This window comes from Streptococcus sp. 596553 (assembly GCF_900411395.1).
Classification (GTDB): Bacteria; Bacillota; Bacilli; order Lactobacillales; family Streptococcaceae; genus Streptococcus; species Streptococcus mitis_BA.
Map to the genome: position 1 here is coordinate 1 of NZ_OXCQ01000010.1, position 56,576 is coordinate 56,576.

Sequence of the window (56,576 nt, forward strand, 5' to 3'; positions counted from 1 at the left end):
TCTTCAATACAAAATGCTTGTCGCCAATTACCTTGACACTATAATCCTTCTCCAAAGCTGACTGGTAAATCCACATCAGATATTGTCTGTCCTGAGAACTCAAGAGAGAAGGATGTTCAAGTCTCCCTACAGCCTGATAAAAATCAAAAACAGGAGCTAACTCTTGCCAATCTGACTGGCTAGTTGTCAAGGCTAGAAAAAGGGCTTTACGAGCTGATACTTCTTGATTAGCCTTGAGAGTCCCTTTTCCCTCCAAGTTTTTTAGAAAGTGGGAAACTCCAGAAAGCAAATCTTTCTCTAACTGCGAGAAATAAAAACCTTGCCTTCCCAGACATAAGTCTCTCAAGTCGCTTTCTCTAGCAAATAAGAGTTCAAACATTTGATAGTAAAAGAAAAATATCTGGCACTGAGTCGCGCTCATCTTTTCCTTATCGGCTTCTTTTTTTAACCAGAGCAAGGGCAATAGGTAGCTGGATTGGTACATTTCCTCCACCTCCTACTCTTTTTTCTCTGGAGCATCTGCACTAGCTGCCACTTCTTTTGACTGGATACTTTCCCACTGGTTGATTTCCTCTGAGATAAGACCTTCGCATGTCTTGACAAATAGGGCAAAAGCCTTGGTTTTTCCTGCATATTTCTCCGTTTGGCATTGATAGAGAAATTTTTCCCTTTCCAGGAGTTGCGCAGTTTTTTGGTAAGAAATCCAGTGTTCCTTGGCATTATACAAATTGAGAATCCCCTCACACAGCAAGCCTAGACTGGACAAGGCAACCGAAATCAAACGGTAGCGATCACCTGGCATAGGAATAGCACAAAAAACAGCTATGAGAAAACCTGCCACGATTTCTGTTATTTTTAATACCTTATAGCGTCTACGATGTTGAACGCTTTTCTTTAAAAAATGAGCTATCTGTACATCCAATCGATCTGTCAGGTACATTTCTTCTGGCGTCATGTTCGTAACCCCTTTTATCTATTCATTCTATTCAAAAAACTAGGATAACTGTCTAGTAGGCTTAGCAAATAGCAATAATGTTGTCATGTTATTTTGGAAAGGAAGTCTCATGTTTATATCTAGTGGCAAAATATCGCTTCTCCTACTAGCAAAATTCACCTAGTTTAATCATTATATCATAATCGGGACAAAAAAACTTACTTACTTACTTACTTACTTACTTACTTACTTACTTACTTACTTACTTACTTACTTACTTACTCATGGTAGCTGATTTTATCAATGATGGCAAGCTCTGTATCTTGAAATGTCAGAATTATTAATTTTTTATTACATGCTTATTTTTGCCATCGTGAGAAAGGAGCGTTTGATTTTTTATAGCATAATAAAGTAGTAACTGAATAAATTTAGTTGAGAAATTTAAACTAATTTTTAACAATATTTTAAAAAGCAAGCTGTACTATTCTAGTTTCAATCTGCTATACCGTTTTCATTATAATTCTATCTCTCTTAAATCAAAGTTAAAATCTCCTGTTTAGATAGAATAAGCTATCCTTTATCAGAAAAAATCCATAATCTCCTCCAAGAACTGAAGACCAGCAATGAAAATCCAGAACAGGTTCAAAAACTCAAGGAAGCCTATGACAAACTCAATGAAGCATTGGGGCAATCGTCGGAAAATGGACTTGTCAATCAGGAGGTTTTTAATGCTGCACTTGAGGAGTATAAAAAGACTGCTCACCTAAAGAAAGGCGAGGAGGGAACTGGAAAAACTAGGAATCGTAGAAGTGTTTCCGGGCTTGTTTATGGGTTTGCTACAGGAAGTACCGGGAAGGAAAAAAGATCTAGGGATGATTCAGGAAGAGAAAGAGACACTCGTAATTTATATAACGGTCAAAACTTAAACGAGATACCTTTAAAATATATTGCTACTGTAGAAACTGGAACTATTAGAAATATTTCTTTATCAGGGTTCCCAACGGTGGGTAAGGACGGTAAAACTTGGGCTACAATCAAAACAAGAATTGATAGTAATGGAAAACGAGCTGTTTTAACTATTACCGGTCAGTCTCCTAAAAATCTCTATGGGCTATACAATACAACCTTAACAGTAACTGAAGGAAGCGGTCACGTATCTAGTAAGATTCAAGAGGTTCTGTATCAACTACCAAAACCAGAATTTGATGAATCTCCCCCAAATCCAGGAAAGACCGCTCAACAAGATGTAGAGGGAAAAGCAGGAGAAAAACCTATAGTTAAGGGGAAAATTCCTACTCCACCAAATGGATTCTCTAGTTCTAATATTCCGCAAGGCTCTCAATTGAAAATGTATTTGGTTCAAGGAGGACATAATGAAAATTTTGGTGGAATTGAAACCTCAGCACAAGGTTATGACATCGTTGCGTGGGGGCTAGTAGGAGCAGATGGAACGTCAGTATTATATCCAACTCAGTATAAAAAGCAATCTATAGGTGATAAACCGCTACGTCTTATCGTGGCTTATGTTCAACAAGGAACAGATCGAGTACTAAACAAGGACTTAGTTTCGCCTCTGTCTAGGGATTCCATTACACCGACCTATCCGATTGATAGGGATGGGGCTAAATCAACAAATAAATGAGCTGGAAGCTAGATAACACTCAATTGTAACCGTCCAATAACGAAGTATATTGAAAAATCTCCAAACTAGAGAACTCACTGATGGTTCCTAATCTGGAGATTTCTTATTTGCACTTTTCTTGTATAATAGATTGAAATAGTAGACGAACACACTAATTTGACTTCCCCAATTGATTCGCCTAATTCCTATTTCATTTTGATGTAACTATTTTTATCGAGACTATAACTCACATACAAAATCTTTAATTTTCGTTTTTAAGAATTTCTTCTAATTTATGATAGTCTTGGACACTATCGATCTCATAGATGCTATTGCCTTCTAATTCTTCAACATAGACATCTAGCTCTTTGATATTGTCCTTAACCATATTGTCCCAGTAGAGATCAACAAATTCACCACTTGCATAAGCCTTGTCGATAAAGCTAACAATCTTTTCTGCTGTTGGAGCATCCCAGAAGGATACACCACTAAGGATGCGACCTGCCTTGCTATCAACAATAATGTCTTGAACCTTGTAGTCATCTCCATAGACCAAGAACCATTCGTTGGTACAATCTTCACGATAAACACTAAAATAAGTAGAACGTGTCAGATCATTGCGGAACATATTTTTAAAGAGATAATTATCGGCATCGATAACATAACTGTTAGCTAATTCTTCTTTTACAAGATAGAGAGAGTAAAAGTTATTGTAATCAGCGTATTTATCATTGAAAACGAGGCGAACTCCATATTTCTCTTTTAAATAATCGAATTGTTCTTTAAGGTAACCAACGATGATGATGATGTCATGGATTCCTTTTTCTTTTAGAAACTCAATTTGGTATTCAATCAAAGGTTTTTGATTAACCTGAACCAAGGCTTTAGGGGTATTTTCAGTCATAGGACGCAAGCGAGTTCCCAAGCCCGCTGCTAAGATAATGGCTTTCACACGAATCTCCTTTATTCTTTAATAATAATATAAACTCCAGCAATGACGACAAGTGACGTAATAATTGTCAGCATATCTAGCGGTGCACCCAAGAAAACAACTGCAAACAAGACAGTCCAAACTACATAACTCACGTTCAAGCCTGTAGCCTTGGCTGGTTGCAAGCGATTGATAGCTATATAATAAGCCAAGTAGGAAATCATATCAAAGGCTGCAAAGACAATCATAAGACCTAGCAATTGTCCATTGGCCACTTCTGCAAATGACTGATGAGAGAAGAGCACAATCACAAGATAGGACAAGAATGAAGTTACTTGACGAATTAAGAGAGCTTCGATTTCACTCAATTCACTTTCCATGGCAAAAGAGCTAAGAACACTCTCACTTCCCCATGCAATAGCACAAACTAAAGCACAGAGAATCCCAATGTAGAAGGAATTGACCTGTTCAACCTTATAGGTCTGAGCAATAATCCCTCCAATAATCAAGACAATCCCAAACACAGTATTTTTTGAAATCTTGTGTTTCAAAAAGAAAAAAGCCAATAAAACTGAAATCGCAGGGTAAATAGCCGATACAGATGAAGCCAAGGAACTTCCGATATACTTAACCGCATAAAGATTGGCCTGCATTCCGATAGGGCCTGCTAGCAAGGCTCCGATGATAACACTAACATTGCGAATATTTAAGAAAATTGAGAGACGAACTTTTCCTTCTTTCACCAAGAGAAAAGCTAGTAAGATAAAGATACTCAAGAAATCGTGAGCAGCGGCCACCACAAAGGGCGACAAATCTGTAAAAATCGAAAAGATATAAGCACTAATCGTTAGACCTAGACCCCAGAAAATACCTGAGAGTAGACCAAAAGAAACTCCATTTTTATTTTTCATCTGAACCTCCATAATATGACAAACCTTTAACAGCTCTTTGGTAACGACTCACACCATAGTCACCAAAATCTGCACCTTGCTCTTCTTTGTAGACTGTCCATAGACTCCAAATAGCATCTTGCAAAATTTTATAAATGGCAATCTTTTCACGAGAGACAGGTGTTTGCTCACTCTCATAGTGAGATAAGAAGGCTTCTTCCTCTTGACGAGTGAATTCAGACTCTAAAAAGAGGGCAGCCAAATCCCACATTGGATCATTCATTGATGAATATTCCCAGTCAATCAAATAGAGTCGTCCTTGATGTGATTCGATAAAGTTTTCAGGCACCAAATCGATATGACAAGATTTTCTGTCAACACCTAAGTCAGCCAGTCTTTTCTCTAAGGAGAAGACTTCTTCTCGAACAGCTTCATAGTTGGCATAAGGGATTTTCTCTTCAATCAATGATTCGTATTTTTTGATTTCTTCAAAAGGAACAAATTCTCCTCTTAATTCCTTGCCAGAAGCATGAATAGTTTGTAATATTGGAGCAATTTTATCGAGTTTGGTCTTGATTGTAGTTGAATCAAGCGTAATCGCAGATTCGATATACTCATTTACTTTGATACCAGCTTCAATATCAAAAAGATAATTTTTTACATCTAAGTCTAAATCCTTTAGTAGTTCAAGATTGTACTTTTCATCTTGACGATTGATAAGCTTTTCTGTCCCTTTACCAAAGAATTTAACAATGTATTGCTTATTTGTTGTTTTGACCAAATAGTTTTGATTGGTCATTCCCCCCAGTTGTTCAACACTGAGGACTTCCTCTTCTTGACTAAGTAAGGAAGAAATTTTCTCTTTAATGATTTTCTCCACAATTAACCTCCAGCACTTATACTTCCCACTTAAACACGGTTTTAAAGGCTGTGTTTAAATCGGTCGCAAAGACACGGTGAATATCTTTAATTTCTCTTACAGGTTCTTCTAGATAAAGGATATTTTTAAGACGATTGGCAAATTTCTTGACTTCCATCATTTGGATGGCATTTTCAAAATCAATGCGACCAGAACGAGAGGAACCAACCAAGAGCAAGCCTTTTTCTAAGGCATCGCGTGTATTGAGATTGACTTTATACTCACTAACTCCCATCATGAGAATCGTTCCCTGAGGACGAATATAGCGAATCAAATCATTAATAGCTGGTCCAGTACCATTACCACCACAACACTCAAAAGCATGGTCAAAGGCCAAATCTTCAGGAATATTATCAGTAATATAGCATTCTTTGGCAAATGAGAAAAGTTCCAACTTTTCCCAATGACGACCAATAACCACAATCTCTGCTTCTGGCAAAGTATAGTTGATAATATTGGCAACCACAAAAGCTAAACTTCCATCTCCGATAACGGCGATTCGGTCCCGCTTGCTATGAGCAAGGCTCAATAATCGATTCATGGCATGCATACCGACACTGACAAACTCTGTAATGGCTGCAACCGTGTCTTCGATAGCATCATAAGGCACCACACGGTCTTTAGGGAGAGAAACAAACTCTCTCATAAAGCCATCAAAGCCACTAGACAAGAAATGGGTCCCTGTCATATAGTTCTCATAGAATTCTTCATCACTCTGCATAGGAGGCTGATTGGGAATCATAACAACTTTTTGACCAACCTCGTAGGTTCCTGTTGGATCAGAAATAACGGTTCCACATGATTCGTGAATCATTGCCATTGGAAGCTTTTTATTCAAAATCTTGGGATCACGTTTTCCCTGGTAGTAACGCTGATCCGCATGACAGACAGCCATGTAGTTGGGACGGATAAGGATATGATTTTCTTGGTCAATAGCCTCTTCCTGGTATTTGACATTGATAAACTTGGGCTTAGTTAGTTGATAAATTTGATTAATCATTTTACTAGTCTTTCTCAATCATACTTTTTGCAATCTTCAAATCTGTTACGGTTGTAATCTTCAGATTTGAGTATTCACCTTTGGCCAAGGCTACATCTTTTCCTTTAATGACAAAAATTTTACATGCATCTGTCAAGATTTCCTTCTCTTCAGCAGAGAGAGAACCGTAAAGGTCCATGAAGTCCTTGCAACGGAATGTTTGAGGTGTTTGTCCTTGATAGAGGTGAGCACGATTTGGAATATCTGTAATAAATCGACCGTTAGTGCTTTCAACGATGGTATCAACCGCTTCTACCACTGTGTCCACTGCGTCATGATTTTGGGCAAGTTTGATATTGTCTTGAATCATGCGAAGTGTAATAAATGGACGAACAGAATCGTGGGTAATAACGATATCCTCTGGAGTAAGCGGACGATAAGCATCGATAGCTTCAATGATTTTCTCAATACTCGTATTACGGTCAGCACCACCCTTTGTAATGATGATACGTTCCTTATGAAGAGGAAGATATTTATCTACAAGATCTTCTGCATGAGAAACCCAGTCTCCATGAACCCCAACTACAATTTTTTCAATACTTGGTTCCAAGACAAATTTTTCAATTGTATGAATCAAAATAGGTCGATCACCTAGCTCTAAAAATTGTTTTGGCAAGTTACTGATTCCCATGCGTGTGCCAGTTCCACCAGCAAGAATTCCTGCATAAATCATCTATTTTCTCCTTTGTCTTACTAAAAAAACTTATTCTCTCTATTATACCACAATCTAGCCCTATCATGAAAGAAATACTAGACCTCCCTTTCTAGAATAGGAGGGTTAAGCAGTTCTATTATTCAAAGAAACTAGTCCATTTCTAGTAATAACCAGGAATTCTGTAGTCATTACCAATAAATGGCTGTGAAATTTTAGAGTTCTTCAGAATAATATAGTTTCCTTAAAGAAAACTTAAAATAAAACTTTGAAACTTCAAAGTGATTACTTGACTTATACTCAATGAAAATCAAAAAGCAAACTAGAAGCTAGCCGCAGGTTGCTCAAAGCACTGCTTTGAGGTTGCAGATAGAACTGACGAAGTCAGTAACATATATACGGTAAGGCGACGCTGACGTGGTTTGAAGAGATTTTCGAAGAGTATTACTGCCCTTCATTTCTTATTAGCTGACTTTATGATATAATGAAAAACGAGGTAAATTGAATGAAAAGTATAAAATTAAATGCTCTATCCTACATGGGAATTCGTGTCTTGAATATTATTTTTCCCATCTTAACTGGTACCTACGTCGCGCGTGTCTTGGACCGAACTGACTATGGTTACTTCAACTCAGTCGACACTATTTTGTCATTTTTCTTGCCCTTCGCAACTTATGGAGTCTATAACTACGGTTTACGGGCCATCAGTAATGTCAAGGATAACAAAAAAGATCTGAATAGAACCTTCTCTAGTCTTTTTTATTTGTGCATAGCTTGTACGATTTTGACCACTGCTGTCTATATCCTAGCTTATCCTCTCTTCTTTACTGATAATCCAATCGTCAAAAAAGTCTACCTTGTTATGGGGATTCAACTCATTGCCCAGATTTTTTCAATCGAGTGGGTCAATGAAGCTCTGGAAAATTACAGTTTTCTCTTTTACAAGACTGCCTTCATCCGTATCCTGATGCTGGTCTCTATTTTCCTGTTTGTCAAAAATGAACACGATATTGTTGTCTATACACTTGTGATGAGTTTATCGACACTAATTAACTATCTGATTAGTTATTTTTGGATTAAAAGAGACATTAAGCTTGTTAAGATTCACCTAAGTGATTTTAAACCGCTCTTTCTCCCTCTGACAGCCATGTTGGTCTTTGCTAATGCCAATATGCTCTTCACATTTTTGGATCGTCTCTTCCTCGTTAAAACAGGGATTGATGTCAACGTTAGTTACTATACCATGGCTCAACGAATTGTGACCGTTATAGCTGGTGTTGTAACAGGAGCTATCGGAGTGAGTGTGCCTCGTCTCAGTTACTATCTAGGAAAAGGCGATAAGGAAGCCTATGTCGCCCTTGTTAACAGAGGCAGTCGAATCTTTAACTTCTTTATCATCCCACTGAGCTTTGGTCTCATGGTTTTAGGACCAAATGCCATCCTACTTTACGGTAGTGAAAAATATATCGGAGGCGGTATCTTAACCTCTCTCTTCGCTTTTCGGACGATTATCCTGGCACTAGATACCATTCTTGGTTCCCAAATTCTCTTTACAAATGGTTATGAAAAACGTATCACAGTTTACACAGTCTTTGCTGGATTACTCAATTTGGGCTTAAATAGTCTCCTCTTTTTCAACCATATCGTGGCTCCTGAATACTATTTACTGACAACTATGCTATCAGAGGCCTCTCTACTTGTTTTCTATATCATTTTCATCCATAGAAAACAACTCATCCACTTAGGACATATCTTTAGCTATACTGTTCGATACTCGCTCTTTTCACTTTCCTTTGTAGCAATTTATTTCCTGATCAATTTCGTGTATCCTGTGGATATGGTCATTAATTTGCCATTTTTGATTAATACTGGTTTGATTGTCTTGATATCAGCTATCTCTTATATTGGTCTACTCGTCTTTACAAAAGATAGCATTTTCTATGAATTTTTAAACCATGTCCTAGCCTTAAAAAGTAAATTCAAAAAATCATAGGAGTTTAAAATGAAACAACTAACCATTGAAGATGCCAAACAAATTGAATTAGAAATTTTGGATTATATTGATACTCTCTGTAAAAAGCACAATATCAACTATATTATTAACTACGGTACTCTGATTGGGGCGGTTCGACATGAGGGCTTTATTCCTTGGGACGACGATATTGATTTGTCCATGCCTCGAGAAGACTACCAACGATTTATAAACATTTTTCAAAAGGAAAAAAGCAAATATAAGCTCCTTTCCTTAGAAACTGATAAGAACTACTTTAACAACTTTATCAAAATAACTGACAGTACGACTAAAATTATTGATACTCGAAATACAAAAACCTATGAGTCTGGTGTTTTTATCGATATTTTCCCTATGGATCGCTTTGATGATCCTAAGGTCATTGATACTTGTTATAAGCTGGAAAGCTTCAAACTGCTGTCTTTCAGTAAACATAAAAATATTGTCTATAAAGATAGCCTTTTAAAAGATTGGATACGAACAGCCTTTTGGTTGCTCCTTCGACCGGTTTCTCCTCGTTATTTCGCACATAAAATCGAGAAAGAAATTCAAAAATATAGTCGTGAAAATGGTCAGTATATGGCTTTTATCCCTTCTAAATTTAAGGAAAAGGAAGTCTTCCCAAGTGGTACCTTCGATAAAATAATTGATTTACCCTTTGAAAATTTAAGCCTTCCAGCACCTGAAAAATATGATACTATTTTGACACAATTTTATGGAGATTATATGACCCTACCACCAGAAGAAAAACGCTTTTACAGTCATGAATTTCACGCTTACAAATTGGAGGATTAGGATGCAGTATTTAGAAAAAGAAGAAATTAAAGAAATTCAACTAGCCCTGCTAGACTATATTGATGAGACTTGTAAGAAACATGATATTCCTTATTTTCTAAGTTATGGAACCATGCTTGGAGCTATCCGCCACAAAGGTATGATCCCATGGGATGATGATATTGATATTTCTCTCTATCGTGAAGATTATGAGCGTTTACTGAAGATTATTGAAGCAGAAAATCACCCTCGCTACAAGGTTCTTTCCTACGATACTTCTTCTTGGTACTTCCATAATTTCGCATCAATTTTGGACACCTCTACTGTTATCGAAGACCATGTTAAGTACAAGCGTCATGACACCAGTCTCTTTATCGATGTCTTCCCAATTGATCGCTTTACAGACTTGAGCATTGTCGACAAGAGTTATAAGTATGTAGCCCTTCGTCAACTAGCCTATATTAAAAAATCACGCGCAGTTCACGGTGATAGTAAATTAAAAGATTTTCTAAGATTATGTAGCTGGTACGCCCTCCGATTTGTCAATCCTCGTTATTTTTACAAGAAAATTGATCATCTAGTCAAAAATGCTGCAACCAACACTCCTCAATATGAAGGAGGAGTTGGGATCGGTAAGGAAGGGATGAAAGAAATCTTCCCAGTTGATACTTTTAAAGAACTGATTTTAACCGAGTTTGAAGGTCGTATGTTGCCTGTGCCAAAAAAATATGACCAATTTTTAACTCAGATGTATGGGGATTATATGACACCACCATCAAAAGAAATGCAAGAGTGGTATAGTCACAGTATTAAAGCTTATCGCAAAAGCTGATTGAGGGCGACCATACAAACTACTAAGATAGAGGTTATTCAAAAACATAATTTTAGTAGAAAATGAAGTAAATATTCCCACAATAAAACGCATAATATCAAGGTTTTTCAACACCTGATATTATGCGTTTTCCTTATCTTCTTAAAGACTTTTTGTCCAACTTATTTTCCTATTTATACTCTTCGAAAATCTCTTCAAACCGTGTCAGCTTAACCTTGCCGTACTCAAGTACAGCCTGCGGCTAGCTTCCTAGTTTGCTCTTTGATTTTCATTGGGTATTAAATAGCTTCTGTAACAAAACTACGGCTTTCCAATACTTTGAGCATGGCGTTAGCTGTATCTAGGGCTGTAAAGAGGGGCACTCCGTGTTCAATGGCTGAACGGCGGATTTGCTCACCATCTTCGTCAGCAGTTCGTTTGGTTCCTACTGTGTTAATGATAGCTTGAATTCTTCCTTTGCGAACAAAGCTTGGGATATCCTTATCGTCATCACCAATCTTTCCAACAGGCTGAGCATGTAATCCATGACTGGCAAAGAAGGCTGCTGTCCCTTCTGTCGCGAGGATTCCATAGCCAATATTTTGGAAACGACGAGCCAAGTCCAAGGCTTCTTCTTTAGCATCATCAGCGATGGTAAAGACAACATTTCCAAAAGTTGGCAAGTGTAAGTAAGAAGCTTCAAAGGCCTTATAGAGAGCTTTTTCCAAAGTAGCATCAGAACCCATAACTTCCCCTGTTGACTTCATTTCAGGACCAAGTAAGCTGTCTACCTTAGCTAGTTTGGTAAAGGAGAAGACAGGTGCCTTGATATGAACGCGGGTGCTTTCAGGGTAAAGTCCCTCTTGGTAACCAAGTTCTTCAAGTTTTTGACCAAGAATAAGCTTGGTTGCTACTTGAGCCATAGGAATATTGGTTACCTTAGAAAGGAATGGAACGGTACGGCTGGCACGTGGATTGACCTCAATAACATAGACTTTTTCATCCTTGATGACAAACTGGATGTTCATCATTCCAAGGCAGTTAAGACCGATTGCTAGGCGTTTAGTATAGTCTGCTATAGTTTCCTGAACCTTTTGCGACAAGGTTTGTGGTGGGTAAACTGCCATTGAATCACCTGAGTGGACACCGGCACGTTCGATATGCTCCATGATACCAGGAATGAGTACATTTTTACCATCTGAAATGGCATCAACTTCGCACTCTTGCCCAACGATATAAGAGTCGACAAGAACTGGGTGGTCTGGACTAGCCTTAACAGCAGTTCGCATGTAAGAACGAAGGTCTGCTTCGTTTTCAACGATTTCCATAGCACGTCCACCTAAGACATAAGATGGGCGAACGAGAACTGGGAAGCCAATCTTGCGAGCTGCAAGCACTGCTTCTTCTTCATTGGTTGCCGTTTGTCCTGGTGGCTGTGGAATATCCAATTCTTTGAGAGCTTGCTCGAAAAGGTCACGGTCTTCGGCACGGTCTAGGTCAGCAACTTGTGTACCAAGGATCGTCACACCTGCTTTAGCCAATGGCTCCGCAAGGTTGATAGCTGTTTGACCACCGAACTGAACGATAACTCCTTTTGGTTGCTCCAGGTCAATGACGTTCATAACATCTTCAAAAGTCAATGGTTCAAAGTAGAGCTTGTCAGACACAGAGAAGTCTGTTGAAACAGTCTCTGGGTTTGAGTTCATGATAATAGCTTCATAACCAGCAGCCTGGATAGCCTTAACCGAGTGAACAGTTGCGTAGTCAAACTCAACCCCTTGACCGATACGGATTGGACCAGAACCTAGGACTAGTACAGATTCCTTATCAGATCTGATAGATTCATTTTCCCATCCATAGGTTGAATAGAAGTATGGTGTTTCAGAGTCAAATTCTGCCGCACAAGTATCTACCATCTTGTAGACTGGGACAATCTTGTTTTCCAAACGAAGCTGACGGACTTGGTCTGCAGTCGTTTCCCATAGTTCAGCAATCTTACGGTCTGAAAATCCATTCAATTTTGCAGTTTTCAAAACTTCAAGATCTTGTGGATGGGCACCCAACTCCTGCTCAATTTCAAAGATATGTAAGAGTTTATCCAGATAGAAGATATCAATCTTAGTCAGGTCAGCAATCTCTTCTGGTGTGTAGCCACGACGAATTGCTTCTGATACGTAGAAGAGGCGGTCATCTTGGGCTTTCACAACCTTTTCAATCAAAGCATCATCAGAAACTGCTGCAAGTTCAGGCATTTCATTGTGGTGAACTCCAATTTCAAGTGAACGACAAGCTTTAAGAAGTGACTCTTCGATGTTACGTCCAATCGCCATGACTTCTCCAGTGGCCTTCATCTGAGTACCCAGACGGCGCTCACCCTTTTCAAACTTGTCAAATGGGAAACGTGGAATCTTGGCAACCACGTAGTCAAGGGCTGGCTCAAACATGGCATAGGTTGAACCTGTAACTGGGTTGATGACCTCATCCAAGGTCAAACCGACGGCAATCTTGGCAGCCAATTTAGCAATCGGATATCCTGTCGCCTTAGATGCAAGGGCTGACGAACGGGATACACGAGGGTTTACTTCGATGACATAGTACTTGAAGCTATGTGGATCAAGGGCTAGCTGAACGTTACATCCACCTTCAATCTTGAGAGCGCGGATAATGCTCAAGCTCGCGTCGCGTAGCATTTGGTTTTCATAGTCTGACATGGTTTGCGCAGGGGCAAATACGATGGAATCCCCTGTATGAATCCCAACTGGGTCAAAGTTTTCCATGTTACATACAACCAAAGCATTGTCAGCTGAGTCACGCATCACTTCGTATTCAATTTCCTTGAAACCAGCAATTGAACGCTCAATCAAACATTGGGTAACAGGTGACAATTTCAAACCATTTTCAGCGATTTCACGCAATTCTTCCTCGTTGGCACACATACCACCACCAGTACCACCAAGAGTGAAGGCTGGACGAACGATGACTGGGTAGCCAATTGTTGCTGCAAAGGCAACAGCTTCTTCGACTGTATTTACAATTTCTGATTCTGGAATTGGTTGGTTGAGCTCTTCCATCAATTGTTTAAAGAGGTCACGGTCCTCCGCTTGGTCAATGGCAGATAATTTAGTTCCTAGAAGCTCAACACCAAGCTCATCAAGGATACCATTTTTAGACAATTCCATGGCCATATTAAGACCAGTTTGTCCACCAAGGGTTGGAAGCAAGGCATCTGGACGTTCCTTACGAAGAATACGCGTTACAAACTCAAGTGTAATCGGTTCAATGTAAACCTTGTCAGCAATTTCTTTGTCCGTCATGATGGTTGCAGGATTTGAGTTAACCAAGACAACCTCATACCCTTCCTCTTTCAACGACAAGCAAGCCTGGGTCCCAGCGTAGTCAAACTCAGCAGCCTGACCAATAATAATCGGACCAGAACCAATCACCATAATTTTTTGAATATCAGTACGTTTAGGCATTTATAAGATATTAAGGGCGTCAAGCGGACAAAGCTAAAATAGGAGTTATGACGAAAAACTATCAGTTCTAGGAATAACTATCTTTTTAGCACCGTCCGTAGCCCGTATTCAGTTCAGCAAATACGGACCACCCTTCTCCTTTCTATTCGTCGCCTCACAGAGCGACATTAAATAAATTCTCCGACGATTTTTTAGCGAAACGATATTTTTCGGTAAAAAATCTAGTGCAGGGAGTTTTTAGTTCGCCTGATAGCGACTAAAAGAAACGACCTGTCTTTCTATTCAGCAACTCTCGGGTTGCCATTAAATAAGATACAAAGGACGAATAGAAAGCGATTGAATTTTAGGAAACCCATGAAGGATTGACAATCCAAATTGGTTTCTCTAAATTCCGAGCTTTCCGTCCGTGTTCAGTTACATAAATTCTCTGACGAGCTTTTACTCGTTCTTAGTTTGATTGTTTAAAAGCTTCCATCATCTCGATAAACTCATCAAATAGGTAGCTTGCGTCGTGTGGACCAGGGGCTGCATCTGGATGGTATTGAACAGAGAAAGCAGGTTGGTATCTGTGACGCACACCTTCAACTGACTTGTCATTGATTTCTTCATGGGTAATGATTAAATGATCTGGCAAATCCTCACGGCTGACTGCATAACCATGGTTTTGGCTGGTAAAATCTACGCGTCCTGTAGCAATTTCGCGTACCGCATGGTTGAATCCACGGTGACCAAACTTCATCTTGTAAGTCTTAGCCCCGTTTGCCATGGCAAAGAGTTGATGCCCCATACAAATACCAAAGATTGGAATTTTTCCTTGCACACCACGAATCATATCAAGGGCTTGTGGAACATCTTCTGGGTTACCTGGACCGTTTGACAACATAACTCCGTCAGGATTGAGATGGAGAATTTCTTCCGCCGTTGTCGAATAAGGAACAACCGTCACGTTACAATTACGCTTAGAAAGTTCACGTAGAATTGAGTGCTTGAGACCAAAGTCCACTAGCACCACGCTCAAACCAACTCCTGGAGCTGGATAGGATGTTTTAGTAGAAACCTGTTTGATATTGTCAGTCGGCAAGACTGTTGCTTGGAGCTGATCCGTCACATGGTCCATACTGTCTCCAACATGAGTCAAGGTTGCACGCATAGTACCATGTTTACGGATAATCTTAGTGAGGGCACGCGTATCAATCCCTGAAATACCAGGAATTTTCTTGGCTTTCAAAAATTCATCCAAGGTCATTTGGTTGCGCCAGTTACTAGCTCTACGTGCTTCTTCGAAAACAACAACTCCCTTACAAGTTGGAATAATGGATTCGTAATCATCACGGTTAATTCCATAATTTCCCACCAAAGGATAAGTAAAGGTCAAGATTTGTCCATTATAAGACTGGTCTGTAATGGATTCTTGGTAGCCGGTCATGCCTGTATTAAAGACAATTTCACCAGTTACATCAATATCTGCTCCGAAGGCCTTGCCTTCAAAAACTGTACCATCTTCTAATACTAGAAGTCTTTTTGTCATATTTTCACCTCTCGTGGACGCTCACTGGCGTCTTTTAACGTCTTGTGTTTTAGTTGGCGTTTCTACTCGCCAGTACGGATTCTAAGATTGCCATTCGAACAAAGACACCATTGGTCATTTGTTGGACAATCCGTGATTTTGGTGCTTCAACCAAGTGGTCTGCGATTTCTACATCACGGTTGACTGGAGCTGGGTGCATGAGGATTGCTGTTTCTTTCAAACGGTCATAACGTTCTTGAGTCAAGCCATGTTGGGCATGGTAGTCTTCTTTTGAAAAGACTGCTCCGCTATCATGGCGTTCATGTTGCACACGGAGAAACATCATGACATCCACCTGATCAATGATTTCATCAATGGTTACAAACTGTCCATAGTCTGCAAACTCTTGACTTCTCCATTCCTCAGGTCCAGCAAAATAAAGTTCAGCTCCCAAGCGTTTCAAAATCTGCATATTGGATTTGGCAACGCGTGAATGGTCCAAGTCACCTGCAATCGCAACCTTGAGACCCTCAAAGTGGCCAAATTCCTCATAAATAGTCATCAAATCAAGCAAGCTCTGGCTAGGATGTTGTCCCGAACCATCTCCACCATTGATGATGGAAGTCGTAATCGTGGGACTAGCAATTAACTCTCTGTAGTAGTCAACCTCAGGGTGGCGAATCACACAGACATCCACTCCTAAAGCAGACAGAGTCAAAATGGTATCATAAAGTGTCTCACCCTTATTGACTGAACTAGTCTTCACATCAAAGTCAAGTCGTTCCAGCCCCAGTTTAATCTCTGCCACTTCAAAGGACTTATGCGTCCGTGTAGAATCCTCAAAGAAGAGATTGGAAACAATCGGGTGGTTTTCATAGGGAAGCTGAGCTCCGTTTTTAAACTCAATTCCTCGCTTGATCAATTTCATGACTTGATCGACAGTGAGGTCTTCCATGGACACCACATGGTTCAATGCTTGTTGATTTTCTGACATGGCTACTCCTTTAGCTTTCTAAGCTTCTTCAGTAATCAGAACTCTGTCTTGGCCATCAAGTTCTGTCATCTCTACGATGATTTCTTCAGAACGACTAGTTGGGATATTTTTTCCAACGTAATCTGGACGGATTGGTAGTTCTCTGTGGCCACGATCGACTAAAACCGCTAAACTCACGCGCGCAGGACGACCATGACCTACAATATTATCAATAGCAGCACGGATAGTGCGGCCTGTATAGAGCACATCGTCCACCAAGATAACTTCGCGGTCTGTCACATCGACAGAAACCAAAGAAGTATCTTCTCCACTTTTAACATCATCACGGAAAGGTTTAGTATCCAATTCCACAACAGGAACTGAAAGATTTTCTAGTTGCTCCAAACGTTCTTGGATTCGGTGGGCGATAAATACACCACGAGTTTTAATACCAGCCAAGACGATTTTATTCAAATCTTTGTTGCGTTCGATAATCTCATAAGTAATACGCGTAATCGCTCGTTTGACAGTCAATTCGTCTACAACTTCTTTTGCCTTCATGACAAACCTCCAAAAAGAAAAGTCTCCTTAAACAAGGAGACTTGAAATGTATAGCTAAGTAAGCCCTACTGCAAACAGTATAGACTTCACCCTTCTACTTTATCGCGCTCCTTGCCTGCCTCACGGGACAGGTTTAAAGGAATATTTAGTTATCAATTACTATAGCACAAAGCATGCTTAAAATCAAGCAAAAACTTTTGGTACACCATCTTATAAATTGCTAAAGTCATATAACTGTGGGTACTGGTCACACTCTGGATTTTTAGGATGGCAAATGGCTCTTCCAAAATAAATCATGGCCTGATGGGCTGCTAACCACTGATCAGGCGGCAAGATATCCATGACCCGCTTTTCCACCTCAAGTGGTGTCGCTGATTTTTTGACGATATCGTGGTGTTTGCAAATACGCTCCACATGAGTATCTACTGCAAAGGCTGGAATTCCAAAGCCCACACTCATGACAACATTGGCTGTCTTGCGACCAACACCTGCCAAACTCTCCAATTCCTCACGTGTCTGAGGGACTTGACCATCAAAATCATCTAGTAACTGTTGGGCACATTTTTTAAGGAATTTAGCCTTATTTCGATACAGTCCCAGGCGAGAAATGTGTGAAGCAATCTCACTTTCTGTTGCAACAGACATGGCTTGTGGCGTTGGAAAGGCAGCAAAGAGACCCGGTGTGGCCTTATTTACCGCTGCATCCGTTGTCTGGGCCGATAACATGACCGCAACCAAGAGTTCAAAATGATTGGTAAAATCAAGACTGGGTTTGGCATCTGGAAACAGAGCAATGATTTCTTCTAGCACTTTTCGTGCTCGTTTTTTTGACAAAACCATTATTCGTCTCCATCAAATAGTCCTTGTAAGCCAGCAAAAGGACTGTTTTCTTCTTTCTTAACTGCTTGTTGGGCCTGATATTCTTCCTCTGTCATGATTTGCCAGTCATTTCCTGACACAAATCCTTGACCAGCTTCTTCTTCAGCCGTCAAGACCTTGATAGGAATGTTCAGCAGGATATTGTCTGACACGCTCTCAGCAAGGTCTAGTTCTCCATTTTCGATAGGCAAGACCAAATCATCATCTAAAACTTCTTGATCTAGCTGGTTGGTTGCGCCTTCCATGAAAACTTCCGTTACTGGATAAGATTCAACTAACTCAACTGGCTCCATACTGCGACTTGAAGCAAGAACAATGGTATAAGATAGTTGATAATCTAAGAAATACATACGGTCTTCGTACTGTACTTTCCCAACAGCAAGGATATCTTTTACATCTAAAATTTCTTGATTACGTGCACGCAGGTCTGCGGCTAAGTCTAATGTTTGTTCAAAATGCAAGCCTTCAGACTGCTTGCGAATCTCTTGAATATTTAATTTCATACTTCCTCCATAAAGATTTACTCTCTTGATTATACCATGAAAAGGCTACAAATCAGCCCACCAAACTTTGTAATTAACATTCGATTTTTTAATATATTTATCACTATATTTTTTGGTGCTATACTATAGGCAAGAATATATCAGAACAAGGATGATGCTCACATGGAAGACAAAGAACTCATTACTAATGCAACCCAACTCCTATCCGAGTTAAATAAAAGTTTCCAAAGCTGCAAACAGGGTACGGCAGATGATATTCGACTGCAAGAGCTGCTAAATTCTACTCTGCAAGAGCTCAAAAAAGCGGAAAAGTTGAACAACAGTATCTTAATAGACCTTGAGAAATTTTATCAACGTACCAGTCTTCTGATAGGTCTCGGTAGACTAAAACTGAACGAGCAAGCACGCATTGCTTGGCGAAACTACGACAAATTCCATTACGAGCATGTCAAACACGTACTAACTCTTTATGGGCCTGTTTTCGGATTTTAGAGATTAGATTTGTTAGTTTTCTGTTGACAAATTATCCGGAAAGGTATAGGATAGAGGTACTAATACTCGGAGGTAAGGGAGACATGAACAACTAAGTCTATCAAATAAAGAACCTTTATTTAGTAGATCTTGTTTTTGTCTCTTTTTGCGTGCTCTTTTATGCTCTTTTTCTGGCATTTTATACTCAATGAAAATCAAAGTGCAAACTAGGAAGCTAGCCGTAACCTGTACTTGAGTACGGTAAGGCGACGCTGACGTGGTTTGAAGAGATTTTCGAAGAGTATTAATAGAGTTTTTTGACATAAACTTTGGCTCTACTAGGTAAAGTAGAGCTTTTTGTTATGCACTATTGACATTCTAGAAAGGACATTCATATGATAAAAATCAATCACCTGACCATCACACAAAACAAAGATTTACGAGACCTTGTCTCAGACTTAAACATGACCATCCAAAACGAAGAGAAGGTCGCTATTATTGGCGAAGAAGGAAATGGTAAATCGACCTTGCTTAAAACTTTAATGGGGGAAACTTTGCCTGATTTCACTATCAGGGGAGACATCCAGTCTGACCATCAGTCACTGGCTTACATTCCTCAAAAACTTCCCGAGGACCTGAAAAAGAACACTTTACACGACTACTTCTTTTTAGATACTATTGATTTAGATTACAGTGTCCTCTATCGTTTGGCGGAGGAATTGCATTTTGATAGCAATCGTTTCGCAAGTGACCAAGAGATTGGCAGTCTATCAGGGGGCGAAGCTTTGAAAATTCAGCTCATCCATGAGTTAGCCAAACCCTTTGAGATTCTATTTTTAGATGAACCTTCAAATGACCTAGACCTTGAAACGGTTGATTGGCTAAAAAGTCAGATTCAAAAGATTCGGCAAACTGTTATTTTCATCTCCCATGATGAGGACTTTCTGTCTCAAACGGCTGATACTATTGTCCACTTGCGACTGGTCAAGCACCGTAAAGAAGCGGAAACACTAGTAGAGCATTTAGACTATGATCGCTATAGTGAGCAGATAAAGGCTAATTTTGCCAGACAAAGTCAGCAAGCTGCTAACGACCAAAGAGCCTATGACAAAACCATGGAAAAACATCGGCGAGTCAAGCAAAATGTAGAAACTGCACTTCGAGCTACCAAAGACAGTACTACCGGTCGCCTATTGGCTAAAAAGATGAAAAATATCCTCTCTCAAGAAAAACGCTACGAAAAGGCAGCTCAGTCCATGACCCAAAAGCCACTTGAAGAGGAAGAAATCAGACTTTTCTTCTCAGATATACAGCCATTACCTGCTTCTAAAGTCTTAATCCAACTGGAAAAAGAAAATTTATCCATTGGCGACCGAATTTTGGTGCAAGAACTACAATTAACTGTCCGTGGCCAAGAAAAAATTGGTATCATCGGCCCAAATGGTGTTGGGAAATCAACTCTGTTAGCCAAATTACAGCAACTTCTGAATGATAAAAGAGAGATTTTACTTGGTTTTATGCCACAAGATTACCATAAAAAACTACAATTAGATTTATCACCAATAGCCTATCTCAGCAAAACTGGGGAAAAAGAGGAACTACAAAAAATCCAATCTCACCTAGCCAGTCTCAATTTCAGTTATCCAGAAATGCAGCATCAAATTCGCTCCTTATCTGGCGGACAACAGGGTAAACTCCTGCTTTTGGATTTAGTCTTGTGCAAACCAAACTTTCTCCTGTTGGATGAACCTACACGAAACTTTTCTCCCACTTCTCAACCCCACATCAGGAAACTCTTTGCAACCTATCCGGGCGGTCTCATCACTGTTTCGCATGACCGTCGTTTCTTAAAAGAGGTCTGTTCAAGCATCTACCGCTTGACAGAACACGGTTTGGAGCTAGTTAATTTAGACGATTTATAAATTTGCAACATAGCAAAAATCCAGAGACGACCTCTGGATTCTTTTACATCTGTTTCAAACGTTCGATCCGTTCTGAGATAGGTGGGTGGGTATAAAAGAGTTTTTGGAACCCTCCACCTTTCTTAGGATCATTGATATAAAGTGCACTGCTGGCATCATCGACAGGACGACTCATGGGTTTACTATTGTCTAACTTACGTAGGGCATTAATCATTCCTTGAGGATTGCGCGTCAACTCAACACTGGAAGCATCAGCTAGGAATTCCCTCTGACGAGAAATAGCTAGTTGCACCAAAGTTGCAGCGAGGGGAGCCAACACGATAGCTAGTAGGGAAACCACGAGCATAATGATTTCTAAGCCATTTCCTTCTCTGTCATCGTCACTTCGTCTGCGACCTGCGCCACCCCACCACATCATACGACCAGCCATACTAGAAAGCATGGTGATAGCACTAGCAAGGGCGACAGCAATAGTCGAAATACGGATATCGTAATTACGGATATGACTGACTTCATGTCCCATAACAGCTTCTAGCTCCTCACGATTCATGATAGCTAATAGACCTGACGTCGCAGCAACAGCCGCATTTTGAGGATTAGAACCTGTCGCAAAGGCATTTAAGGCTGGATCATCAATGATGAAAACACGGGGCATAGGAATCTGAGCGACCATAGCCATATCTTCCACTACATGGTAGAGGTCTGGTGCCGTTTGTTCATCCACCTCACGCGCTCCATTCATGGACATGACAATCTCTGTCGATTGAAAAATCATGGACAAGGCATAGATAAAGCCGATAATCAGTGCGATAACCAAACCACCAATCCCAGACCGCATAAAGAGGTAACCAACCGCATAGCCAACAAGAGCTAAGAGTAGGAAAAATACCAGCAACAAAATCCACGTTTTTCGTTTATTGCTTGCAATTTGATCAAACAACATCTTAGTCACCTAAACCGCTAAAATCAACTTTAGGAACTGCCTTTTCCTCTTCTGGTGTTTGAAGGAAATCTGCTGCTTTAAATCCAAACATTCCAGCGATAATATTGCTTGGGAAAGTTTCTAATTTTACATTGTAGTTGCTGACAACACTGTTATAGAGTTGACGAGAGTAAGAAATTTTATTTTCCGTGTTTGTCAACTCCTCTTGCAATTTAACAAAGTTGGCACTAGCTTTCAAATCTGGATAGCTTTCTGCAACTGCAAAAATACCTGAAACCTGACGAGTAAGGGTATCACTAGCTTTCATAGCTTCTGCTGGTGAAGTCGCTGCCGCCACTTGGTTACGCAGTTCTGCCACCTTTTCAAGGGTAGAACCTTCATATTTGGCATAACCTTTTACAGTCTCAATCAAGTTTGGCAATAGATCATTTCGACGTTTCAACTGAACATCAATCTGACTCCAAGCCTCCTTTGTTTGCATACGATTTTTAACCAAACCGTTATAGCTAACAATCACAAAAATAACAATAAGAGCTAAAACTCCAAGAATAATCCAAGTCATTATATAAGTCCTTTCTGCTTTTAGATTAGTACCAGTATATCAAATTTTTAATGATTGTGGTAAAATAAGATGATACTAAAGAAGGAAATAACTATGAAACCAGAAACATTTTACAACTTGCTTGCCGAGCAAAATCTTCCACTTTCTGACCAGCAAAAAAAACAATTTGAACGTTATTTTGAGCTCTTAGTCGAGTGGAATGAAAAGATTAATTTAACAGCCATTACGGATAAGGAAGAAGTTTATCTCAAACATTTTTACGATTCGATTGCACCCATTCTTCAAGGTTTGATTCCCAATGAAACTATCAAACTTCTTGATATCGGAGCTGGGGCAGGATTTCCTAGTCTGCCGATGAAAATCCTCTATCCTCAGCTAGATGTGACTATCATTGATTCACTCAATAAGCGCATCAACTTCCTCCAACTGTTGGCTCAAGAACTGGATTTGGACGGTGTTCATTTCTACCATGGACGTGCCGAAGATTTTGCCCAAGACAAAAACTTCCGTGCTCAATATGATTTTGTAACAGCTCGTGCTGTAGCCCGTATGCAGGTCTTGTCTGAATTGACTATTCCCTACCTTAAAGTTGGCGGGAAACTATTGGCACTCAAGGCCAGCAATGCGCCTGAGGAGTTGTTAGAAGCTAAGAATGCCCTCAACCTCCTTTTTAGTAAGGTCGAAGACAATCTCAGCTACGCTCTACCTAATGGAGATCCGCGCTACATCACAGTGGTAGAAAAGAAAAAGGAAACACCAAATAAATATCCACGTAAGGCTGGCATGCCCAATAAACGCCCACTTTAATCTTTTTAGTAAAAAAATATTTACAAAGTTTGTAATTTTTGCTATACTATCACAAGCAAAGGTTTTTAATGTCATCCCGTGAGGTGACGAAGACGCAGAAATATTTAAAACTCTTTAAAGTCTAGATTTTAGAGAAGTCTTACTCTGAGGGCCTATTGCTGTAAAATAATGGGCTCTTTTTTGATGCCCAAAAGTGAGGTTTATATGAAACAAGAATCAACTGTTGATTTGTTACTAGACGTTGACCAACGTCCTTCAGCTGGAAAAGGAATTCTCCTTAGTTTCCAACACGTTTTCGCCATGTTTGGTGCGACCATCTTAGTACCATTGATTTTGGGAATGCCTGTATCTGTTGCCCTTTTTGCTTCAGGTGTTGGAACACTCATCTACATGATTTCAACTGGTTTTAAAGTTCCAGTTTATCTAGGTTCTTCATTCGCCTTTATCACAGCTATGTCACTGGCTATGAAAGAAATGGGTGGTGATGTATCTGCTGCTCAAACAGGGGTTATCTTGACTGGTTTGGTCTATGTCCTTGTGGCTACCAGCATCCGATTTGTAGGAACAAAATGGATTGATAAACTCTTGCCACCAATCATTATCGGTCCTATGATCATCGTTATCGGTCTTGGACTTGCAGGTTCAGCTGTTACCAATGCAGGTCTTGTAGCAGACGGAAATTGGAAAAATGCTCTTGTAGCAGTTGTTACTTTCTTGATTGCTGCCTTTATCAATACAAAAGGAAAAGGCTTCCTACGAATCATTCCATTCCTCTTTGCCATTATCGGTGGTTACCTCTTCGCACTAACTCTTGGCTTAGTTGACTTTACACCAGTTCTTAAAGCTAACTGGTTTGAAATTCCTGGTTTCTACTTGCCATTTAGTACTGGTGGTGCCTTTAAAGAGTACAATCTTTACTTTGGTCCAGAAACCATCGCCATCTTGCCAATCGCTATCGTAACAATTTCTGAACATATCGGAGACCATACTGTTTTGGGTCAAATCTGTGGCCGTCAATTCTTAAAAGAACCAGGTCTTCACCGTACTCTTCTTGGTGACGGTATCGCAACTTCTGTTTCTGCCTTCCTTGGTGGACCAGCCAATACAACTTACGGAGAAAATACAGGGGTTATCGGTATGACTCGTATCGCTTCTGTCTCAGTCATCCGTAACGCTGCCTTCATCGCAATTGCCCTTAGCTTCCTTGGTAAATTCACTGCCTTGATTTCAACCATTCCAAACGCTGTACTTGGTGGTATGTCAATCCTTCTCTATGGGGTTATCGCCAGCAACGGTTTGAAAGTCTTGATTAAAGAACGTGTAGACTTCGCTCAAATGCGTAACCTAATCATCGCGAGTGCTATGTTGGTTCTTGGACTTGGAGGAGCTATCCTTAAACTTGGTCCAGTTACTCTTTCAGGAACTGCCCTATCAGCTATGACAGGAATCATCTTGAACTTGATCTTGCCATACGAAAATAAAGACTAAGAGTCTAAACACCAAATCCGCTCAGACAACTGAGTGGATTTTTTCGTACACTATAATACAAATATCTGTAAATTGTTAAAATCAAAAAACGTATAATATCAGGTATTCTAAAACCTTGATACTATACGTTTTATCATAGAAATTTTTACTTCATTTTCTCATCAAATGAGATTTGCATCAATCCCTTATCTTACTTACGTTTCTTCTTCGCTTTTTTCATTTTGTTAGCCATACGTTTCATAGACTGTTTCATGGCAAATTCACCGATTTTACCTTTGAGTCCACCACCAAACATCTGGCTCATATCTGGCATTCCTGCTCCTCCGAGAGCTGACAGGTCAGGCATACCGCCTTGTCCCATCATTCCTTCAAGGGCAGACATATCCATTCCTCCCATATTTGGCATATTTTTAGGAAGGTTGTTTGGATTGATTCCCATCTGCTTCATCATCTTGTTCATATCCCCAGACATAACACCCTGCATGAGCTGTTTAGCCTGGTTAAAGTCCTTGATGAATTTATTTACTTCGACAAAGGTATTTCCAGAACCTGCAGCGATACGACGGCGACGGCTTGGATTTAACAAATCTGGATTTTCACGTTCTTCAGGTGTCATTGAAGACACAATGGCACGTTTGCGCGCAATCTGGCGCTCATCTACCTTCATGTTTTGAAGGGCTGGATTGTTGGCCATACCTGGAATCATCTTGAGCAAGTCTTCCATTGGCCCCATGTTTTGCACCTGATCCAATTGATCGATGAAATCATTGAAATCAAAGGTGTTTTCACGCATCTTCTCAGCCATTTCAAGGGCTTTTTGCTCATCGTATTCTTGAGAAGCTTTCTCAATCAAAGTGAGCATATCCCCCATACCAAGGATACGGCTAGACATGCGATCTGGGTGGAAGGTTTCAATGTCCGTAATCTTTTCACCTGTACCAGTGAACTTGATTGGTTTTCCAGTAATATGACGAACAGATAGAGCAGCACCACCACGAGTGTCCCCATCAATCTTGGTAAGGATGACCCCAGTCACTTCCAACTGAGCATTAAACTCACGCGCAACATTGGCCGCTTCTTGACCAATCATGGCATCAACGACGAGCAAAATTTCATTTGGTTGAGCTAGTGTTTTCACATCGCGAAGCTCATTCATCAGAAGCTCATCAATCTGCAAACGACCTGCCGTATCAATCAAGACATAGTCATTATGATTAGCTTGGGCTTGTTCCAAACCTTGACGTACAATCTCCACAGCTGGAACCTCTGTTCCAAGAGCGAAGACAGGCACATCAATCTGTTGTCCCAAGGTCTTAAGCTGATCAATAGCAGCAGGGCGATAAATATCCGCCGCAATCATCAAGGGACGGGCATTTTCTTCTTTCTTGAGTTTGTTAGCCAATTTACCTGCAAAGGTTGTTTTACCAGCCCCCTGCAAACCAACCATCATGATGATGGTAGGAATCTTAGGTGACTTGATAATTTCTGCCGTATCAGAACCTAAAACAGCTGTCAGTTCCTCATCTACAATTTTAATAATCTGTTGAGCAGGATTAAGGGTATCAATGACCTCATGCCCGACTGCACGCTCACGAACTTTCTTGATAAAGTCCTTTACAACAGGCAAGGCAACGTCGGCCTCAAGCAAGGCCAAGCGAATTTCTTTGGTTGCCTCTTGGACATCAGATTCAGAGATTTTTCCTTTTTTACGTAGATTTTTAAAGACGTTTTGCAAACGTTCTGTTAAACTTTCAAATGCCATTTTTCTTCCTCTTATTCTCTATTATCAATGCTTGTTAAAATTTCTATCTGCTCTTGCAGAAAGTCATCCTTGGGATAGCGCTCCAAAATCTGATCAAAAATCTGACTGCGGACAATGTAGTCCGAGTACATGTGCAATTTCATCTCATAATCTTCCAGAATCTTTTCTGTCCGCTTGATATTATCATAGACAGCCTGACGACTGACACCAAACTCCTCGGCAATCTCAGCGAGGCTGTAATCATCAGCATAGTAGAGCTCTATGTAGTTCATTTGCTTGTCTGTCAAAAGCGCCGCATAAAATTCAAAGAGCGCATTCATACGATTGGTTTTTTCGATTTCCATAACTTTTATTATACCAAAAAATAGCCTAATCTACCACACTAGGAAGCCAATCCAAGAGGATAGCTAGCTAAATTTGAAAAAGACATGAGCCTAGCCCCAAGTAATTTCCAATTGATAGCGGGCAAAGGGTTGCCCCTCTTGATTTTGTAGCTGATAATCTAGTTCAATCTTTTGCCCATCAACTTGATAATGGCTCGTTTGGATGATAAACTCCTGCATACCCATAGGTGTAGGAATATAGGCTAAACTATCACTATCCTTTAGAAAGCGCATAATGGTCTTGGGATTGGAAAATCGGCTCATCACCAGTTCTTGACCATGAAATTTAATAACCACTTTTTCCTTTTCCTCATTATAGAAAAGCAGGTAGCTATAATCTCCTTTTTCATGCACTTCCACGTCATAAAGCTGGTCAATCACTTCCAACTGCTCATCAAACTGAATCGTATTTCGCATCCGAATCTTCACATCAAGTCCTCTTTCTTGTCTCTTGTCCTACTATTTTACCAAAAACTCTAGCTTTTTGCTATAATGGTCATATGAACGAAAAAGTATTCCGTGACCCAGTTCACAACTACATCCATGTCAATAATCAAATCATCTATGACTTGATTAATACAAAAGAATTTCAGCGTTTGCGTCGAATCAAGCAACTGGGAACTTCCAGTTATACCTTCCACGGTGGAGAACACAGTCGCTTCTCCCATTGTCTTGGAGTCTATGAGATTGCTCGTCGTATCACGGAGATTTTTGAAGAAAAATATCCAGACGAATGGAATCCTTCTGAGTCTCTCTTGACCATGACAGCTGCTCTCCTACATGACCTTGGACATGGTGCCTACTCCCATACTTTTGAACATCTCTTTGATACCGACCATGAAGCCATTACTCAGGAGATTATCCAAAGTCCTGAAACGGAGATTCACCAAGTCCTGCTACAAGTGGCGCCAGATTTTCCAGAAAAGATAGCCAGTGTCATTGACCATACCTATCCTAACAAGCAGGTCGTGCAACTCATTTCCAGTCAGATTGATGCGGACCGCATGGACTATCTCTTGCGTGACTCCTATTTTACGGGAGCTTCCTATGGGGAATTTGACCTGACTCGGATCCTCCGAGTCATTCGTCCTGTCGAAAATGGCATCGCCTTTCAGCGCAATGGCATGCACGCCATCGAAGACTATGTCCTCAGTCGCTACCAGATGTACATGCAGGTTTATTTCCACCCTGCAACACGCGCTATGGAAGTTCTCCTACAGAATCTCCTCAAGCGCGCCAAGGAACTCTATCCTGAGGACAAGGACTTCTTTGCACGAACTTCTCCACACCTCCTGCCTTTCTTTGAAAAAAATGTGACCTTGACTGACTATCTGGCTCTGGATGATGGTGTGATGAATACCTATTTCCAACTCTGGATGACCAGTCCTGACAAGATTCTCGCAGATTTGTCGCAACGCTTTGTCAACCGCAAGGTCTTTAAATCCATTACCTTTTCACAAGAGGACCAAGATCAACTCGCTAGCATGAGAAAATTGGTTGAGGACATCGGCTTTGATCCCGACTACTATACTGCCATTCATAAGAACTTCGACCTCCCTTATGATATCTATCGTCCCGAATCTGAAAATCCACGGACACAGATTGAGATTTTACAAAAGAATGGTCAACTGGCCGAACTCTCTAGCCTGTCTCCTATCGTCCAATCCCTTGCTGGTAGTCGTCACGGAGATAATCGCTTTTATTTTCCAAAAGAAATGTTAGACCAAAACAGCATCTTTGCTAGCATTACCCAGCAATTTTTACACTTGATTGAGAACGATCATTTTACCCCAAATAAAAACTAGAAGAGGAAATTTATGAGTATTAAACTAATTGCCGTCGATATTGACGGAACCCTTGTCAATAGCCAAAAGGAAATCACTCCTGAAGTCTTTTCTGCCATCCAAGATGCCAAACAAGCTGGTGTCAAAGTCGTCATTGCAACGGGCCGCCCTATCGCAGGTGTTGCCAAACTTCTGGACGACTTGCAGTTGAGAGACGAGGGTGACTATGTCGTGACCTTCAATGGTGCCCTGGTCCAAGAAACCGCTACAGGCCATGAGATTATCAGCGAATCCTTGACCTATGAAGATTATCTAGATATGGAATTCCTCAGTCGCAAGCTCGGTGTCCACATGCACGCCATTACTAAGGATGGTATCTACACTGCCAATCGCAATATCGGAAAATACACAGTGCACGAATCAACCCTCGTCAGTATGCCTATTTTCTACCGCACTCCTGAAGAAATGGCTGACAAGGAAATTGTCAAATGTATGTTCATCGATGAACCAGAAATCCTCGATGCTGCGATTGAAAAAATTCCAGCAGAATTTTACGAACGCTACTCCATCAACAAATCTGCTCCTTTCTACCTCGAACTCCTTAAAAAGAATGTGGACAAGGGTTCAGCTATTACTCACTTAGCTGAAAAACTCGGATTGACCAAAGATGAAACAATGGCTATCGGTGACGAAGAAAATGACCGTGCTATGCTGGAAGTCGTTGGTAACCCCGTTGTCATGGAAAACGGAAATCCAGAAATCAAAAAAATCGCCAAATACATCACCAAAACAAATGACGAATCCGGCGTAGCCCATGCCATTCGTACATGGGTACTGTAAAAGGGTATGAATAGACGAAAACCGCTCAGCTGAGCGGTTTTTAGTATCTAATTACATGCCCCCTGCAGGAATCGAACCTGCAACTACTCCTTAGGAGGGAGTTGTTATATCCATTGAACTAAGGGAGCTAGATAAAAACTCTGCTGAAGAAGCAGAGTTTTTTAGTCGAATTAACGACGAATTTCTTTGATACGAGCTGCTTTACCTTGAAGAGCACGCAAGTAGTACAATTTCGCACGACGTACTTTACCGTAACGAACAACTTCGATTTTTTCAACACGTGGAGTGTGGATTGGGAAGATACGCTCAACACCTACACCGTTAGAGATTTTACGAACTGTGTAGTTTTCTGAGATGCCAGCACCTTTACGTGCGATAACAACACCTTCAAAAATCTGGATACGTTCACGGTTACCTTCGACAACTTTCGCGTGTACACGAACAGTGTCACCAGGACGGAATGATGGGATATCTGTACGAAGTTGACCTTCAGTCAAGCTTTGGATTAATGGATTCATTTTATTCTCCTATCTTTGTCAATCTTGAGGAAACTTCCTCAGCGGATAAACTGTATTTTTGTGCGTCCATTACACACAGAAACTATCATATCAGATAATTTCAGTTTTGTAAAGCTCTTTTCTCTACTTTTTTGCAACTTTTTGACCGGAATAAATGCTCCACTCTTTTGGCAGGCAATAGGCTATGGCACAGGCAATCACAAAGAAAGGAAGATTGGCATAGCCAAAGGCTTCTCCTCCGATCAAGATCGGTGCGAGCAAGGTCGTGGTCGCACTACCAAAGACACTGGCATAACCAATAGCTGCAACGACCAAGACTGGAAGACCCAGTATAGGTGCGAGAAAGACGCCAAGCGTAGCTCCGATCGCAAAGAGCGGTGTCACTTCTCCTCCTTGGTATCCAGCAGAGATGGTTACCACGGTAAAGAGAAGTTTGAGGATCCAGTCATAAGACTGCGCAGTCCCCTGATGAAAGGCTAGATCAATCAGATTGGTTCCAAGTCCACTATAAGTGCCGACTTTGGTCAGCTGGAGAGTCAAGAGGACTAAGCTGAGACCAGCCCCAATGACAGCAATCCGGATATACGGATTAGGCAAGACTTGAGCGACTGTTTTTTTCAACCAAGAAAGACTAACTACAAAGAGCTTCCCAGCGAGGCCAAAAGCCAAGCCAAGAAGGGCAACTTTGATCAAGGTCTCTGGTGTCCAGCTCAACGTTTCCTTGAGTGGCACAGCAAATTTCTCCAAGCCAAGAGCATGAGAGGTGAAGCTCGCCACGATCGAGGCGATGAGAGCTGGATAGAGAGCAATCAGCTGCAATTCCCCAACGGTCAAAACTTCAAGGGCAAAGAAGGTGGCAGCTAGTGGCGTCTGAAAGAGCCCCGCAAAACCTGCTGCCATCCCGGTCATAAGAAAAATACGTGAAGCATCGGCTATCTTGATATGACGGGCAAAACGATGCGAAAGGGTTGCTCCAATCTGAACAGCTACGCCTTCCCGACCAACCGAACCACCAAAGAGGTGGCTCATCCAGGTCGTCAGCATGATCAAAGGCACCAAGACCAAGGGGATTTCCTCCTCACGCGCGTGTCCAACATCAAAAACTAGGCCCATCCCTTTTGATGCCTTGCCACCAAAACGTTTATAGAGATAAACGATGACAAGCCCTGCTAAAGCCAGGAAAAGAATCAAGGGCCAGTGCTGGCTTCGAACATCTCCGATTAGGAGAAGGCCTTGGCCAAAAATCATATCAATGGTACCGACCAATAGACCGATGAAGAGGGCCATCCCTGTCAGTACCATATACTGTTTTGCTTTTTCCTTGATGGATAGACTAATCACGCGCCCTGACCTCCTCTTGGTAAGTTCTAGAGTGTTTCATCATATCTTGAAACTGGGCTTGAATTGTCGAGCGATACTGCTCATCCATCACAAGAGAGCCGACTTTTTCAAGAACTTCTCTTTCCCTTCCCTGGTCGAGCACAGGGAGTCCCTCTTGCTCCTTATATTTTACAATCTGACCGACACAAACCATCCGTTTTTCCAGCAAGGCTACAAGCTCTTGATCGATTTGATCAATTTCTTGACGAATACTATCTAAATCCATAGTGTCTCCTCCTTTATTTGAATTATTGTATCAAAAAGCCACCAAATAGGCTAGTAAAATCCCAACTCACGATAAGAAAAATGCACTGATTGATTGCATCAGCTCACGTTTGTTTATACTTATCCTACTTTAGCAGCCAATTCTTCTGCGAATTGTTCCAAGCGTTCAATGTCTTCTTCTTCGGCAGAAAGATCAACTTTGACACACTCTGAACCTTTTTCTGCCCCTGTTGACACAAAAACACGGTCAAAGTCATCAACAGCCTTACAGAATTCATCGTAGAAGGTATCTCCTGAGCCGACCACTCCGTAGATTTTACCATTCAAGTTGAGGTCTGCTAGGTCTTCGTAGAAGTCCATCATCTCATCTGGCAATTCTCCATCACCATAAGTATAGGTCGCAACGATAGCGATGTCTGCCTCCAAGAAGTCGGAAGCGTCAACAGTTGTACATTCATCAACATCGACATCCAAGCCCAAGTCACGTAATTTGTCTGCTACAATATCTGCAATTTCTTCGGTATTACCGGTCATACTGGCAAATACAATTTTTGCTAATGCCATATCGTCCTCCTCAATTTATCTTTCTCCATTATATCACATCTTTTTCATTTTAAAAATAAAAATTCTTGTGCTACAATGAAATGAGAAAGAATTGAGGTTATTTATGGACATTTGCCATCAAATTTTAGAAAAAATTAAAGAATACGACACGATTATCATTCATCGTCATATGAAACCAGACCCTGATGCCTTGGGAAGTCAGGTGGGATTGAAAGCTCTTCTCAAACATCATTTCCCAGAAAAAACCATCAAAGCCGTTGGTTTTGATGAACCAACTCTTACTTGGATGGCTGAAATGGATCTTGTTCAAGATAGTGCCTACCAAGGTGCCCTTGTCATCGTCTGTGATACGGCGAATACTGCTCGTATCGATGATAAGCGCTATAGTCAAGGTGATTTTCTCATTAAGATTGACCACCATCCAAATGATGATGTATACGGTGACCTATCATGGGTGGATACTAGTTCAAGCAGTGCTAGCGAGATGATTACCCTATTTGCCCAAACAACCCAACTGGCCTTGTCAGATCGCGCTGCTGAATTACTCTTTGCAGGAATTGTTGGTGATACAGGTCGCTTCCTCTACCCTTCTACCACTGCACGGACTCTTCGTCTGGCTGCTTATTTGAGAGAACATAACTTTGACTTTGCGGCTCTCACCCGCAAAATGGACACTATGAGCTACAAAATTGCTAAACTTCAAGGCTACATCTACGACCATCTGGAAGTGGATGAAAATGGTGCAGCTCGCGTTATCCTGAGTCAGAAAATCTTAAAACAATTCAATGTTACCGATGCTGAAACTGCAGCCATTGTCGGTGCACCTGGGCGTATTGATAGTGTGAGTCTCTGGGGAATTTTTGTGGAGCAGGCTGATGGCCACTATCGTGTTCGCTTACGTAGTAAAATCCATCCTATCAATGAAATCGCCAAGGAACATGATGGTGGAGGCCACCCTCTAGCAAGTGGTGCTAATTCCTATAGCCTAGAAGAAAACGAAATCATCTACCAAAAGTTAAAAAACTTGCTTAAAAACTGATAAAATACTTGCCAAACTTTTCAGAATCTGATAGACTAGTATGGTAACAATCTATGGCTCGCAAAGAGACCATGGCAGAAAGGAACTATTGCAAAATGAAAAAAGATATCCATCCAGAATATCGCCCAGTTGTCTTCATGGACACAACTACTGGTTACCAATTCCTTAGCGGTTCAACAAAACGCTCTAACGAAACAGTTGAGTTCGAAGGCGAAACTTACCCATTGATCCGTGTGGAAATTTCATCAGACTCACACCCATTCTACACTGGACGTCAAAAGTTCACTCAAGCAGATGGACGCGTGGATCGTTTCAACAAAAAATACGGTCTCAAATAATGATAAAAAGAACAGTTTCGGCTGTTCTTTTTTCTTTCTTGAAATCAACTGCTGTTTTCATGTTCCAAACTCAAAAAAACTTTGCACTCTCGATAGCCACTCGATGGTTTTCAGAATATAGAGTTTTTTCTTGCCTAAAAAATAGAAAAGATATATACTAGCTATATATAGTATAGATTGGAGATATACCATGACGACATCACTTACTAAGCAATACAATTTTAAAATCAACGAGTCATCAATGGAACAAGCTAGAGCTATCATCAAGGAAAAAGGAATGACTATGACGGATGCTATTAGTCTTTTTATCGAGCAGATTGTTCTCGAACAGGATTTACCAATAAAAACCGCAGAAGATTTACACCGTGAACGATTGATTCAGGAGCTACAAGCCCAATCTGAACGCGCCTTAAGAGAATATGAATCTGGACAAGGAACTTCCCTAGATGATATGAGGCTACGATATGGCTTATAAAGTGATTCTATCTACTGAAGTGAGTCAGGCAATTGACAGTATTCATGACTATATTACTACCGTTCTTTTATCACCTCAGTCTGCCAAAAATACTGTTGCTAGAATTTTAGACGGCTTAAAAAGTTTAGAAACCTTTCCTGAAGCTGGCTTTGATGCAGATGAAAAAATTGGACTAAAAATCAACAGTAAGTACCCAACACGGGGAAAAATTATTGGGCAATATATCTTGCTTTACTTTATCGATCAAACCCAAAGAACTGTTTTTCTTTCCCACTTATTCCACACCAAAAGTGACTATGTTACCTTGCTACAAAGCAAAAATAATAAAAATTCAAAATCATCATTTTAATGTCCACTGCTCCCTTAATAGCCTTGTAATTATAAAGAATACAGTCTTCATTTTAACTAGAAACTCAAAAAAACTTTGCACTCTAGATAGCCACACGATGGTTTCCAGAGTACAAAGTTTTTTAATTTGACAAGATTTAGTCTTCCTTATCTTGATTTTCAGTTCCTTACCAATAAAAAACTAAGCCTAGGACAATCTCCAAAGCTTAGTTTGATATAGTTTCTTAATTTCCAGCGTAATATTTTTGAATTCCTTTAATAATGCCTTCAACTAACTTATCTTGGTATTGATCACTACGGATTCGTTGGTTTTCTTCTGGATTATCCATATAACCCAACTCTAATAACACAGCAGGTTTCGCAGTTTCACGAAGAACAGCGAAGGTGGCTTGCAGAAGTCCAGCATCTCTAGCTCCTGTCTCGATCAAGAGAGATGAATGAAGGTCAGCGGCCAAACGATTACTTTCACTTATACGGTCTGGATTATTATGCCAGTACTGGTTAATCTTGCTCGGGTAACCTGCATCTTCCTTATAAGAATAAGTCTGTATTCCCAGATTCAGTGTTGTGTCATTCCCAGTAGCGTTAAAATGAATACTAATAAAGAAGTCTGCATTCGTTTTATTTACCATACGAGAACGCTCTGTCACAAAGTCAACATCCACATCACTATCACGAGATGTTAAAACTGTATAGCCAAGTTCTTCTAAACGTTTCCGTAATTTACGAGAGACCTGTAGATTCAAATCTTTTTCAGCTATTCCATAATAGTAAGCGCCCGAATCACGTCCACCATGCCCAGGATCTAGGAAAATAGTCTTACTATAGCGCCCCTTTTCAAATCCTTTTGGAAGTTCTTGCACCCATTTACCATTATCTTTGAAAAAATGACTACTTCCATCAATAGTATAAGTTCCAGTGACATAAACGCCATCTTCTTTAAGATAATACCAAGCTTTATAATCTTGATCATAAATCCACTCTTTGTGAGCCATGTAGCCACCAGATTTTAGATAGTAAGAGCCAACCCATTGCTGTTCAGCATAGTGCCCACCTGCCTTGAGATAAAACCAGCTAGAGTAGTTCGGATCGTACACCCATTCTTTATCTGCCATAGCCCCACTGGACTTCAGGTAATAATTTCCCTTCCAGGTATTAGCCATCATGGTACCATTTTGATCAAATGCATACCATTTACCATTGATTTGACTCCATTGGTTAGACAAATATTTTCCTGAGCCATTGGCGTAGTACCACTTGTTAGCCATCTGATACCAGCTATTTTCAAGTAAGTAACCATCCTTATCAAATAGGTAGCCCTCATAAAGAGTATCTGTAAATTTGACACCTGTTTGACTATAATAAGTCCACTTCCCGTCTTCTTTTACCCAACCAGTTTGTAGCTTAGACTCAGTAGGAAGAGTTGGTTTTGTCTCCTGCTTACTCGAACTAGGAGTCGTTGGCTGATTTTCTGTAGCTACTTGAAAAGGACTTGCAGAGCTAGTAGTTGAACCACCGATAGAGTTATTCGTAGGATGACTAGCATCATTAGCTAAAACTGTTTGGCTAGTGAATCCAAGAAGAGCCAGAGCAAGAATCGTAAATTTCTTATATGATTTCATTTATTTAACCTTTCTAGGGGAATGGAATCCCTGTGTTATTGAGTTATTTGACTTCCTTGATGAAGGAAGATTTGTTCTACATCCTCTAAACTATAATTTATATGACATCATAGAGTGTTTAGCTTATTTAAAGATGTGAAACCTAAAAAGCATGACTAAGTGGGAACCTTAAAAATTCAATTTCTGAACACCTAATCTCGCTTCAAATAGTTATCGAACAAGTCGAGTAGATTTCATTAAAATCATCTATTTATATTATACACCAAATTTAAGAAAAATTTTTGCAAACATCTAAATTTAAAATAAATCTAGTCCCTAGCTATACCGAATTTTAGTTTACTCTGCCTAGTAGAGATGTTATAATAAAAATAGGAGGACACAAAATGAACAATAAAACTAAAAAGTTCACACTTGCTACAGTTTTAGTACTTTCCTTGTTAGGAGCTGGAACTCTTACATCACAATCAGTAGCTGCTAATGATAGGCTGGTTTCCACTCAAGCAATCAATGGTCAATCCTACAATATCTTAAACTCTGAGATCACTAGTGCTTCTTCTGGTACTACTCTAGTTGGGATTGAAGGGACTTTCTTAACGCCAGATAAACAGGCTATCTTAGACCGTATCAATGCCATTCGAAAAGAGGCAGCAGATGAAGGTCTAGCTACTAGCTATGTTCCTATCAAATGGTCAACTGCACTAGAAAAAACAGCCTTCGTTCGTGCAGCAGAAGCTTCGATCACCATTGATCACACACGCTTGTCTAGCAAGGATATTTGGACTTCCTGGCCTGCAGGAAATTTCTCCCTTTCAGAAAATTTGGCTTGGAACTATGACGGATTTATGAAGGCCATCCAGCAATGGTATGATGAAAAAGTCGATTATGTTAAATCTCGTAGTGGTGTCAGTGTTACAGGTCAAACTGGACACTATAAATCCTTAATTGATCCAAAACTGACCTATATGGGGTTGGCAGCCTTTGAAAACCCTGCCACTCAAAATGGATGGATTACTGTTGCACAAAGTCTCGGAACAGCATCTGGTGGCTCTGAAGAATTAGCTAGTGGTTATGGAAAGGCCATTCAATATACAGAAGCAAATTCTTCTCAGATTCAAACATTTGCGACTAAGGCAAATCTTTTTGACAAAGACTTGAAGGCAATCGGAACTCATAAAACCAAAACTGCAAATACAAATTCAAGTCAGAAAAATGGGTCCAATCATTCCCAATACTTCGGAAGTTGGATTCAATCAAACGGACGTTGGTGGTTTGAACACAATGACGGCTCATACACGAGTAATGGATGGGAAAAAATAAATAGAACTTGGTATCGCTTTGACAACTCTGGCTGGATGCAAACAGGCTGGGTGAAAGACGGTAGCTGGTACTATCTCGACGGTTCAGGCGCTATGAAGACTGGTTGGATGAAAGTATCTGGCAAATGGTACTATGCCTATAGTTCAGGTGCACTCGCAATCAATACGACTACACCTGACGGTTACCGTGTTAATTACAATGGGGAGTGGGTAGGATAATTTAACTACAACAAAAAGGCTCTATGCTATCTTATAGTGAGTAATCTTCACTTTCAGATAGTATAGAGATTTTTATTTACCTAGTACAGGTCTTATCTTAGGCATTTATAACAAATTGAAACAAGAACAATACAAAAGAGCCTCGTAAAAGGTATTGCAAGTTGGTAATACCTTTTTGAGGTGCTTTTTGATATGAGCCCATGTCTTCTCCATAGGATTGTACTCAGGTGAGTAGGGAGGAAGAGGTAAAAGTTTATGCCCAAACTCTTCACACAAGACTTCTATCTTAGCCATTCTATGGAATCTTACATTATCCATAATAATAACTGATGGTTTGTTTAATGTTGGTAAGAGAAATTTCTGAAACCATGCTTCAAAAAAGTCGCTCGTCATCCTCTCTTCGTAGGTCATTGGAGCGATTAACTCACCATTTGTTAGCCCTGCAACCAAAGAAATCCTCTGATATCTTCTTCCAGATACTTTACCTCTTATTATCTGACCTTTTAAAGAGCGACCATATTCTCGATAAAAATAAGTATCGAATCCTGTTTCATCAATATAAACAGGTGCTAATTGCTTTAAACTATTAAAATTCTTAAGAAATAAGGCTACTTTTTCTGGGCCCTGTTCATGGATAGTATAGTACTTTATGGTTACCGAACAAGTCTAATGAAAAAATTCTGATGATAGTTCTAAATCTCAATAACCGCTTGGGTTCCATGATCCAACTCCAGCAAGACATCTATACTTGTATAGAAAATCCTGCCCTGAATAAGGGGATGTAAATATTGCTTTCCTCCAAAATGATCATAGTTTTACTGGCAAATCTAACATATCACGGATAAATTAACAAGTGATTTCTGAATTGCTAAACATTTTCCTTTCTTATAGCATATTTTCAGATTTTCTCTTTAAGAAAGGCATTTCCAAGAAAAACGTTCGTATTTTTATCTATTTTCAAAAAATCCCAAAAACTGAATTGAAAGAATTTTTAGAAAATTTCTGTTTTTTTCTTTACAGTGAAAAAAAATTCTGCTATAATGACTCATGTAATAAAATATGACAATAAAAGGAGAACGATATGACATCTGCTAAAGAATATATCCAAAGCGTGTTTGAAACTGTAAAAGCTCGTAACGGGCACGAGGCTGAATTCCTCCAAGCTGTTGAAGAATTTTTCAACACTTTAGAACCTGTATTTGAAAAACACCCTGAGTATATCGAAGAAAATATCTTGGCACGTATTACTGAGCCTGAGCGCGTGATTTCTTTCCGTGTTCCTTGGGTTGACCGTGATGGAAAAGTTCAAGTAAACCGTGGCTACCGTGTTCAATTCAACTCAGCTGTTGGACCATACAAAGGCGGACTTCGTTTCCATCCAACTGTAAACCAAGGGATCTTGAAATTCCTCGGATTTGAACAAATCTTTAAAAATGTCTTGACTGGACTTCCTATCGGTGGAGGTAAAGGTGGATCAGACTTCGATCCTAAAGGTAAAACAGATGCTGAAGTGATGCGCTTCTGCCAAAGCTTCATGACTGAATTGCAAAAATACATTGGGCCATCACTTGATGTACCTGCTGGTGATATCGGTGTTGGTGGACGTGAGATTGGTTACCTTTACGGTCAATACAAACGCCTTAACCAATTTGATGCTGGTGTCTTGACTGGTAAACCTCTTGGATTTGGTGGTAGCTTGATTCGTCCAGAAGCAACTGGTTACGGTTTGGTTTACTACACTGAAGAAATGCTCAAAGCTAACGGTAACAGCTTTGCTGGTAAGAAAGTGGTTATTTCAGGTTCTGGTAACGTAGCTCAATACGCTCTTCAAAAAGCGACTGAACTTGGTGCAACTGTTATCTCTGTATCTGACTCAAACGGCTATGTCATCGATGAAAATGGTATCGACTTCGATCTTTTGGTTGACGTTAAAGAAAAACGTCGCGCTCGTTTGACTGAGTATGCTGCTGAAAAAGCAACTGCTACTTATCATGAAGGTTCTGTATGGACTTACGCTGGAAACTATGACATTGCGCTTCCATGTGCGACTCAAAACGAAATCAACGGTGAAGCAGCTAAACGTTTGGTTGCTCAAGGCGTTATCTGTGTATCTGAAGGTGCCAACATGCCAAGCGACCTTGATGCCATCAAAGTCTACAAAGAAAATGGTATCTTCTACGGACCTGCAAAAGCTGCCAACGCTGGTGGTGTAGCCGTTTCAGCACTTGAAATGAGCCAAAATAGTCTTCGCCTCTCATGGACTCGTGAAGAAGTTGATGGACGTCTCAAAGACATCATGACAAACATCTTCAACACAGCTAAAACAACTTCAGAAACATACGGTCTTGATAAAGACTACCTTGCAGGAGCAAACATTGCTGCCTTTGAAAATGTAGCAAACGCTATGATTGCCCAAGGTATTGTTTAAGATTTATTTGCTTAATCCTCAATCACTACGATTGGGGATTTTTAGTTGAGTTAGACAGTTGGGAAATTCTAATTAAATTAAAACCAAACAACTTGATTACGAAATTCAAACCAATTTCTAACAGTGTTTTAGAAAACTTGATGGACTATTCCAGATTCAATCTATTGTATACTCTTCGAAAATCTCTTCAAACCACGTCAGCGTCGCCTTACCGTAGATATGGTCACTGACTTCGTCAGTTCTATCTGCAACCTCAAAACGGTGTTTTGAGCAGCCTGCGGCTAGCTTCCTAGTTTGCTCTTTGACTTTCATTGAGTATTACTTACTCGCCCCCTTTTTTGCCCCTTCTTGAACAAAAAGAAAAACCGCTACTCCTAAGAATAGCGGTTTAATCATGTTTTTAAGCTACTAATGTAGTCGCTCTATTATTTAAATAAAATGAAGTGTTATGAATAACTTCAATATCTTTAAAGTTTTTTGTTAGATTTATAATTTCAACTATAGCCATCTCTACTCGTTAGTTTACAGCAAAAAATTATGCTTAATTATTATTGTTTTTGTAAACAATCAGCGAACCCAATACTATTCCATTCAACAAGCCTAAAGAAATACCATATTCAACTGGAAAATCTAAAAAAATTGCAAACACTATTCCAATCATCACCCCTAGTGAGGCTGCTGTTGAAATTACATATTCATTTTCTTTCTTCATTTTCTGTACACCTCATTTCCTTTTTGTATATAAGCTCTAGTCATCTCCACCAAGAGCCATTAAGTACTTATGATTTCCTGACTCAACAATCTTACCACCTTTCATTACAAAAATAATATCCCGCATCCTTAATCGATAACAATCTGTGAACTACAATTATTTGAGTACAGCCCTGACTTTTTATATACTTTGTTATTCTTTCCTCATTAATAGTGTCTAATGCACTAGTTGCCTCATCTAAAATTACAATACTAGGATTATTTATTAATGCACGTGCCAGTGCTATCCGTTGTCTTTGAATACCTGAAATATTTGAACCCATCTCTGAGATGATAGTATTAAATTTCATCGGCATAGCCATGATTTCATCATAGATTTGAACTGCTTTACAAACTTCCTCTATCTTTTGTGAAGTAACTTCGTGCTTTAAAGTTATATTATCAAGAATACTTCTGTTCAATAAAAATGAATCCTGTGGAACTACTCCTAAATTTTGACTTAATATTTTTTTATCTATTTGATTAATATTTACACCATCAAATAAAACTTTTCCTGTATCAATCTTATATAATCCTGATGGTATTTTTGATAACGTACTTTTTCCTGACCCCGGTTGACCGACTAGTGCAATTCTCTGTCCTGAATCAATAGTCAAATTTAAATTTTCTATTACAGGAGCTGAGTCTTTGGAATAAGAGAAAGATAGGCCCTTAATATCTATTCTACTTCAAACGTTTCTAAACTATACTCCGGAAAATAATTTAACCAATAATTAACCATACTATCTTTCATCGTATCCTCCAACCAGTACTAAGAGTCTGGGACAAAAGTCTAACCTTAAATATAAAAAGCTAACAAAACGAGTTATCTGACACTCAGAATTCTGTCTTATTCGCTTTTTTGTCTAATCTATCGATTTTTAAAATTTATAATCAAGAATTCCTAAAATCAAAATCTTTTTGTCCCAGACTCTTAGGTGTACACCTAAACATTTTATCCACCGACAATAATAATATCCATTACCAACAATAAAATTGGGGAATTTTTTAAAATTTTCTTCATATTTAGACTTCCTTTCAGTTTTTATTTATTGTACAATAAATAAGAATCAATTACTTTTTTGTTGGGAAAACGGGAAAATTATGAAATCAAAACTTGGTATCACACTCAGAAAAGTTCGTAAAGGAAAACAAATCAGTTTATGTTCTGTTGCTGACGAGCATCTTTCTAAATCTCAAATATCTCGATTCGAACGTGGAGAATCAGAAATCTCATGTATTAGACTAATCAATATTTTAGACAAGTTGCACGTTACCCTAGATGAGTTTCTTATTTTACACGATGATGACTACACCAATAGTGAATCATTTGCTAACCTAGTTCAATATATTCGTAAACAATACTCATCACAAAGTATTGATAATATAGCGTGCCTACTATCTGACACTACAAATTACACTCTAGATCCTTTAGAGAAAACTATGGTAAAATCCATTCTGCACACAATGGATTCGAGGATCATTCCATCAGATGAAGAACTACTTCAACTGACAGACTATCTTTTTAAAGTCGAAAAATGGGGTTACTATGAGATTATTATATTTGGTAACTGTGCACGAACAATTAACTACAATTCCTACTTCTTATTGACAAAGGAATTGTTAAAGAATTATATCTACTCTTCTCTGAATAAAACCAATAAACGAATGGTCACTCAACTTGCTATAAATTGTTTAATTCTTAGTATAGATGAGGAAAAATTTTCTAATTGTTCCTATTTAATTAGTGAGATAAAAACATTATTAGATAATGAATTTAACTTCTATGAACAGACAGTTTTTCTCTATGCAACTGGATACTATGAATTTAAACGCCAATTAAGTAGTGGAATTGAAAAAATGAAACAGGCCATACAAGTTCTCGATATTTTAAGAGAAGACAAGTTAAGATTACACCATACTGATCATTTTAATAAACTAGTAAATAAAAAATAAATGAAATTATTCTCTATATTTTAACGAATTAGTCGTAAATACTATTATTCTAGTAAAGCATTCTCGTGAAATTTTAGGACTGTAAATTTATTGGTATTAATAATTTTCACAAACGAATCCTGTCTTCTAGCTATCTCCTCATATTCATTAATTTCATTACCAAGTTCCTGTTGTAATTTTAAAATATCTGTATTGAGTCGATCTAACGTTATTGATTCCGTCATGTTCATTTGGGCAAAATCATACTTAGCTAATTTTCTAGTCTCATGATCTTCACTCTTCAAATTGATAAGGACTTCCACCATCTTGTTTAAGGTGGCGATTTTTTCTTGGGTTTCTTCTAGCTTCATATCAATCTCTGCAATTTCTAATACAAGCTCATCTTTGATTTCTTGGTATTGTTTGTTCGTGTTAGATAGTTCAATCATAAGATTAATTTCAGAAATCTTGTCTTAAAGACTTTTTAAAGTTGGTCGTCTATATGGGAGTTTTTGGCTATCGTTGCTCAATTATCTGATTAAAGTCCTACCCTTGATGAAACAATTATTATCCTTGTTTTCTTTATTATAGACAAAGTAAAAAGACGTTTCTCGAATGTAGACTTTATATTTTTTCTGATTGTCTTCCTCAAAAATATCTAGCTGGTAGTTAGGAATAAAGATGAGTCCACTCTGTTTAATACCAAACGAAACCCGGATATAGATACCATCATCAACCAACTTCTCTATCTGATTATCCGTAAGTTCAATCTCAAACTCATGGATAGCATCTCGTTTTTCCTTGTATTTCTTGAAGGCTTCCTCGATTTCTTCAGCGGAGACTTTCTCCTTATGCTGCTCCTCTCGAAAAGTCTGAAAATCTTCCTGAAGATTTTCTAATGCTTGAATATCTCTAACTTCTCTATCTTCAAAATAACGATTAAAAAATTGAACATCGTACAATTTCTTATCGCTAATTTTTTTATGATTCAGGCTTATCTTTTGATTATCTTCTTCCAGGATAAAAGTTACATTTTTTTGTTTTAAGTCAATGGTTAGATTCAATTCTTTTGCTTTTGTTATTAAATCTTCTAAAGAATTGACACGGTTCAACAAAAATTCTAAACGACTTTCAATCTCTTGTTTGGCAAAATGTATTCTAAAAAATTCTTCATCATATAAATCTCGTTTGCTGAGTTGGCGTCCTCGAATTGGTTTTATCATCGTTCTATCTGTCATCAAAAAACGGCTATGCTTTTGACTAAAATCAATCTGAACATACAACTGCTTTGCTTTCTCTAAAAAATCATCAAACGATTTAGATTGCTGCAACAAATATCCACAGAGGACTTGTACCTCAGATGTACACTATGCCTGTCGGACAAAGAAAAAAGTAGGCTAAATTTCTAACCTACTTTTTCTGACTCTACTCTGATAAAGCCGTCTCATATATAGACATTTTATGCTTGAAGGAATCTTTTCCTCCCTCTAATTGATTGATGATATGATTTTTTATATATTTTTCACTAACATATCCCTGTGATTCAATCCATCCGTTAACTCCATCTGACTCCATAATAACAACTTGATCTGTCATAGAATTTGTTACAATTGTAGCATTATGTGTTGCTAAAATAATTTGACGTTGAGCTTTCACATCTCTAAACTGCTGAACTAAATGCCTGTAAATATAACGATTGTCTAGATTGTCTTCAGGCTGATCAATAATCAATGGTCTGAAGTCTTTAGAATAATCACTATATGCTAATAAAAAATCAAGCATGGCTACAACTTTTTGTCCCAAACTTAATACACCAACTTCTTTATAGACAATATCAAGTTGGTGCGAAGATTCTTTCGAGTTAATATTAAACTCCAAAAATAACCTTTCATTAGCTACATGCTCTTTTAAAACTCTTTTAAACTCATTTAATAAACTACTATTTTCAATTAAAGAGTAGATACTCTTTTTTAAATGCGTAATGTTGTATTCATTAATTTCAGATTTATCTCTCCAATTATTTTCTTGTTTTGCAAAATTATCTTCAGAGATACTTTTTAAAAGCATAAAATACTTATTAGGGATATTTTGTCTTACAATGACTTTAACAAATTCTTTCAATCCTAATTCCCGATAGATAAGATATAAAACGTCTGCTACATCTTGCATACTAATTCTATAATTATCAAACGAAGAACGATTATTCTTGAAAAGATAATTTTCGAAATGCGGTTCTTCCCATCTATCAATTTGCTCATAACAAATTCTTAACTTACCAATCTGAGTTTCATTAAAATCCTCAATAATTTCGAGTATTAATTGCTTCCGCTGTTTTAAATATTCATCAAGTTCCTTTAATTTTGCTTCAAACGATTCGAGTGTCTGAGTTCTTAGCCCATAGTCTGGTCTCGGTAATTTTTTATTTTTAATCATTAAATTAGAAATAAATTCTGTAATTTTTTCACCGTCAGCTGTTTTAACTAACTCATTAACAGAATATCTCCTATCAAACATTTTCTCTAAAATTCTAGTTTTATCAACTAATTTAAAATGGTTACCTTCAACTTTATAAACTTTTGTGTACTGAGACCGTGTCCATTCTTTAATAGAGTCAGAATTAAATATATAAGAATAGCCAAACCTATTCTCTCGATTTTGCCCATAATATTGTAAAATATTATCCTTATTTTCTTGTTTGACATCTGGCAAACTAACTTCAATAATATATTCAGTTTCTTCTAAAACATAGAGTACAAAAGCATTTGCATGGTTACATAGAAATTCCAATTTGCTTTGCTTATCACAATCTTGAGAAAGTACAAATTGTAACATATCAATTAATGTGCTTTTACCTGTACCTCTCCCTCCAATTAAACAATTCATAGATGGTGAAAATGTTAAAAAGAAGTCTTTATCTTTTTTTAACTTATCACCTGCAAGAAAACTTCTATTTTCCCCACGATTTTCTATATATAATCCTTTTATATAGGACTTTTGTTTAAAGCTTGGCTCACATAAACTAACTGATACATTATAATCAAACAATGCTTCTTGAAACATCTTGAAAGAAATTTTTCCACCTTTCAACCACAGATTGTTCTTCCCGAGTGAATCAATTTCGTGAGAATCATTATCTAATAGAAAATTGGGCTCACAATTAAAATCTGTTAATAGTTTTTTTCTAGAACCTTCAACAGAATTTATATTTTTAACACCAATAAATCGTGTGTTTTCTTTAGAAAAAATTTTTCGTTTATATGCACCTGATAAGTGAGAACCTTTTTTCAAAATGTTATAACTATTGAAATGAGCAATATAATTAACTATTTTTTGATTATTGAAATCTTTCATGATAGTCAGTGAATGTTGATAACTTCCATCTTTCTCACTTATAATATTTTCACTTAACCATTGATTAACCCATGACTCTTGTTCATAATCATATATACATACAATATGCAATTTATCTGCTGCACTAATTTCTACTCCATGTAAAATATGAGGATGTATATCATAAATCGGATAATTTTTCATTATGATTGAGACTGCCATTTGTAACTTTTTAATACCTTTGGTAGTATTATGATCAGTTACTACAACTATTTCTATTCCATTTTTTATGATTGCCTCTGCTAACATAAGAAAACTAATATATTCTTTTGAACTAGAAAAAACAACCTTATCAAAATTACTAAAAAAAATTGTCTTATCAACTTTTATTTTCTTATTTTCAAAAAATATATCATATAGTTCATCTTCAGTAATTTTTCTATATTTCGTTGCAGTCCAATTAGAAAATAGCTTGTAATCATAAGAAGCAGGTGTATGCAAATGAATTAAAGTCTTGTGAAAGCTACCGAATTTCTCTTTGGAATTTGTTAGTTCTTGATAAACAAACTTTATCTTGTTATTAAATCCTCTCACTTCTACTCTCCTAAAAATATCAATTGTTTATTTTTCAAGTAATTCATTAAGTCTCTTTTCCCCCACCTTCAACATCTCTTTCTCTACCTTGCTCCATTTTCCGAAGAGGCATTCTTGTAGCACTTCTGCTGCTGAAGTTGTATTTTCTTTTGAATCATATACACAACTTCTATCTCGTTGATAAATTTGAATGCTTTCAAAGATAGCCAGTTCTTCCAATTGTCGTGTATTATCAACTAGATGATTTACAATGAAATCATGATGTTCTTTTGGAGTTGCGCGTGCTTGATTTGGATTGATAGCGTATAGTTCTTCGTATCGGATAAGAGTACTTAGATAGGACAGCTCAGGCTTTGTCGCAATCAAGGCTAATTGTACTTCATATCCCTTATTTTTCAAGAGTTGTGCTGTTTTCTTTGGAACATCAACTGTTCGTAAAGTTCCCTCAATCAAAAGATTGTATCCCAAATGACTTAATTCGGTTACTAAAGACTCTACCATTTTCCCTGCAAAATCCTTGGTGTATTCAACGCTATCTTTGCCATATTCTTGCTGCAGTTCTAAATAGTGTGGATGCTGAGAACGAAAACTATCGCCATCTATGATAACAATATTTCCTTGAAATTCTTTCTGTTTAATACGATGAATTGTAGTCTTGCCAGCACCACTTTGCCCTCCAAGCAAAATCGCTATAGGTTGCTTACTGAACTTTTTTCCTCTTGTCAGAGAACGAAGATTCCGTGCCAAAGCATGTTTGAATTCACTATCGGTATAATCTTGGATTTCCATTAGGCTACCATCCGTTTTTCAGATATCTCTAACATACGTTCAATTCCATCCAAATAACCGATATATCTCTCTATTTCATCAAAAGTTTCTACTAAATAGATATTCGTATGAATCAAGTCAGATAGATCATCACTCATTAAAATCCAAGGATTAGATTCATCATCAATGCTAATTCCCTGACTATCTTGATAACGATAGAGTCGAGATAATAGATTAGCACCTCGTTCTTTCACAATTTCAATTTTTAAAGTCAATTCATAATCTTCAACAGGATTGAGCATTTTGTCTTCTCCTACGATATCAACATAAGATACATTAAACTTCTGACAAATGATATCTATTAGTTCCGTAGAGACTGGACTAGTTCCATTTTCATAACGACTCAAGCTATTGCGAGAAATTCCTATAATTTGGGCAAATTCGGGTTGTGTTAAGTCATGTGTTTTACGTAAGGATTTTATGTTCTTTCCAATCATGGCAAACTCCTTTATTTTTATAAATCCATTATAGCATAAAAAAGCAAAACGCACCAAAAATGGTGCGTTATTTCTTGTTTTTCTAGCCTAAACTTTACTTCTATAAAAGCCACCTTAAAGAGTAATTCCTTTTTCGGTGGCTTTTCAAAATACTATACATTAAAATACTCTTGTTTAATTTTTGTAAGCAAATTGTTAGCAACAGAAGTTACACCAACATGCATCCGTTCAGGATCAGAATAATCTAGATTACGAGCATAGACTTCTGTAACAGTCTGAGCAATACGCTCATCCAATTTATAATTGGAGGCTTTTAATAGTGCTTGAAATAATTCTGAACTATATAGTTTAATATTATTTTCCAATGATACTACTGCCATTTTTGTAACTCCTCTCCTGTTTTTGATTGATAAACCTTCTCTATTTTCATTATATCACAAAAAGATTGGTTGTGAATGGATAATTATTTAAAAGAATAGGGGTTTCTAAACTCAGCAAGCATTTCTTCTTTTGTAATTTCATTCTGACGAAAACGAGCTAAAGCTTGGGGTGGATTGTCATCAGTCTGAACACCATAGATAAAACCAAATTGGTGTTGTAATTCATCTGGATTTCCCCGATTTTGAAAGACAAATTCCGCAAAATCTAAATCTGACTCTGATTTTTTATGTTTTGCAAAATAGTGACAACGATAGTCAGGGGTCTTAAAAATTTCTACAAAATTTGAAATACGAAATTCTACTATAATTCGAATCTATACATAGCTTACTTCTGGTCATTTAAAACGAACCCTGTTCTCCAAAATAATTTTATTAAAAAGAAAAACCCTGCCAAATTAATTTTTGGTAGGGTTTTTGGTAGGAAACTAAATTAATTTATCAGTTTCTAAAATGTGTTCACGATTCTAAAAGGCTGATACTATAGTATCCCGAATTCTAATTGGTATATGCCTCTTATTTAAGAGTAACTGAGATGCACTATATAAATAAAAATACATGGGTCAAAAGAGACTTAAAATAAGGGTTTGTGCGTTGTAAACTACATATATTTTTTACCGTAAAAATACAAAAGTTTACACCTTATGCCCCTTTTTTGCCCCTCTTTTCTTGAACAATAGGATTTAGATTTCTGTTTCTAAAGTTAAAAAATAAGCATTTTTGCAAAATAGAAATACAAGCTCTAATTTTGTTAAGGTCAACAAAATTGGCAACCAAGCGCTTTATAAAGCTATTTGTTGATGTCAACAAGTCAATTTCAGAGCAAACAAAAAAACCGCAAGCCTGAGCCTGCGGTGAGTAACTATTCTTTGTCTTTGTTTTTATTTCGATTATTCCCTGTAAACAAACTAATTAGCCCTAGTGCAGTTGTTCCAGTTAAAAAACTACCTGCAATTTGTTTACCTGTTGCTATTAAGTAAATTCCACCAATAGTAACAACGAGGGCGATTAAAAAGCCAAATAACTGTCCCAATTTATGAGAAGTAATATTCCCTGATAAGTATTTATCTTCCATAGCCCTACGATGTTGGCTCTCTGCAATACCATTATCAATAATCTTTTGAACAGCACCCGGATATAGCTCTTTATATCCTTTGAGAATATCTGGATGAGGTAGGTCACCTTGATAGATTTCCAACTTCTGTAAAACTACTTGACGCTGTTCATGTGGTAATCGATCGACTTCATCAACGATATTATTGACTTCAATCAAATCTTTATTCTCGGTATCCAAATTTCATTACCTCTTTCTGAATGCCCATCGTTGATTTCTTGTAATCACTTTTGACTTTCTTCCAGTCTGGGACTGTATCAGCTTTTACTTTTGGAATGTTCTGGTTAAAGCTAAAAATAGGCAATACAATTGCTGTCATACCAAGTAAAAAAGACTTTAAGTATTGAGGCTGTTTTGTATTTTTTAACATACCAAATTCCTCCTACTCGCTCCATAATATTTTTTGAATTAACTTGATTATGACATCTTTCTTTAAAAAAGTCAGTCTTTCTTACTCTTTTTAACAAAAAAAATCCCCACAAGAACGAGTCCTGTGGGGTAGATACACATTTTAGAAAAGTTTTCCTTTCATTTTATTTTTTAAAATTATTTAACTGTAATCAAGCCGTCTGGCTCAACTGCGAACTCTGGCTTGTCTGCCATTGTTCCGTCTGCGGACTGGACGAAGGCGTTTGATACCATAGCACCTTCTTTACCGTCTAGGTAATACCAGGTATCCTTGTACTTGACCCATCCTGTCTTCATAGCGCCCTCTGTGTCAAAATAATACCACTTATCAGCGATTTTCTTCCAGCCTGTAGCCATTTCGCCTGATTGGTCAAAGTAGTACCAGTTGCCGTCTGTGTGCTTCTTCCAGCGGTCTGCAAGCATATAGCCTGAGCCGTCGAAGTAATACCAGGTTCCGTTGATTTTCTCAAACTTGTCTTTTGGATAAGAGCCGTCTGAGTGTACATACCAATAGCCTGTATCGTTCTTCTGCCAGCCTACTTCGATCGTCAAGCCACTTTCAATATCTCGCTTAAACTGTTCACGGCTAACACCCCATTTCGCAAGATAAGGATACGGGTCAACGTGGTCGCTACTGTTATCCGGCTGGTTATTCGTACAGTATTCATGCGTTTTGATACCTGCCAAGTCGTCTGTATCAAGAGTTTTCGGCAAACCTGCTTCATCTGCTAGATTTCGTAGCAATTCGATATAAAGGCGATAGTCTGTCATGAACTCTTCTTTAGTTGAATGGCTTTCAATCAATTCAACTGCTGCATAGGTCTCAGCATTCCAACCACCCCCAACGTCCCAGGCACCATTATCAACAGGTCCTACCTGCATAACACGGCCATTTCCAACGACATGAGAAAAGAACCCAAGTCCAGGGTCCTTTCTATAGTGGTAGTCCGCCTCATTTTGAGCAGTTGAGTTGCGGTTGCCTGTTGAGTGAGCATGTACTTGTCTATAAGGTTGCACTCCGACTTGTGGCAAGCCTGTACGTAGTCTGCTTGTATCGATACCCATCCCTACTCCCTCCAAGCGTCATTCATCTGCTTCACGGCTGACTCCACAAAGGTGTCCAAGTCCTTGTTCGTCATGCTGATGTTATATTTGGTCAGCTCTGCACGGATTTTAGCACGAGCCTGTGCCAATTTTTCATCTCCCTTGTAGCCAGTTTCAGCAGCTACCTGCTCAACGGCATTTACTGCGTTCTTGGCTAGGATTTCAGCGATTTTTACCGCCTTTTCTCCACCTTTTCGTAAAAGATAATCTTTTACTGCTTTTACGATATTTCCTACTGCTACAGCTAAAAAGCCTGTCGCAAAGGCAATGATGAGTTCGTTAAATTGTGTCATATGTTTATCCTCCTATAGTTGGTAATGTTGTAGGCCACTCATCTTCTGTTAAATAAGAAAATGGGTTGACGTGATTTTGCTCCACGCCTAATTCACTAGTTACAATCTGCAACTTCAATCCACTTTTTTCGCTATACTCTTTATAATGGTTATACTTATAATGAATAATCACAGCACCCGTTCCTTGTGCACCTTCTGAATTTTCAGCACTTGCAGTATTAGAATAAATATCATTATAAGTATTAAATATAGTCTGAGCTACATCATCAACAGGTTTAAAACCATCAATAGATAAGTTATCATCTGACTCATAACTGCCTGGATCTAGTATTAAATTAGTATCAGGTCTAATTGCACTAGTGTTAATTTTAAGTTCAAACTTAACATGTACAACATTATTTATACGTCTGAAATACATTCTGTTTATGACATTTTTATTCGTATCATACTGCCAACCTAACACCCAACCAGTGTCACCTTCAACAACTTTCCAACCTTGATTTCCACCATCAGTAATCTTAATCCATTTTAAAGCACCGTTAGTTTTAGCTGTGTCGATGTAAGTCACTCCTATTTCTGCACTTATACGCCCTTCTGGTGAGCCAGTGCCACGGATTTCATGCCCTACATTATCTGGTAACGGTAGGGTGACATGATTGCCTCCAACAATTCCAAGGGTAATTCCTGTCAGTGTCAGCCTTGGTTCAGGCTTTTGGCTCAGCTCCTTGACATCTCGCCCAACTGTTTGGGCAAATTCCTCTAAATTACTCATAGCGATCACGCTTTCGCTGCATTATAGGTTGCGACCAAGTCAACATTGGCAATCTGATCTACACGTCCGCTGACTTCAGTTACTTTGCCAAGAAGTGCGCTATTTTCATCTTGTCCCATACTTGTGATTTTTTCCGCGATTTCTTTCAGTGTGTCAAGATTTTCAGGCGTTCCCTCACCCAAGATTTCAGCCTTAACCTCGGATTTAGCTTGAGTGACTGCCTGAGAGATAGCTTGCGTCATTGCTGAGGTTTCTACTTTAGTGCTGACGCTCTGCTTAACTTCCTTGATATCTGCTCCAACTGCTTGTGCGAATGCTGTTAATTTTGTTGTGTCCATTTTTTTCTATACCTTTCCAATATTATAAAAGAAGAGTAGATCGGGAAATTCCGGACATGCTCCACCTTCTCTTGCAGGTCTTCCTGCAAGTTGTTTTTTTACTTCTTTTTCGATGTCTAATTCCTTCAAAGTGTAGACATCTTCCGTAACCAATTCTTTATCTGAGTCTTCAATTTCAATATAAGTATCTCTATCGCTTGGGAAGATATACCCTCCAACCGAGATTTCCACTCGGTATTTTCCGCTTGGTAGAATACTATCTAAATTAAAATTGACAGAATGGCTAGTGACGGGAGCAGTTGTCTTCCACCTGCGTTGTCCCTTTGTTAGAGTAACAACCGCATCTTGACCCTCAAATAAGGTCATGACACGGTAATTTTCATCTAACAATTCAAATCCAAAAGTAGAAGACAAATCCCCTTGTTTAATAAGGTCGCCACCATCAATCCGAACCAAATTGGTTGTATTAACTCTACGTTTGTTACAACCCATTCTGCACCTCTTTCTAATCATCTACTAAGATGTCTTCCTTAATCTCCAATTTTTCAAAATCGTTGAATAAGCGGTCTATGTAGCCATTACCTCCTAAAGCCTTGTAGCTTTTGTGCAGACTTTCCACTAGGGAAAATTCGTCTTTTGAAGTGAACCCTCTACGAATAGCCCGTCGCATATCACGGTCAAGGCGCAACTTCATTGTATTTAGATGCGCCTCGTCGTGTACTTTTAACTTCTCTTGTACTTCATCGATTTTGGAATTGCTATCTTTAGCGGTAGTCTGGACATCTTCAATCTGTTTCTTGACATCGGTTAGTTCCGAGACGATTTTATCTGTTTCTTCTTTTGTTTTCTTCGGCATTTTATAGCCTAACCAAGCCACGACGATTGGCGTCGCTACTGGTAGCACATTCATAAAGAAATGTTCTGTTTGTTGTAAGACATCCATAAGCACCTCGCTAGTCTGCCAAATGGCTCAAACCACGTCTCTTCAATTCCTTGCGCACACGGTCCTTCCAGCGTTTATGTACCCATGAAAAGTCAACTGCTTCACGTTCCAGTAGGTTGATGTACATGTCGATTTTTGCCTGGTCTAGTGTAATCTTACTCATTGTTGCTACCTCCATTGTTTTCACTAGTGCTCGCTTCGCTTGTCGGTGTAGGAATTTCATGTTCTGTCTCGCTTTCTGTTGGTTGTTCTACTGCTGGTGCAGGTTGGATAGGCGCTTCTGCTACTGGTTGTTCAGTAGTTGGTTGCGCTGGTGCTGGTTCTGCTTCTTCAGCTTGGTTTTCTGTGTCCGTAACCTGAGGGGTGTCCTCCTCTGCCTCCTCTTTCTCCTCCTGGTCAGACTCTCCTTGAGCTTCCAGCTCTTCCAATCGTGCTGAGATATCCTCAATATCCTGAGCATTCTGGAGATTGACCTTCTGCATGCCATCCATGAGCTGATTGGCTCTCTCCAGCGCTTCCGTCGTCTTAGCCAGTTGTTCTTGCGTTTTAGCCAATTGTTCTTGGTTTTTGACAATGGCACTAGTTGGGTCAAGTTCGGTTCGTAAAATCTCTTTGACTGCTTCAATGAGCGTTTCGTCCGTATCACCCAAACGGTCACCCTCTAACTCACGAGTGAAAAAAGTAAACGGCTTGTCACATTGAATAGAGACTTCCGTCTTGCCAACTCTAAAAAATTTATTTACTAATACATATTCCATGTTTAATGTTCTCCTGATTATTTAAAATAAAAGTATAGTGAATCGTTTCTAGTGACATTACTTTTGAATACTTGTCTTTGATTATCGTCTTTAAATGAGATATAGAGCGCACTTCCTCTACTGTAATTATCTGGCCTTGTATCCCTATCGTACAACCGCGCATACTTCGCATAAACAGTTGTAATTGTATTGTTCTGGTGCTTAATCCGTACTTTAACATCCTTTACTTTGCTCTCGTCACGATATTTATTGTTGAAATCACTTAAATCTATTGAATCAAAAATCAAATAGCCTTGTGATTCAAACGGAGTTCTTAGATTCTGGAAATATCCAACATAGACCCATTTCTCCCAAACCAAACGATTACCAACATACCGTTCTACAATCTCATGTCCTCCGACATAAATTCCTTCTCTTGTAGCCATAATACCACCTACTCATACACATCATAGATTGTGTTGGGATCTTTAGTTCTGACTGCTTCATATTGGGCTTTTGAGCCATACCAATACTTCATTTGCTGGTTTCCGTTTTGGTTTACAAATTTATTCGCGATCACTTCGGACGGTGTACTTGGAATTCCAAGCGCCGACCTGTTTACTCGTAGAACACCCGAGCTATCGACTGTAATCGTTGAATTGTCAGGTCGCACCACACCAGCCTGCCCACTAGTTGCAGTCTTTGCTTTCATCACACCATTTGACACTTCTGTTGTCTGATTATCCGGTCTGACGATACCGTTTGAGTTTGATGTAGCAACTGATATAGCTGATTGTGGTGTTGTAAATGTTTGTTTCAAAGTGGACACAGGTACTTTTTTCAATCCTGCTCCACTATGGATTAGCACCACATCTCTGTCAGATACATTGGATAACGTTGGCAAATCAGTAGCTTTTCTAACTTGGTTACTCATAATTACCATTCATCTATTCCTCCCTTTCTACTATTTGGTATTTCCAATCAGCTACGACTAGATTGTTGTTTTCGTCTCCTAACAATACATCATCATTGTCTTCAGCTTTGATTGGTACATAGAATCGATTCTGTAATACCATTTCTTCTAGCAATGACAATCGTTGTTCTTGCTCGGCGACTTCTCTTTTAGTAGCTTCATGATCTATGTAACTGGCTTGCTTTACATTGTCCACATTCCCCAAGCCTACCTGCGCCTTGGTTACATTGTGTGGGTTGTTGCGGTTGTTGATGTGAGCAGTAAGATCTGCTTGATTCGCTTTGTTTGTTGTTTGGTTGCCGATAATCTCTTCAAGACCGTCAATATCAGCAACTTTGTGACGGTGGGTTGCGTCGGCTTTGTTTTCCCATCGTTGCGCATCCTCAGCGCCGATAATATCTCTTGACCTCCAGATTTTAGCCATCCGTTAGCACCTCCAGTCTATATTTGAATCGTGTCGTTGTTTCAATCGGAACGTATACATCAATAACAGACTGAGGTACATTTGAAGCGTCTAACAACTCAATCTTGTTAATTTCTCTGATTGAGTCTGGTACCAAGAAATCAATCAAAACAAAACGTTGCTCTCGTTGTTTCTGTATCGTCACAATTTGATTATCGTTCAACCTTGCTTTGTTGATTTTAGCTAGTACGGTTTCTGTAACTGTATTTAGTAACGTTTCTTTAATCATTGAATAAAACCTCCTCTTGTGGCCCTTCATATTCAAAAGGTGTCACTCCTACAACTGCATAACCTGCTCTAGCGAAATCTACTGAAGTCTTGAATAACCGTTCTTTCAATTTGACACGCTCTGTTACTGTCGGGATATGCGTATATCCCATATTTGCTGGTTTTATCGCATTGACAAAAATAACTGACTCTCTGAAAAGTCCGCTCGTTTCCGCACCAGACTCAATCAGTAAGACCTGATTAGCGAAATCTACTGAAGCCTTGTACTTTCCTTTTCCGAAAAGGTCGTCCAATTTGCGAATTAAAAACCACCAAGAAAATGGTGGTCTCATATTGATACGCAGTAAAACACGCTCTCTTCTCCAGTCCAACGTATCGTCAGCATGAGCAACAATACCGTAGACTTCCTCAAATTTCGTTAAGGTAGGAACATCACAATACATAATAAACTGGTTCTTGATGAACTGCTCTAACGAGACAGTCCCGTCTTTAAACAGAGCGTTTTCAACTCGAACCAGTTCTTTCATATCTTTGACGCCCTCGTAGTAATCTGGAACGTATTCAGATAAGTTTACCTCTTTCACCATTAAACTGTCCTCACTGTTCCTTTATACGGCAATTGTTGTAATTGTCCTGTAAAAACAAGTGCTAAATCAGCTTCACGGTTATTCAATTTCATCTTATCAACGTTTGCGATACCTGTAATGGTCAGTAGCTTGGCCATTAACTGCGAGCGATAGATTTTCATGCTGTAGGTGTTGACATCTGAGTATTGCGCCCAGTTCTTTCTCAAGTCTAAGAAATACTGGTCTAGTGTCTTGTCTACCAGTTCTTTCACTTGATTTAGCTGATATCCTGTCATCAACTCAAGTTTAAACTCAATATCAATCGGGAATCGTGTCGCAGTCGTAACCGTCACACGGTGGTTGATAGGAGCTAGTCCAACTCCTTTTCCAGTATATTCTAGTGGATCCAGA

General features: G+C 38.8%; 63 protein-coding genes, 1 tRNA gene and 2 pseudogenes (1 of these 66 running past the window's edge). 17 read left to right on the forward strand and 49 right to left on the reverse strand.

The features are described from left to right. Both DSY56_RS09010 and DSY56_RS09015 read right to left on the reverse strand, forming a co-directional pair. Nucleotides 1-484: hypothetical protein (locus tag DSY56_RS09010; protein WP_112445182.1), on the reverse strand; the 484-nt coding region annotated here is incomplete at its 3' end. A 12-nt stretch (nt 485-496) separates the two neighbouring features. Further along, nucleotides 497-955 (reverse strand): DUF4231 domain-containing protein, encoded by a 459-nt coding sequence (locus DSY56_RS09015; protein WP_031222784.1) that lies wholly within the window; start codon nt 953-955, stop codon nt 497-499. Nucleotides 956-1,616: 661 nt separating this feature from the next. On the opposite strand from DSY56_RS09015, the gene DSY56_RS09020 reads away from it, so the two are divergent. After that, nucleotides 1,617-2,576 (forward strand): hypothetical protein, encoded by a 960-nt coding sequence (locus DSY56_RS09020; protein WP_200832427.1) that lies wholly within the window; start codon nt 1,617-1,619, stop codon nt 2,574-2,576. A gap of 241 nt (nt 2,577-2,817) precedes the next feature. Here the strand turns inward: DSY56_RS09020 and DSY56_RS09025 are convergent, their stop codons facing one another. From DSY56_RS09025 to DSY56_RS09045, 5 genes are read right to left on the reverse strand one after another with little or no spacing between them, the layout of a single operon-like run. Continuing rightward, nucleotides 2,818-3,507, reverse strand: coding sequence for a CTP--phosphocholine cytidylyltransferase (locus DSY56_RS09025; RefSeq protein ID WP_020902399.1), 690 nt, complete (start codon nt 3,505-3,507; stop codon nt 2,818-2,820). An 11-nt stretch (nt 3,508-3,518) separates the two neighbouring features. Continuing rightward, a complete protein-coding gene (locus tag DSY56_RS09030) occupies nt 3,519-4,397 on the reverse strand; it encodes a DMT family transporter (RefSeq protein ID WP_004269680.1) in 879 nt (292 codons plus the stop codon). Then, on the reverse strand, nt 4,387-5,256 hold the full coding sequence (locus tag DSY56_RS09035; RefSeq protein ID WP_112445184.1) for a phosphotransferase: 870 nt from the start codon (nt 5,254-5,256) through the stop codon (nt 4,387-4,389). Before DSY56_RS09035 ends, DSY56_RS09030 begins: the two co-directional genes overlap by 11 nt. A 16-nt stretch (nt 5,257-5,272) precedes the next feature. Next, nucleotides 5,273-6,295: a ribitol-5-phosphate dehydrogenase gene (locus DSY56_RS09040; RefSeq protein WP_112445186.1), complete on the reverse strand. Its 1,023-nt coding sequence runs from the start codon at nt 6,293-6,295 to the stop codon at nt 5,273-5,275. Between the two features lie 4 nt (nt 6,296-6,299). After that, complete coding sequence (locus tag DSY56_RS09045) at nt 6,300-7,007, reverse strand: IspD/TarI family cytidylyltransferase (protein WP_112445188.1); 708 nt, start codon at nt 7,005-7,007, stop codon at nt 6,300-6,302. Between the two features lie 484 nt (nt 7,008-7,491). On the opposite strand from DSY56_RS09045, the gene tacF reads away from it, so the two are divergent. From tacF to DSY56_RS09060, 3 genes are read left to right on the forward strand one after another with little or no spacing between them, the layout of a single operon-like run. Beyond that, nucleotides 7,492-8,979 carry a type IV teichoic acid flippase TacF gene (gene tacF / locus DSY56_RS09050; RefSeq protein WP_112445190.1) on the forward strand — a complete coding sequence of 496 codons (1,488 nt, stop codon included), beginning with the start codon at nt 7,492-7,494 and terminating at the stop codon, nt 8,977-8,979. A gap of 9 nt (nt 8,980-8,988) precedes the next feature. Then, nucleotides 8,989-9,792 (forward strand): LicD family protein, encoded by an 804-nt coding sequence (locus tag DSY56_RS09055; protein ID WP_112445192.1) that lies wholly within the window; start codon nt 8,989-8,991, stop codon nt 9,790-9,792. 1 nt (nt 9,793) lies between these two features. Next, on the forward strand, nt 9,794-10,603 hold the full coding sequence (locus tag DSY56_RS09060; protein WP_112445194.1) for a LicD family protein: 810 nt from the start codon (nt 9,794-9,796) through the stop codon (nt 10,601-10,603). Between the two features lie 278 nt (nt 10,604-10,881). On the opposite strand, the gene carB is transcribed toward DSY56_RS09060, so the two are convergent. From carB to DSY56_RS09095, 6 genes are all read right to left on the reverse strand, one after another. After that, the gene (gene carB, locus DSY56_RS09070; protein WP_112445196.1) at nt 10,882-14,058 is read right to left on the reverse strand and encodes a carbamoyl-phosphate synthase large subunit; all 3,177 of its coding nucleotides are present in this window, start codon (nt 14,056-14,058) and stop codon (nt 10,882-10,884) included. A 448-nt stretch (nt 14,059-14,506) separates the two neighbouring features. Further along, nucleotides 14,507-15,586, reverse strand: a complete 1,080-nt coding sequence (locus tag DSY56_RS09075) for a carbamoyl phosphate synthase small subunit (RefSeq protein WP_000166852.1) — start codon at nt 15,584-15,586, stop codon at nt 14,507-14,509. 49 nt (nt 15,587-15,635) lie between these two features. Continuing rightward, on the reverse strand, nt 15,636-16,559 hold the full coding sequence (locus tag DSY56_RS09080) for an aspartate carbamoyltransferase catalytic subunit (protein ID WP_023936533.1): 924 nt from the start codon (nt 16,557-16,559) through the stop codon (nt 15,636-15,638). An 18-nt stretch (nt 16,560-16,577) separates the two neighbouring features. Further along, the gene (pyrR, locus tag DSY56_RS09085; protein WP_004257972.1) at nt 16,578-17,099 is read right to left on the reverse strand and encodes a bifunctional pyr operon transcriptional regulator/uracil phosphoribosyltransferase PyrR; all 522 of its coding nucleotides are present in this window, start codon (nt 17,097-17,099) and stop codon (nt 16,578-16,580) included. A gap of 210 nt (nt 17,100-17,309) precedes the next feature. Then, nucleotides 17,310-17,939, reverse strand: coding sequence for an endonuclease III (gene nth / locus DSY56_RS09090; RefSeq protein WP_112445198.1), 630 nt, complete (start codon nt 17,937-17,939; stop codon nt 17,310-17,312). Next, on the reverse strand, nt 17,939-18,481 hold the full coding sequence (locus DSY56_RS09095; protein ID WP_000773212.1) for a YceD family protein: 543 nt from the start codon (nt 18,479-18,481) through the stop codon (nt 17,939-17,941). The genes nth and DSY56_RS09095 overlap by 1 nt, the downstream gene beginning before the upstream one ends. Before the next feature lie 162 nt (nt 18,482-18,643). On the opposite strand from DSY56_RS09095, the gene DSY56_RS09100 reads away from it, so the two are divergent. After that, on the forward strand, nt 18,644-18,973 hold the full coding sequence (locus tag DSY56_RS09100) for a helicase BlpT (protein ID WP_112445200.1): 330 nt from the start codon (nt 18,644-18,646) through the stop codon (nt 18,971-18,973). A gap of 374 nt (nt 18,974-19,347) precedes the next feature. Further along, nucleotides 19,348-20,874 carry an ATP-binding cassette domain-containing protein gene (locus tag DSY56_RS09105; RefSeq protein ID WP_112445202.1) on the forward strand — a complete coding sequence of 509 codons (1,527 nt, stop codon included), beginning with the start codon at nt 19,348-19,350 and terminating at the stop codon, nt 20,872-20,874. A gap of 43 nt (nt 20,875-20,917) precedes the next feature. Here DSY56_RS09105 and htpX read toward each other — a convergent pair whose 3' ends face one another. Both htpX and DSY56_RS09115 read right to left on the reverse strand, forming a co-directional pair. Then, on the reverse strand, nt 20,918-21,817 hold the full coding sequence (gene htpX / locus DSY56_RS09110) for a zinc metalloprotease HtpX (RefSeq protein ID WP_000895740.1): 900 nt from the start codon (nt 21,815-21,817) through the stop codon (nt 20,918-20,920). 1 nt (nt 21,818) lies between these two features. Next, nucleotides 21,819-22,379, reverse strand: coding sequence for a LemA family protein (locus tag DSY56_RS09115; protein WP_112445205.1), 561 nt, complete (start codon nt 22,377-22,379; stop codon nt 21,819-21,821). 93 nt (nt 22,380-22,472) lie between these two features. Between DSY56_RS09115 and rsmG the strand changes: the two genes are divergently transcribed. Next, nucleotides 22,473-23,186, forward strand: a complete 714-nt coding sequence (gene rsmG, locus DSY56_RS09120) for a 16S rRNA (guanine(527)-N(7))-methyltransferase RsmG (RefSeq protein ID WP_112445207.1) — start codon at nt 22,473-22,475, stop codon at nt 23,184-23,186. 204 nt (nt 23,187-23,390) lie between these two features. Next, nucleotides 23,391-24,674, forward strand: coding sequence for a uracil-xanthine permease family protein (locus DSY56_RS09125; RefSeq protein ID WP_164226579.1), 1,284 nt, complete (start codon nt 23,391-23,393; stop codon nt 24,672-24,674). 190 nt (nt 24,675-24,864) lie between these two features. Here DSY56_RS09125 and ffh read toward each other — a convergent pair whose 3' ends face one another. The 3 genes from ffh to DSY56_RS09140 all read right to left on the reverse strand — a co-directional run bounded on the left by ffh (nt 24,865) and on the right by DSY56_RS09140 (nt 27,248). Next, nucleotides 24,865-26,436, reverse strand: coding sequence for a signal recognition particle protein (gene ffh / locus DSY56_RS09130; protein WP_112445211.1), 1,572 nt, complete (start codon nt 26,434-26,436; stop codon nt 24,865-24,867). Nucleotides 26,437-26,447: 11 nt separating this feature from the next. Continuing rightward, a complete protein-coding gene (locus DSY56_RS09135; RefSeq protein ID WP_000402066.1) occupies nt 26,448-26,780 on the reverse strand; it encodes a putative DNA-binding protein in 333 nt (110 codons plus the stop codon). A 90-nt stretch (nt 26,781-26,870) separates the two neighbouring features. Next, nucleotides 26,871-27,248, reverse strand: coding sequence for a DUF1934 domain-containing protein (locus DSY56_RS09140; protein ID WP_112445213.1), 378 nt, complete (start codon nt 27,246-27,248; stop codon nt 26,871-26,873). A 71-nt stretch (nt 27,249-27,319) separates the two neighbouring features. Between DSY56_RS09140 and DSY56_RS09145 the strand changes: the two genes are divergently transcribed. Then, nucleotides 27,320-28,624: an HD domain-containing protein gene (locus DSY56_RS09145; RefSeq protein ID WP_112445215.1), complete on the forward strand. Its 1,305-nt coding sequence runs from the start codon at nt 27,320-27,322 to the stop codon at nt 28,622-28,624. Nucleotides 28,625-28,636: 12 nt separating this feature from the next. Further along, nucleotides 28,637-29,443: a sugar-phosphatase gene (yidA, locus tag DSY56_RS09150; protein ID WP_112445217.1), complete on the forward strand. Its 807-nt coding sequence runs from the start codon at nt 28,637-28,639 to the stop codon at nt 29,441-29,443. 56 nt (nt 29,444-29,499) lie between these two features. On the opposite strand, the gene DSY56_RS09155 is transcribed toward yidA, so the two are convergent. The 5 genes from DSY56_RS09155 to DSY56_RS09175 form a co-directional block, all read right to left on the reverse strand. Then, nucleotides 29,500-29,571 (reverse strand) — tRNA-Arg (locus DSY56_RS09155). A gap of 42 nt (nt 29,572-29,613) precedes the next feature. Further along, the gene (gene rplS / locus DSY56_RS09160) at nt 29,614-29,961 is read right to left on the reverse strand and encodes a 50S ribosomal protein L19 (RefSeq protein ID WP_001068669.1); all 348 of its coding nucleotides are present in this window, start codon (nt 29,959-29,961) and stop codon (nt 29,614-29,616) included. A 123-nt stretch (nt 29,962-30,084) separates the two neighbouring features. Continuing rightward, entirely contained in the window at nt 30,085-31,302 is a 1,218-nt protein-coding gene (locus DSY56_RS09165) for a chloride channel protein (RefSeq protein ID WP_000624769.1), read from the reverse strand. Further along, entirely contained in the window at nt 31,295-31,567 is a 273-nt protein-coding gene (locus tag DSY56_RS09170) for a chorismate mutase (RefSeq protein WP_000362497.1), read from the reverse strand. The genes DSY56_RS09165 and DSY56_RS09170 overlap by 8 nt, the downstream gene beginning before the upstream one ends. Before the next feature lie 119 nt (nt 31,568-31,686). Beyond that, the gene (locus DSY56_RS09175; protein ID WP_001162128.1) at nt 31,687-32,130 is read right to left on the reverse strand and encodes a flavodoxin; all 444 of its coding nucleotides are present in this window, start codon (nt 32,128-32,130) and stop codon (nt 31,687-31,689) included. Nucleotides 32,131-32,233: 103 nt separating this feature from the next. On the opposite strand from DSY56_RS09175, the gene DSY56_RS09180 reads away from it, so the two are divergent. The 4 genes from DSY56_RS09180 to DSY56_RS09195 all read left to right on the forward strand — a co-directional run bounded on the left by DSY56_RS09180 (nt 32,234) and on the right by DSY56_RS09195 (nt 34,331). Next, the gene (locus tag DSY56_RS09180; RefSeq protein WP_112445219.1) at nt 32,234-33,169 is read left to right on the forward strand and encodes a DHH family phosphoesterase; all 936 of its coding nucleotides are present in this window, start codon (nt 32,234-32,236) and stop codon (nt 33,167-33,169) included. A 95-nt stretch (nt 33,170-33,264) separates the two neighbouring features. After that, nucleotides 33,265-33,507 (forward strand): type B 50S ribosomal protein L31, encoded by a 243-nt coding sequence (locus tag DSY56_RS09185; protein ID WP_000710764.1) that lies wholly within the window; start codon nt 33,265-33,267, stop codon nt 33,505-33,507. 190 nt (nt 33,508-33,697) lie between these two features. Beyond that, nucleotides 33,698-33,982 (forward strand): type II toxin-antitoxin system RelB/ParD family antitoxin, encoded by a 285-nt coding sequence (gene relB, locus DSY56_RS09190; RefSeq protein ID WP_000213594.1) that lies wholly within the window; start codon nt 33,698-33,700, stop codon nt 33,980-33,982. After that, nucleotides 33,972-34,331, forward strand: coding sequence for a type II toxin-antitoxin system RelE/ParE family toxin (locus DSY56_RS09195; protein WP_112445221.1), 360 nt, complete (start codon nt 33,972-33,974; stop codon nt 34,329-34,331). The genes relB and DSY56_RS09195 overlap by 11 nt, the downstream gene beginning before the upstream one ends. Before the next feature lie 223 nt (nt 34,332-34,554). Here DSY56_RS09195 and DSY56_RS09200 read toward each other — a convergent pair whose 3' ends face one another. Continuing rightward, the gene (locus DSY56_RS09200; RefSeq protein ID WP_112445223.1) at nt 34,555-35,952 is read right to left on the reverse strand and encodes an N-acetylmuramoyl-L-alanine amidase; all 1,398 of its coding nucleotides are present in this window, start codon (nt 35,950-35,952) and stop codon (nt 34,555-34,557) included. Nucleotides 35,953-36,335: 383 nt separating this feature from the next. Between DSY56_RS09200 and DSY56_RS09205 the strand changes: the two genes are divergently transcribed. Continuing rightward, nucleotides 36,336-37,487 carry a CAP domain-containing protein gene (locus DSY56_RS09205; RefSeq protein WP_112445225.1) on the forward strand — a complete coding sequence of 384 codons (1,152 nt, stop codon included), beginning with the start codon at nt 36,336-36,338 and terminating at the stop codon, nt 37,485-37,487. A gap of 105 nt (nt 37,488-37,592) precedes the next feature. On the opposite strand, the pseudogene DSY56_RS09210 reads toward DSY56_RS09205, so the two are convergent. Beyond that, nucleotides 37,593-38,135 (reverse strand): annotated as a pseudogene (locus DSY56_RS09210) (IS630 family transposase); the annotation flags it as partial. A 433-nt stretch (nt 38,136-38,568) separates the two neighbouring features. On the opposite strand from DSY56_RS09210, the gene gdhA reads away from it, so the two are divergent. Then, nucleotides 38,569-39,915, forward strand: a complete 1,347-nt coding sequence (gene gdhA / locus DSY56_RS09220; RefSeq protein WP_000199543.1) for an NADP-specific glutamate dehydrogenase — start codon at nt 38,569-38,571, stop codon at nt 39,913-39,915. 156 nt (nt 39,916-40,071) lie between these two features. Here gdhA and DSY56_RS12070 read toward each other — a convergent pair whose 3' ends face one another. From DSY56_RS12070 to DSY56_RS09235, 3 genes are all read right to left on the reverse strand, one after another. After that, nucleotides 40,072-40,227, reverse strand: coding sequence for a hypothetical protein (locus DSY56_RS12070; RefSeq protein ID WP_200832429.1), 156 nt, complete (start codon nt 40,225-40,227; stop codon nt 40,072-40,074). Between the two features lie 229 nt (nt 40,228-40,456). Then, nucleotides 40,457-40,627, reverse strand: coding sequence for a hypothetical protein (locus DSY56_RS09230; RefSeq protein WP_050243184.1), 171 nt, complete (start codon nt 40,625-40,627; stop codon nt 40,457-40,459). A gap of 91 nt (nt 40,628-40,718) precedes the next feature. Further along, nucleotides 40,719-41,282, reverse strand: coding sequence for an ATP-binding cassette domain-containing protein (locus DSY56_RS09235; RefSeq protein WP_226946486.1), 564 nt, complete (start codon nt 41,280-41,282; stop codon nt 40,719-40,721). 487 nt (nt 41,283-41,769) lie between these two features. Here DSY56_RS09235 and DSY56_RS09240 point away from each other — a divergent pair, with 487 nt between their 5' ends. Continuing rightward, on the forward strand, nt 41,770-42,621 hold the full coding sequence (locus tag DSY56_RS09240; RefSeq protein ID WP_050243183.1) for a helix-turn-helix domain-containing protein: 852 nt from the start codon (nt 41,770-41,772) through the stop codon (nt 42,619-42,621). Nucleotides 42,622-42,665: 44 nt separating this feature from the next. On the opposite strand, the pseudogene DSY56_RS12475 reads toward DSY56_RS09240, so the two are convergent. The 21 genes and pseudogenes from DSY56_RS12475 to DSY56_RS09355 form a co-directional block, all read right to left on the reverse strand. Further along, nucleotides 42,666-43,937, reverse strand: a pseudogene (locus tag DSY56_RS12475) (SAG1250 family conjugative relaxase); the annotation flags it as partial. An 88-nt stretch (nt 43,938-44,025) separates the two neighbouring features. Continuing rightward, nucleotides 44,026-46,524 carry a Spaf_1101 family AAA-like ATPase gene (locus tag DSY56_RS09260; protein WP_112445227.1) on the reverse strand — a complete coding sequence of 833 codons (2,499 nt, stop codon included), beginning with the start codon at nt 46,522-46,524 and terminating at the stop codon, nt 44,026-44,028. A 27-nt stretch (nt 46,525-46,551) separates the two neighbouring features. Continuing rightward, entirely contained in the window at nt 46,552-47,313 is a 762-nt protein-coding gene (gene pezT / locus DSY56_RS09265; protein WP_112445229.1) for a type II toxin-antitoxin system toxin PezT, read from the reverse strand. After that, nucleotides 47,313-47,789, reverse strand: a complete 477-nt coding sequence (gene pezA, locus DSY56_RS09270; protein WP_112445231.1) for a type II toxin-antitoxin system antitoxin PezA — start codon at nt 47,787-47,789, stop codon at nt 47,313-47,315. The genes pezT and pezA overlap by 1 nt, the downstream gene beginning before the upstream one ends. 152 nt (nt 47,790-47,941) lie before the next feature. Beyond that, on the reverse strand, nt 47,942-48,169 hold the full coding sequence (locus tag DSY56_RS09275) for a hypothetical protein (protein ID WP_050243459.1): 228 nt from the start codon (nt 48,167-48,169) through the stop codon (nt 47,942-47,944). 919 nt (nt 48,170-49,088) lie between these two features. Continuing rightward, entirely contained in the window at nt 49,089-49,520 is a 432-nt protein-coding gene (locus DSY56_RS09285; RefSeq protein WP_112445233.1) for a DUF2335 domain-containing protein, read from the reverse strand. After that, a complete protein-coding gene (locus DSY56_RS09290; RefSeq protein ID WP_112445235.1) occupies nt 49,504-49,710 on the reverse strand; it encodes a hypothetical protein in 207 nt (68 codons plus the stop codon). Before DSY56_RS09290 ends, DSY56_RS09285 begins: the two co-directional genes overlap by 17 nt. A gap of 176 nt (nt 49,711-49,886) precedes the next feature. Next, the gene (locus DSY56_RS09295; protein ID WP_112445237.1) at nt 49,887-50,813 is read right to left on the reverse strand and encodes an N-acetylmuramoyl-L-alanine amidase; all 927 of its coding nucleotides are present in this window, start codon (nt 50,811-50,813) and stop codon (nt 49,887-49,889) included. Nucleotides 50,814-50,815: 2 nt separating this feature from the next. Beyond that, on the reverse strand, nt 50,816-51,145 hold the full coding sequence (locus tag DSY56_RS09300) for a phage holin (protein WP_112445247.1): 330 nt from the start codon (nt 51,143-51,145) through the stop codon (nt 50,816-50,818). Between the two features lie 4 nt (nt 51,146-51,149). Further along, a complete protein-coding gene (locus DSY56_RS09305; RefSeq protein WP_112445249.1) occupies nt 51,150-51,917 on the reverse strand; it encodes a hypothetical protein in 768 nt (255 codons plus the stop codon). A gap of 5 nt (nt 51,918-51,922) precedes the next feature. Next, entirely contained in the window at nt 51,923-52,255 is a 333-nt protein-coding gene (locus DSY56_RS09310; RefSeq protein ID WP_112445251.1) for a hypothetical protein, read from the reverse strand. A 6-nt stretch (nt 52,256-52,261) separates the two neighbouring features. Further along, nucleotides 52,262-52,747 (reverse strand): hypothetical protein, encoded by a 486-nt coding sequence (locus DSY56_RS09315; protein ID WP_112445253.1) that lies wholly within the window; start codon nt 52,745-52,747, stop codon nt 52,262-52,264. Nucleotides 52,748-52,760: 13 nt separating this feature from the next. After that, nucleotides 52,761-53,198 (reverse strand): hypothetical protein, encoded by a 438-nt coding sequence (locus DSY56_RS09320; RefSeq protein ID WP_112445255.1) that lies wholly within the window; start codon nt 53,196-53,198, stop codon nt 52,761-52,763. A gap of 10 nt (nt 53,199-53,208) precedes the next feature. Next, entirely contained in the window at nt 53,209-53,361 is a 153-nt protein-coding gene (locus tag DSY56_RS12080) for a hypothetical protein (protein WP_191973374.1), read from the reverse strand. After that, a complete protein-coding gene (locus tag DSY56_RS09325) occupies nt 53,354-53,956 on the reverse strand; it encodes a hypothetical protein (protein WP_112445257.1) in 603 nt (200 codons plus the stop codon). Before DSY56_RS09325 ends, DSY56_RS12080 begins: the two co-directional genes overlap by 8 nt. 17 nt (nt 53,957-53,973) lie before the next feature. Further along, entirely contained in the window at nt 53,974-54,381 is a 408-nt protein-coding gene (locus tag DSY56_RS09330) for a hypothetical protein (protein WP_112445259.1), read from the reverse strand. An 8-nt stretch (nt 54,382-54,389) separates the two neighbouring features. Next, nucleotides 54,390-54,878 carry a phage upper tail fiber protein gene (locus DSY56_RS09335; protein WP_112445261.1) on the reverse strand — a complete coding sequence of 163 codons (489 nt, stop codon included), beginning with the start codon at nt 54,876-54,878 and terminating at the stop codon, nt 54,390-54,392. A 4-nt stretch (nt 54,879-54,882) separates the two neighbouring features. Continuing rightward, a complete protein-coding gene (locus DSY56_RS09340) occupies nt 54,883-55,332 on the reverse strand; it encodes a hypothetical protein (protein WP_112445263.1) in 450 nt (149 codons plus the stop codon). Beyond that, nucleotides 55,325-55,600, reverse strand: coding sequence for a hypothetical protein (locus DSY56_RS09345; RefSeq protein ID WP_112445265.1), 276 nt, complete (start codon nt 55,598-55,600; stop codon nt 55,325-55,327). Before DSY56_RS09345 ends, DSY56_RS09340 begins: the two co-directional genes overlap by 8 nt. Further along, on the reverse strand, nt 55,593-56,186 hold the full coding sequence (locus tag DSY56_RS09350; protein ID WP_112445267.1) for a putative phage tail protein: 594 nt from the start codon (nt 56,184-56,186) through the stop codon (nt 55,593-55,595). Before DSY56_RS09350 ends, DSY56_RS09345 begins: the two co-directional genes overlap by 8 nt. Next, a protein-coding gene (locus tag DSY56_RS09355) for a baseplate J/gp47 family protein (RefSeq protein WP_112445269.1) crosses the window boundary here: on the reverse strand, nt 56,186-56,576 show its 3' portion. 737 nt of this gene lie beyond the right edge of the window; only the last 391 of its 1,128 coding nucleotides appear in the window; its start codon lies off the right edge, out of view; the stop codon is at nt 56,186-56,188. Before DSY56_RS09355 ends, DSY56_RS09350 begins: the two co-directional genes overlap by 1 nt.

Bases quoted from the DNA above. Each gene is read 5' to 3' on its own strand.
- DSY56_RS09015 (WP_031222784.1), bottom strand. From the start codon at position 955: ATGACGCCAGAAGAAATGTACCTGACAGATCGATTGGATGTACAGATA.
- DSY56_RS09030 (WP_004269680.1), bottom strand. From the start codon at position 4,397: ATGAAAAATAAAAATGGAGTTTCTTTTGGTCTACTCTCAGGTATTTTC.
- DSY56_RS09040 (WP_112445186.1), bottom strand. From the start codon at position 6,295: ATGATTAATCAAATTTATCAACTAACTAAGCCCAAGTTTATCAATGTC.
- DSY56_RS09045 (WP_112445188.1), bottom strand. From the start codon at position 7,007: ATGATTTATGCAGGAATTCTTGCTGGTGGAACTGGCACACGCATGGGA.
- tacF (WP_112445190.1), top strand. From the start codon at position 7,492: ATGAAAAGTATAAAATTAAATGCTCTATCCTACATGGGAATTCGTGTC.
- DSY56_RS09055 (WP_112445192.1), top strand. From the start codon at position 8,989: ATGAAACAACTAACCATTGAAGATGCCAAACAAATTGAATTAGAAATT.
- DSY56_RS09060 (WP_112445194.1), top strand. From the start codon at position 9,794: ATGCAGTATTTAGAAAAAGAAGAAATTAAAGAAATTCAACTAGCCCTG.
- carB (WP_112445196.1), bottom strand. From the start codon at position 14,058: ATGCCTAAACGTACTGATATTCAAAAAATTATGGTGATTGGTTCTGGT.
- DSY56_RS09075 (WP_000166852.1), bottom strand. From the start codon at position 15,586: ATGACAAAAAGACTTCTAGTATTAGAAGATGGTACAGTTTTTGAAGGC.
- DSY56_RS09080 (WP_023936533.1), bottom strand. From the start codon at position 16,559: ATGTCAGAAAATCAACAAGCATTGAACCATGTGGTGTCCATGGAAGAC.
- pyrR (WP_004257972.1), bottom strand. From the start codon at position 17,099: ATGAAGGCAAAAGAAGTTGTAGACGAATTGACTGTCAAACGAGCGATT.
- nth (WP_112445198.1), bottom strand. From the start codon at position 17,939: ATGGTTTTGTCAAAAAAACGAGCACGAAAAGTGCTAGAAGAAATCATT.
- DSY56_RS09095 (WP_000773212.1), bottom strand. From the start codon at position 18,481: ATGAAATTAAATATTCAAGAGATTCGCAAGCAGTCTGAAGGCTTGCAT.
- DSY56_RS09100 (WP_112445200.1), top strand. From the start codon at position 18,644: ATGGAAGACAAAGAACTCATTACTAATGCAACCCAACTCCTATCCGAG.
- DSY56_RS09105 (WP_112445202.1), top strand. From the start codon at position 19,348: ATGATAAAAATCAATCACCTGACCATCACACAAAACAAAGATTTACGA.
- htpX (WP_000895740.1), bottom strand. From the start codon at position 21,817: ATGTTGTTTGATCAAATTGCAAGCAATAAACGAAAAACGTGGATTTTG.
- DSY56_RS09115 (WP_112445205.1), bottom strand. From the start codon at position 22,379: ATGACTTGGATTATTCTTGGAGTTTTAGCTCTTATTGTTATTTTTGTG.
- rsmG (WP_112445207.1), top strand. From the start codon at position 22,473: ATGAAACCAGAAACATTTTACAACTTGCTTGCCGAGCAAAATCTTCCA.
- DSY56_RS09125 (WP_164226579.1), top strand. From the start codon at position 23,391: ATGAAACAAGAATCAACTGTTGATTTGTTACTAGACGTTGACCAACGT.
- ffh (WP_112445211.1), bottom strand. From the start codon at position 26,436: ATGGCATTTGAAAGTTTAACAGAACGTTTGCAAAACGTCTTTAAAAAT.
- DSY56_RS09135 (WP_000402066.1), bottom strand. From the start codon at position 26,780: ATGGAAATCGAAAAAACCAATCGTATGAATGCGCTCTTTGAATTTTAT.
- DSY56_RS09145 (WP_112445215.1), top strand. From the start codon at position 27,320: ATGAACGAAAAAGTATTCCGTGACCCAGTTCACAACTACATCCATGTC.
- yidA (WP_112445217.1), top strand. From the start codon at position 28,637: ATGAGTATTAAACTAATTGCCGTCGATATTGACGGAACCCTTGTCAAT.
- rplS (WP_001068669.1), bottom strand. From the start codon at position 29,961: ATGAATCCATTAATCCAAAGCTTGACTGAAGGTCAACTTCGTACAGAT.
- DSY56_RS09170 (WP_000362497.1), bottom strand. From the start codon at position 31,567: ATGGATTTAGATAGTATTCGTCAAGAAATTGATCAAATCGATCAAGAG.
- DSY56_RS09175 (WP_001162128.1), bottom strand. From the start codon at position 32,130: ATGGCATTAGCAAAAATTGTATTTGCCAGTATGACCGGTAATACCGAA.
- DSY56_RS09180 (WP_112445219.1), top strand. From the start codon at position 32,234: ATGGACATTTGCCATCAAATTTTAGAAAAAATTAAAGAATACGACACG.
- DSY56_RS09185 (WP_000710764.1), top strand. From the start codon at position 33,265: ATGAAAAAAGATATCCATCCAGAATATCGCCCAGTTGTCTTCATGGAC.
- relB (WP_000213594.1), top strand. From the start codon at position 33,698: ATGACGACATCACTTACTAAGCAATACAATTTTAAAATCAACGAGTCA.
- DSY56_RS09195 (WP_112445221.1), top strand. From the start codon at position 33,972: ATGGCTTATAAAGTGATTCTATCTACTGAAGTGAGTCAGGCAATTGAC.
- DSY56_RS09200 (WP_112445223.1), bottom strand. From the start codon at position 35,952: ATGAAATCATATAAGAAATTTACGATTCTTGCTCTGGCTCTTCTTGGA.
- DSY56_RS09205 (WP_112445225.1), top strand. From the start codon at position 36,336: ATGAACAATAAAACTAAAAAGTTCACACTTGCTACAGTTTTAGTACTT.
- gdhA (WP_000199543.1), top strand. From the start codon at position 38,569: ATGACATCTGCTAAAGAATATATCCAAAGCGTGTTTGAAACTGTAAAA.
- DSY56_RS12070 (WP_200832429.1), bottom strand. From the start codon at position 40,227: ATGAAAGTCAAAGAGCAAACTAGGAAGCTAGCCGCAGGCTGCTCAAAA.
- DSY56_RS09230 (WP_050243184.1), bottom strand. From the start codon at position 40,627: ATGAAGAAAGAAAATGAATATGTAATTTCAACAGCAGCCTCACTAGGG.
- DSY56_RS09240 (WP_050243183.1), top strand. From the start codon at position 41,770: ATGAAATCAAAACTTGGTATCACACTCAGAAAAGTTCGTAAAGGAAAA.
- pezT (WP_112445229.1), bottom strand. From the start codon at position 47,313: ATGGAAATCCAAGATTATACCGATAGTGAATTCAAACATGCTTTGGCA.
- pezA (WP_112445231.1), bottom strand. From the start codon at position 47,789: ATGATTGGAAAGAACATAAAATCCTTACGTAAAACACATGACTTAACA.
- DSY56_RS09275 (WP_050243459.1), bottom strand. From the start codon at position 48,169: ATGGCAGTAGTATCATTGGAAAATAATATTAAACTATATAGTTCAGAA.
- DSY56_RS09290 (WP_112445235.1), bottom strand. From the start codon at position 49,710: ATGTTAAAAAATACAAAACAGCCTCAATACTTAAAGTCTTTTTTACTT.
- DSY56_RS09295 (WP_112445237.1), bottom strand. From the start codon at position 50,813: ATGGGTATCGATACAAGCAGACTACGTACAGGCTTGCCACAAGTCGGA.
- DSY56_RS09300 (WP_112445247.1), bottom strand. From the start codon at position 51,145: ATGACACAATTTAACGAACTCATCATTGCCTTTGCGACAGGCTTTTTA.
- DSY56_RS09305 (WP_112445249.1), bottom strand. From the start codon at position 51,917: ATGAGTAATTTAGAGGAATTTGCCCAAACAGTTGGGCGAGATGTCAAG.
- DSY56_RS09310 (WP_112445251.1), bottom strand. From the start codon at position 52,255: ATGGACACAACAAAATTAACAGCATTCGCACAAGCAGTTGGAGCAGAT.
- DSY56_RS09315 (WP_112445253.1), bottom strand. From the start codon at position 52,747: ATGGGTTGTAACAAACGTAGAGTTAATACAACCAATTTGGTTCGGATT.
- DSY56_RS09320 (WP_112445255.1), bottom strand. From the start codon at position 53,198: ATGGATGTCTTACAACAAACAGAACATTTCTTTATGAATGTGCTACCA.
- DSY56_RS12080 (WP_191973374.1), bottom strand. From the start codon at position 53,361: ATGAGTAAGATTACACTAGACCAGGCAAAAATCGACATGTACATCAAC.
- DSY56_RS09325 (WP_112445257.1), bottom strand. From the start codon at position 53,956: ATGGAATATGTATTAGTAAATAAATTTTTTAGAGTTGGCAAGACGGAA.
- DSY56_RS09330 (WP_112445259.1), bottom strand. From the start codon at position 54,381: ATGGCTACAAGAGAAGGAATTTATGTCGGAGGACATGAGATTGTAGAA.
- DSY56_RS09335 (WP_112445261.1), bottom strand. From the start codon at position 54,878: ATGGTAATTATGAGTAACCAAGTTAGAAAAGCTACTGATTTGCCAACG.
- DSY56_RS09340 (WP_112445263.1), bottom strand. From the start codon at position 55,332: ATGGCTAAAATCTGGAGGTCAAGAGATATTATCGGCGCTGAGGATGCG.
- DSY56_RS09345 (WP_112445265.1), bottom strand. From the start codon at position 55,600: ATGATTAAAGAAACGTTACTAAATACAGTTACAGAAACCGTACTAGCT.
- DSY56_RS09350 (WP_112445267.1), bottom strand. From the start codon at position 56,186: ATGGTGAAAGAGGTAAACTTATCTGAATACGTTCCAGATTACTACGAG.